Origin of the sequence: Pseudomonas sp. B40(2017) (assembly GCF_002112855.1) — a bacterium.
Taxonomy (GTDB): domain Bacteria; phylum Pseudomonadota; class Gammaproteobacteria; order Pseudomonadales; family Pseudomonadaceae; genus Aquipseudomonas; species Aquipseudomonas pharyngis.
This window is the reverse complement of record NZ_NEIT01000003.1, coordinates 682,528-737,415: the sequence shown is the minus strand read 5'-3', so window position 1 is coordinate 737,415 and position 54,888 is coordinate 682,528. Positions and strand designations below refer to the sequence as shown.

The following is a 54,888-nucleotide window of genomic DNA, read 5'->3' as shown; positions in this document are numbered from 1 at the left end:
AGCTCAGGCACGATCGGGCCGTTCGGGCCGCTGTCGAAACTGGTGGTGAGGATGGTCGGCAGGTTGAAGAACTTGGCGATGTCACCCAGGGCCAGCACGTTGTTCTTAAACTCGTTCGGCGAGAAATCCTGTACCAGCGAGATCAGACCGGTCTGGTGGTCGACCAACAGTACAACGGCATCGTCTTTGTTCAGGCGGCTGTAAGGAACGTTGCTCATGTGAAACTCCTCGATGGATGGTTGTTGCGGGGAGCGCCGCTCACACAGAGCGGCGCTTTTTCAAAAGGATCAGAACGCGAAGCAGGAGCAGCCGAACGCGCCCCAGAAACCGGCGAAATCGCTGACCGGCGCATTCGACATCCGCGCTTTTTCATGGCTGTGGGTATGCACTGCGCACGGGCCGCTGCACTGGTGCACCTGGGCCTGCAATGGCGAATTCGGGCGCCAGTGGCCCGGGACTTTCACCACCGGCGACCAGTCCGGCAGCACCGGCAGCGAACGTGGGCCGAGGTCTTCGAAGTCGCCGGCGGCGTACACGATCTTGCCGCCAACCACGGTCATGACCGACTCGATCCACTTGATCGCTTCTTCTTCGACACTGAAGAAGTCCGCGCTCAGCGCTGCCAGGTCCGCCAGTTGCCCGACCTTGATCTGGCCTTTCTTGCCCTGCTCGGACGAGAACCAGGCGCTGCCATGGGTGAACAGTTCCAGCGCGGTGCTGCGTGGCAACCCTTCTTCGTACAGCGCCAGACCGCCAACGGTGCGACCGCTGACCATCCAGTACAGCGAAGTCCACGGGTTGTAGCTCGACACCCGGGTGGCATCGGTGCCCGCGCCGACCGGTACGCCTTCGGCGAGCATGCGCTTGATCGGTGGGGTGGCTTCGGCGGCTTGTTTGCCGTAACGGTCAACGAAGTATTCGCCCTGGAACGCCATGCGATCCTGAATCGCGATGCCGCCGCCCAGTGCCCTCACCCGCTCGATGTTCTGCGGGGTGATGGTTTCGGCGTGGTCGAAGAACCACGGCAGACCGTTGAACGGAATGTCGCGGTTGACCTTCTCGAACACATCCAGCATGCGGCTGATCGATTCGTTGTAGGTGGCGTGCAGACGGAACGGCCAACGCTGTTCGACCAGGTGGCGCACCACCGGCTCCAATTCCTGTTCCATGGTCTGCGGCAGGTCCGGGCGCGGTTCGAGGAAGTCCTCGAAGTCGGCTGCCGAGAACACCAGCATCTCGCCGGCGCCGTTGTGACGCAGGAAGTCATCGCCCTGATGCAACTTGACGCTGCCGGTCCAGTTCTGGAAGTCGGTTAGCTCTTCTTTCGGTTTCTGAGTGAACAGGTTGTAGGCGATGCGCACGGTCAGCTGGTCGTCTTTGGCCAGCTGTTCGATCACCTGATAATCGTCCGGGTAGTTCTGGAAACCGCCGCCGGCATCAATGGCGCTGGTCAGGCCGAGGCGATTGAGTTCGCGCATGAATTGGCGGGTCGAGTTGACCTGATACTCCAGCGGCAGCTTCGGCCCCTTGGCCAGCGTCGAGTACAGAATCATCGCGTTCGGCCGCGCCACCAGCATGCCGGTCGGGTTGCCGTTGGCATCGCGCACGATCTCGCCGCCCGGCGGGTTCGGCGTGTCGCGGGTGTAGCCGGCCACGCGCAACGCAGCGCGGTTGAGCAGCGCGCGGTCATACAGGTGCAGGATGAACACCGGGGTGTCCGGTGCCGCCTGGTTGATCTCTTCGAGGGTCGGCATGCGTTTTTCGGCGAACTGGAATTCGTTCCAGCCACCGACCACGCGCACCCATTGCGGGGTCGGTGTGCGGTCGGCCTGATCCTTGAGCATGCGCAGCGCATCGGCCAGCGACGGCACGCCTTCCCAACGCAGTTCGAGGTTGTAGTTCAGACCGCCACGGATCAAGTGCAAGTGCGAGTCATTGAGGCCGGGAATCACGCAGCGGCCCTTGAGGTCGACCACTTGAGTGCCGGCGCCCTTGAGGGCCATCGCCTCGGCATCGTTACCGACGGCGACGAAACGACCGTCCTTGATCGCCACGGCACTGGCGAGGGGTTTTTCGCGGTCTACCGTATGAAATTGGCCATTGAACAGAATCAGATCGGCGTTCATCGCAGTTCCTTCGAGATAAGTGAAACGGAGCCCGGACCCAGCGCTTCAGCGCGGCGGGTTGGCATTGGATTCGAGGTGTTTGTGTGACTGACCGGCTTCCAGCCACGGCGCGAACAGACGGGTCACCGGCGGCATGAACACGTAGACCACCGACACCACGATGGTCAGGGTGATCAGGAACGTGGCGACCACGTAGTTGGAGAGAAAGGCGTTGAGTTGCAGCAGCGGCCCCCAGATCAGCGGCACCAGCAAGGTGTGCGGCAGGATCACCAGCAGCGTCACTACAGCCTGCTTCCAGCGCGGTGGCGGTGAGCCGGCCTCGGCCAGCGGCGTGAACCAGAATTCGTTGGCCGCATTGACTTCGGTCTGGTCGCCGTCGGCGAGCATCGGCGCGGCTTCGTCGATCAGTTTCTGACGCTGCGGTGAGTCGAGCCAGCGCTGCATCGCCTCGGTCGAGCAATAACGCAGCACGCAGGTGAACAGTGCGAGCCCGCCCTGCTGGCTGCGCATCACGTCCACGCCCAAGTGCCCTTCTTCGCGCCCCGCCACGCTGACGATGTTGCGCAGCCAGGCTTCGTAAGGCTGCTCAAAACCGGCCTTGACCCGGTGCTTGACGATCAGCGTCACGGTTTCTTCGGGTCCCGGTTTTTTCAGGGTCTGGGCATCAGGCATAACGGAGTACTCCGGGCAAACGAACATTGAGCGCCAGCCGTCCGGGCCCGGCGATCAGAACAGTGGTGAAGAGGATCAACAGCAACCAGCCGAACTGCCCTTCGGCCACACTCCATTGCGGATGCACAAGCAGCAGCGCCACCAGCAGCACAAAGAGAATAGGCAAGCACGCCAGACGCGCCAGCACCCCGGCGACGATCAGCAGCGGACAGAGGACTTCGGCGAAGATCGCCAGAATCAAAGTGAGGTGGGCACCGAGGTGGAACGGGTCTTCGATCAGTTGCAGTTGCGCGCTGAAGTCCAGCAGCTTGGGCAAGCCGTGGACGAACAGCAGAAACAGTCCGCCGGCGACCCGCAGGAACAGCAGGCCGAGATCTTGCGCCTGGTCATTGCGTTGTACAGCGTTCATGGCCCCACCCTTGATCAATCATTGCAGGCAATGGTGCAACGATTGACCGGGGGGAAATTGGATGGGTGTGCTCTCTTTTTTGAGAGCACCGTCGATCGTTCCCACGCTCCGCGTGGGAATGCCTCAATGCACGCTCTGCGTCCGCTCTTTGGGACGCGGAGCGTCCCGGGCTGCATTCCCACGCAGAGCGTGGGAACGATCAGGTGAGCAGTCGATCAAGCTACAGCGGGCGCCTCAGCCTTCAGTTCCAGATTATCCAGCACTCGATTCACCGCCAGCTCCCCCAGCATGATCAATTGCGCAATCCCCAACAGCACATGCCGCTGCGGGCCGTCCACCAGCCCGGCGAAGTCATTGGCCATGACCTTGGCCGAGGTCAGGGTTTCGCAGGCGTCGGCCAGCAGTTCTTCGCTGTCGATGCCGGGGGCGATGAGGTAGCGGGTGTTGGGTTTGAGCAGCGGTTTGCGGGGGAGCAGCGGATTCAGATAGTGATCGAGGGCTCGCTCGGCGGCTTCGTGGAATTTCTTGGAATCGAGGGTTTCGTAGGGCGAGGTGGGGTCGGTTTCAGGCGGGTTTGGCGTTGGTTTGATCATGGATAAAGCCTCTAGAGTAGTGGAGGCGCCACGCTTCGCTGCTAAACGAAAGAGGTGGCGGCCGTACGCGGGTTAGCAGACCAGGACTCTAGAACCCGGCGCACCGAAGTGCCCCACGCAAAGCCGCCATAACGTGAACGGACAGGCGTGAGCCTGATCACGAACGAACGGCATTGTGCGTCTAGAGTAGATACGGGCTGCTAAACCCGATCGCTGCTTTCCAGCGACCGCCAAACAATAGAACCCGCCCCCAAGGCGCACAAGCCGGCGGATTCTGGCGTACACGTAGGCAAAGGCGCAAGGCGTTGTGGCTTACCGGAAGTAACGCTAAACACCTTTCAACACCGCACTAAACCGCCGGAATATCCAGCGTCACCGACATGAACTGACTGATCCGCGAACGCAGCCATTTCTCCGCCGGATCGTTATCATGCACCCCGCTCCACGCCATCGACAGTTGCGCCGCATCAATCGGAAACGGCGGATCTTCAGCCCGCAACGCACAGCCTTCGACCAATGCACACGCCGCGTAATCCGGCACGGTGGCGATCATCTCGGTGCCCGCCAACAGCGCGCGCAAGCCGCTGAACTGCGGCACACCGAGCACCACCCGGCGGCTGCGGCCGACCTTGGCCAGGTCCATATCGATATTGCCGCTCAGGTCTCCGGAGAACGACACCATCGCATGAGGCCGCTCGCAGTATTCGTCGAGGGTCAGCGGGCCCGGGCGGTTGTCGCCGCGCAGGACCTTGCAGGGAATGTCGCGCAGTTTCTTGCGCTTGGCGTTGGCCGGCAGATCGGTGGTGTAACTCACGCCGACAGAAATTTCTCCCGATGCCAGCAATCCCGGCATCAGCAGGTAATTGGCGCGACGAACCACCACGACAATCCCCGGCGCTTCTTCCTGCAACTGGCGCAGCAGCGGCGGGAACAGACCGAATTCGGCATCGTCCGACAAGCCGATGCGAAACACGTCACAACTGGTCGCCGGATCGAATTCCTTGGCCCGGCTGACCGCACCGGAAATCACGTCCATCGCCGGTTGCAGTTCCTGGAGAATCGCCAGCGCCCGCGCCGTCGGCTCCATGCCCCGGCCATTGCGCAGCAACAGCGGATCATCGAACAGATCGCGCAAGCGGCCCAGCGCCGCGCTCACCGCAGGCTGCCCCATGAACAGTTTTTCGGCGACGCGGGTCAGGTTCTTTTCGAACATCAGCGCTTCGAAAATCACCAGCAGGTTCATGTCGACGCGACGCAGATCGTTTCGGTTCATGGGGCACGTTTTCCTTGTTTGAGCCTGACGTGGGAGCTGCGCACTTTACTCGATCAGCGGCACTTTGGCCGCGCGTTTGTAGGGGCCGTATTCGACCGGTACCCACTGGAAGTGCTTGTCGACTGCCGTGATGTGACCGATGCCCGGGAACGGCAAGTGCGCAGCCGTGACCCAGGTCTTGCTGGCCGCCGCTGCACTGAACACGGCGTTACGACTCTTGATCGCCTGCTGACCGTTGACGTCGAAGCGGATCGACACGTCAGGATGATCGAACTGCACCGCCAGGTTGTGCACCAGGTCGCCCATGAACACGATGCTCTGGTTCTGCGAAGTGAAGCGGTAGGTGGTACTGCCCGGCGTGTGCCCGGCTTCCAGTGTCGCTTCGACCACACCCGGCAAAGGCGACTGGCCCTCTGCGAACGTCTTGAAGCGCCCGGCCGCCACGTAAGGCGCAGTGGAGTCCTGGGCGATCTTGAAGAACTCCCGGGCACCGGCCGGCGCCTTGGCCTCGGCCTGCGGATCGAGCCAGTAATCGGCTTCGGCCTTGGCGGCGTAGACCGTGGCATTGGCGAAAATCGGTTGTTGCTGGCCGTCGACCAGCCCACAGACGTGATCCAGGTGCAGGTGCGTCAGCAGAATCGCGTCGACCTGCTCAGGCTTGTAACCCGCTGCTTGCATGTTCGCCGAGAGCTGGCCGGCAGTGGCGCCGATGCACTGGCCCGCGCCGGTATCCACCAGAATCAGTTGTTTGCCGGTATTGACCAGGAACGCATTGAACGCAGTCTGCACGCCCGGCGTTTCAATCGAGCGACGGGCCAGCAGCGCGCGAATCTGGCTCTGACTCATGCCCTGCAACAGCTTCGGCGACAAATCGTTGTAGCCGTCGAACAGCGCCGTCACCTCGTAATCGCCCAGCGCCAGCCGGAAATAACCCGGCGCCTGCGTGCCGACCTGCGGTGCCTGCGCCATGGCGCTGGACATCACACCGACCAACGCCATGCCGATTACGCCGTTGAACAAACCTTTCATATGCATCCTCTCGCCCGAGCCCGATTCTGCGGCCCCTTATGGCCCGCCCCCAATCTTCGCCATCCTGCCCGGTTCCCCTCATGGCGACTTGCAACGGTGTGCTGAGTTGCAGCCGACGGTGGAATTAACAACGTTTAACTCGTCAGCACTCGCCCTTCACCAAACAATGAATCCCTCTGCGCAGCGTTGTTTTTTTGACCTGAGGGAAAGCGCTGACCGTGCGTTCCCCCCCGACACGGACCTAGGCCATGGCTCACTTACAGCAAACCGTCGCCCGCGCCCCTGCCAGCGAACCCCGCAAGACCAGCACCGGCGGCCTCAGCCCGCAGCGCGAGCGGCTGGTGAAACAACTGATCCTCGAACGCCTCGGCGACAGCCTTGAAGTCACCGAGCTGGCCAGCGCCTGCTCACTGTCACGCAGTCATTTTTCCCGGGCGTTCAAGTGCAGCACCGGGTACTCGCCGCAAGACTGGATCCGTACCCAGCGCATTGCCCGTGCCAAGCTGTTGATCCAGCAGACCAACCACAGCCTCACGCAGATCAGCCTGGAATGCGGCTTCTGCGATCAGGCGCACTTTTGCCACATCTTTACCCGCAGCGAAGGGATCAATCCGTTTGCGTGGCGTTGTCAGGTCATGAAAAACCGCTGAAGCGGTTTCATCCGCGAGCCATCCGCTGCGCCAGTCGCGCCACCCGCTCGCCCAGGTGCGCGGCGGTTTGTTGATCTTCCAGCGGGGGGGCCTGCTCGGGCGGTTGTTCGACACAGGATTGGGACATGGCGCCGAGGGAGCTGCCGAGGCGATTCAATTGACCGTCGAAACCACCTTGGCACGCACGCGCCGGCAACAGATCGAGCCCGACCCAGATCATCGAATGCTGGGCCGCAAACACTGCCATTTGCAGCAGGGTATTGAGCTTGTCGCCGCACAGGCTGCCGGAATTGGTGAAGCCCGCCGCGAGTTTGTCGCGCCACGGCCGGGCGAGGTAGAACGAGGCCGTGGCCTCCATGAATTGCTTGAACGCCGCCGACGCGCTGCCCATGTAGGTCGGCGCGCCGAAAATGATGGCGTCGGCGCGGTGCAGGTCATCCCAGTGGGCTTCCACGTCTTCGACCGCCAGCAACAGGCAGGTGCTGCCCAAGTGGCGTTCCACACCTTGGGCCACAGCCTGCGCAATGACGCGGGTGTGCCCGTAGCCACTGTGATAGACCACCACTACCTTGCTCATCGCAGCGTCCTCCGGACGTATGCATTCCTTTGCCCCGGAGTTTTGGCTCTGAAGCCCGCACGGACGAGTTAATCGTTGTTAATTTTTCCCGGCTGTCGGGCAAACCGCCACGGGTTCCGGCCCTTGAATACAGTGGTGACGGTACTGAATGCCGAGCGATGCGAAGGCCCAAGCCTTGCGCGCAAGTTGCGCTGGCGCCAAATCCTGAGGAATATGCCCGGATACTGCGGATCAGACGGCTTGCGTGCCCCTCAAGTCGCCATCCGCCCTGCCCGTCACGGACTCTTCACCGAGGCGGACCAGGATCATAAAAAACGTCGAAGGAGTGAGCGGTTGAGTCTTTCCCCGAATCAGGCCATCGGTTTCGGCCCCTATCGGATCCACCCCGGCCAGCGGCTGGTGCTTGAAGGCGACCAGCCTTTGCGCCTGGGCCGCCGCGCCATGGACATTCTGCTGATCCTGCTGGCCCATGCCGGCGAGGTGGTGAGCAAGCAGCAGTTGATCGCCGGGGTCTGGCCGGACAGCGTGGTGGAAGACATCAACCTGCGGGTGCACATGGCTGCACTGCGCAAGGCGCTCGGTGACGGTCAGGCCGGGCAGCGCTACATCGTCACCGTGGCGCAGCGTGGTTACAGTTTCGTCGCGCCGGTCGTGCTGCAATCCATCGAACAACGCCCCGCCGCCCACCTCGGTCGACATAACCTGCCATTGCGGCGCACGCGGATGATCGGGCGCCAGTCGGTGGTCGACAGCCTGATGACGCAACTGCCGCGCCAGCGCTGCATCACTCTGGTCGGGCCCGGCGGCATCGGCAAGACCACCGTGGCTCTGCGTGTCGCCGAACAGTTGATCGGCCGCTATCGCGACGGCATTCGCCTGCTGGATCTGGCACCGCTCAACGATCCCCGCTCGATCTGCTCGCACCTCGCCGCCCTGCTGGATCTTTCGCTGCATGACAGCGAGCCGATGGCCTGCCTGATCAACAGCCTGCGCGAGCGGCAGATGCTGCTGGTGATCGATAACTGCGAGCACTTGATCGACACCGTCGCGCTGCTCAGTGAAAGCATTCTGCGCGGTGCGCCGCAAGTGCACATTCTGGCCACCAGCCGCGAAAGCCTGCGCGCCGAGGGCGAATATGTGCAGCGTCTGGAATCTCTCGATTGTCCGCCACCGATTGCGGTGCTGGATCGCGATCAGGCGATGGGGTTTTCTGCGCTGCAACTGTTCGTCGAACGGGCGATGGCGGCTCATGAACACTTTGAGCCGGGCAACGCCGACCTGCCCTTGATCATCGACATCTGTCGGCGGCTGGACGGCATCCCGCTGGCACTGGAACTGGCCGCTGCGCAGGTCGCGGGTCTTGGGCTGGAGGGTTTGCTGAGTCAGCTCCAGGGGCGTTTGCCGGCGGGCAATCAGACTCATCTTGGCCGCCATGAAACCCTGCGCGCTACGCTGGACTGGAGCTTCAATCTGCTCAATGCCTGCGAACAGACCGGTCTGCGCCGACTCGGCGTGTTCCGTGGCGCATTCACGCTGGAGTCTGCGGCGGCGGTTATCGTCGGTCAGCACATCGAATCGAACGAAGTGTTTGCCTCGATCACGCAACTGGTCGCCAAGTCGCTGCTCAACGTCGAAGTCGGCGATGAAGAGGTGTTCTATCGCCTGCTCGACACGACTCGCCGCTATGCGCTGGAAAAACTCGACCAGGCCGCCGAACTCGGCGAAACCCGCGAGCGCCATGCCGAACGCAGCCTGGCGCTGATGCATCAGGCTCAGGCCGATTGGGAGAACACGGCGACCGACGTCTGGATCGAGCGTTACGCCCGAGGCCTTGAAGACCTGCGCGCGGCGCTTGAGTGGACGCTGAATGACCAAGGCTCGCGCGCGCTCGGCGTAAGCCTGACGGCGACCTCGGCACCGTTGTGGCAGGAACTGTCCCTGCTCAAGGAGTACGGCGTTCATGTGCGCCGGGCACTGGCGTTGCTGGCGTCATCCGACGAGCCCTGCCCGCGACTCGAAATCGCCTTGAAACTGGCCCTCGGCAGCGCTTGTTACCACACCTGGGGCGGCACGCCGGAAACCATCGAAGCCTTCGTCAGCGCCCGTCTGCTGGCGCAACGGCACGACGACATGGCCGGCCAGTTGCGCGCGGTGTCGGGGCACATGGCGGTCAATCTCAGTTGCGGGCATTACCAGATGGCGCTGGAGCAGAGCGAGCAATTCGAAAGCCTCGGGGTGCACGGCGATGCGCAGCTGTCCCTGAGTACCCACCGCTTGCGGGTGCTCGCGCTGCATTACGCCGGCGATCAGCATCAGGCGCGAATCCACGCCGAACAGGTCATTCAACGCATGGCCCACAGTGGCCACCTCAACCGTTTCACTCACGGTTTCGGCGTGCAATACGACCAGAGCGTCGCCTCGCTGACCGTCCTCGCCCGGGTGTTGTGGTTGCAAGGTTTTCCCGAGCAGGCCTGGCGCACGGCGCGGCAGGCACTGGACATCGCGGTGCAGATCAACCACGGCACCTCGATCTGCTACACCCTGGCACTCGCCTCGTGCCTGATCGCCCATTACAACGGCGACGTACAAAACGCACGCGCGCTGCTGCAACTGCTGCTCGAACAGGCGCAGAAGCATTCGGTGCTGCTGTTCTACACCTGGGCGCGGCACTACGCGCAGGTGATCGATGCTGACAAAGCCGCCGCCATCCCGCCGGCCGACAGCGGTCTGGTCAGGGAAATCATGGTCACGCTGGACCCGGGTTTCGTTGATGATGCGTTGCTCGAACGAGCACAAAGTGGCGCGGCGGGCTGGAGTACTGCGGAGATCTTGCGGGCTCGCGCCGAGCGATTGCTGGCGGCTGAATCGCCCTGCCATCACACGGTCGAAAGCGCCTTGCAGCAATCGCTTGAGATTGCGCGGACACAAGGCGCCTTGGCCTGGGAACTGCGCAGCGCGACTTCGCTGGCTCGGTTGTGGCAGCACCAGTCGCGCTATCGCGAGGCGCTCCAATTGCTGACACCGATCTATCAGCGCTTTACCGAAGGTTATGCCACCCCGGACTTGCGCAAGGTACGTCTACTGCTCGACGAACTGCGCGCTCAGTCGGCCGCTTGAGGCCGGCCGGGTGCGGCCTAGGTAGCGCGCGTGCCGACGCTCGACATCACTCAGTTCGCCGCCCTGCTCCAGCTGTTCGCGGGCATAGCGGCGCGTGGTGTTGAGCATTCGATAGCGCAGCGTTCCGCTGGATCGGTCCGATGTCAGTAACGATTTGACCGCCAACTGCTCAACCACGGCCACCAGCGTCGAGGGTGGCAGTTGCGCGCAACTGATCACGCCGATGGCGGCGTCGAGAGTGAATGCCATCTTGAACACCGACAAGCGTTGCAGCACGCGTTGTTCCTGCTCGCTCAAGCGCTGATAGCTCCAGTCCAGCGCGGCCTTCATTGACTGATGGCGTGGCACGGCGGTACGGCGACCGTGACTCAGGACTTGCAGGCCTTGATCCAGTTGCGTCTGAAGGCCGACCAGCGCCAAGGCATCGATCTGTGCCGCTGCCAGTTCGATCGCCAGCGGCAGACCATCGAGCCGCCGACAGATATCGCGCAGCGTTTCCAGATCCTGTCCACGCAGACTGAAGCCGTGTTGACGCGCGCGAGCGCGACTGACAAACAGCTGCACCGCCGAATAACCCATGACTTCATCGACACTGTTGAGCGCCAAGGCTTTGGGAAGGGTCAGGGGCGATAGTGGCTGGAGGACTTCCAGACCCAGGTTCAACGGTTCTCGGCTGGTGGCAAGAATCGACAGACGGGGCGCAGCGTCGAGCAATGTTTGCAACAGGTTCCGGCAGGCTGCATGCAGGTGTTCGCAATTGTCCAGCACCAGCAAGGCGTGGCGCGCCGCCAATGTGGGGAAATCAGTGCCGAGGGTTTTGAGCAGGTGATCGAGGAGCGGGATGTCATCGCCGACCAGCGACAGATCCACCTGCCACACGCCGTCGCGAAAATGTTGCAGCAACAGCTCCGCTGCGCGCAGTGCCACGGTGCTTTTGCCGACACCGGCAGGCCCCGTCACCGTCATGAGCCGGGACAGCGGCAGTTGCCGCACCAGACCGCCGACCAGTGAATCGCGCCCGGTGACCGGCGACAGTCGTGCGGGCAAATTGTGTTGGGGCGCTTGCAGGTTTTCGAACACCACGTGGGCGGCGCTGTCGCCCTGCACCGGTGCCACGAAGCTGTACCCGCGTTGCGGCACATTGACGATGTAGCGCTGGCCTTTTTCGCCGTCGCCAAGGGCCCGGCGCAGCGCGGCGATGTGCACCCGCAGGTTGATCTCCTCGACCACCGAGGTCGGCCACACCAGCGCGATCAATTGCTCTTTGCTGACCACTTGGCCGGCGCGCTCGACCAGCACTTGCAGAATGTCCAGCGCACGCCCGCCCATGCGCAATTGCCGATCCCCTTCGAGGATCAGCCGCTGGCGCAAATGGAACGCGTACGGCCCGAAACGCAGGACCGACGCCGAGTTCAATTCGTCGAGGCTGTTCATGTCCGTTATCTTCGCAGGCCTCGATGACGGTACAACCACCACGCGGGGTCCAGCACGGACATCCGGATGCCCGGAACGGACAGAACCGCTCTAGCTGAACTGTTCGCGATACTGCGTGGGGGTCAGCCCGAGCTTTTCGCCGAACAGAAACCGCATGTGCCGCACGCTGCCGAAACCGCTTTTGTAGGCCACGGTTTTCAGCGGCAGATCGCTGGTTTCCAGCAGATTTCGCGCGCAATCGATGCGCGCGCTTTGCAGGAATTCCATGGGCGTCATGTTGACCTCGCGAGCGAACACCCGGGCAAAATGCCGTGCACTCATGTTCGCAAGCCCTGCCATGCGCTCGACGGTGAAAGCTTCCTCCAGGTGTTCCAGCACATGATTCTGCACCCGGGTAATCGGCGTTTCCTGGGGCGCCACCGCTGCCATCAACGGGCTGAACTGCGCTTGCCCGCCCTGACGCTTCATGACCACCAGCAGCACCTTGGCCACGTCCTGGGCAATCTTTTTGCCATGATCGCGAGCGACCACCGCCAATGCCATATCGATACCGGCCGTGACACCTCCGGAGGTGATCAGGTTGCGATCCTCAATAAAAATCTGGTCGGTCGCAACGTTTGCCTTCGGAAAGCCCTTGATCAAGCGTTCGGTGTAATTCCAGTGGGTGGTCACACGATAGCCGTCGAGCAGTCCGGCATGGCCCAGCACGAAGGCGCCGGTACAGATCGAGCCATATTGCCCGGCGCGCGTGACCGCGCCTTGCAGCCAGGCGAGCAGCGGCGGGTGTTTTTCGTTGTAGGCGCCGGGGCCGCCCGGCACCAGCAGCAAGTCATAGCGCTCATCGGCGTCGTCGATATGCCGATCGGTGTGCACGAGAACACCGTTGGACGCACGCAACGGCGCGCGCTCGGTGCCCAGGGTGGTCAGGTGATAGTGGTCTTGCGGTTTCAGGTAGCGGTTGGCAACCGAAAAGACTTCCAGCGGCCCAGCCATGTCGAGCAGCAGAAAATCCGGAAACAGCACCATTGCCACGGTCTTCATGTGGGCATCACCAAAATCCAAGCAAAGTCATAAGTCTGCGCATTATGGCCAGATACGGTGAAAACGTTGGAAAAGAATGCGTGATCCAGTGCACACAACTGTCAACCAGAACAGGACAGTATTTCAGTTTTCATCTACTTATTGCATCGCAGGGTAACCAGTAACCTTCTCCTCACTCGGACGAATCAACGTCCTGAAAGGAGATTTCATCATGCTGACCCTTCGTAAAGCTTCCGACCGTGGTCTGGCCAATCATGGCTGGTTGAAGTCGTTCCACACCTTTTCCTTCGCCAGCTACCGTGACCCGCGTGAACAGGGTTTCTCCGACCTGCTGGTGATCAACGATGACCGCGTCGCCGCCGGCAAGGGCTTCGGCCAGCACCCGCACCGTGACATGGAGATTTTCTCCTATGTGCTCGAAGGCGCCCTTGAACACAAGGACACCCTCGGCACCGGCTCGGTGATCCGCCCCGGCGATGTGCAACTGATGAGCGCCGGCAGCGGCGTGGCCCACAGCGAGTTCAACCACTCGGCGAGCAAGCCTGTGCACTTCCTGCAGATCTGGATCGTGCCGGACGTCAGCGGCGCCAAACCGCGCTACCAGCAAGAGCACTTCAGCGAACAGAAAAAACGCGGCCGCCTGCAACAGATCATTTCGCCCGAAGGCAGCCACGGCTCGCTGAAAGTGCGCCAGGATGCGCGGGTGTATGCCGGACTGTTCGATGGCCAGGAGAGTGCGACACTCGCACTGCCCGCCAACCGCTACGCCTATGTGCACGTTGCTCGCGGCAGCGTTGAACTGAACGGCGTGCAGTTGAAGGAAGGCGACGGCGTGCGGGTTCGTGAAGAACAGGCGCTGACCCTGAGCAATGGCCAGGATGCCGAAGTCCTGGTGTTTGATCTGCGCCCGCAGGAACTGCCGGAAATGCCATGAGGCAGCGGTTTCAACGCTCACAGAAAACGGCCTTCAATGAAGGCCGTTTTTTTTCGCAGAACAACTATTCGTTTTCCAGCACAAACGCTTCGACAATGTGTTCGATCACCGCTCTGACCCGCGCGGTGTGGCGTAAATCCGCATGGGTCACCAGCCACACTTCATAAGGCAACGGACGCGTGCGCTCCGGCCACAACCTGACCAGGCCATCGCGCTCGCCCATGTAGACCGGGATTTCTCCTACCCCCAACCCGGCGGCAATCGAGCGGCGTACCAACAGGCTGGAGCTAAGACCGGCGACGATCCGCCCGCGAGTCATGGGCTCCGACACGAGGGTCAGATCCTTATTGCCCTGCAGATACGGCTGGTACACCACCAGATCATGGCCCTCGAACGCACTGCCCGGCGCCGGCACGCCATGGCTGTCGACATAGGCCTGCGAGGCAAACAATCCCACCGGCCAACGCGCGATGCGCCGGGCGATCAGGTCCGGATTGTCCGGACGGGTGTTGCGCACAGCGATGTCCGCCTCACGTTTAGCCAGGCTGAGGATTTGCGTGGAGGCGTCCAGTTGCACGCGCACGTCCGGATGCTGCTCGTGCAACTGCGCGATGGCCGGGATCAGAAAATCGATGGCCAGCGAATCGGTGGTGCTGACCCGCACGCTACCGGTCAGGCGGTCGTCCAGGCCCTGGATACGCCGCTCCAGCTCCAGCGCCGAATACTCCATTTTTTCTACCGACTTGAGCGCCGCTTCGCCGACGGCCGTCAGTGCATAGCCCTCGGAGGTGCGCAGGAACAAAGTCGCGCCCAGCGACTTTTCCAGTGCCGTGATGCGGCGCCCGACCGTTGCCTGATCCACGCCCAGCACGCGCGCGGCGCCGCGCAATGTCGACTCGCGGCAGACCGCAAGAAACACCCGTGCGTCATCCCAATTCATAGCGTTCTCCATTGATGCATAAACGCATCACTATCACGCAAACTCGCTGCATTAACGCAGCAACGATAGCCGATATGCTGGGCGCCATAAACCTTTCAAAGGATTGCCGTCATGCACACTTCAACTGCTTCGCCCGAACGTCCGGACACAAGTGTCTGGCTGGCGATCTTCGCCGGCCTCTGCGCCAGCCTGGTCAGCATCGGTCTGGCGCGTTTCGCCTACACACCGCTGATCCCTTCGCTGATTCAGGCGCAGTGGTTTTCCGCCCATGATGTGGTCTATCTCGGCGCTGCCAACCTGGTCGGTTACCTGATCGGCGCCCTCCTCGGCCGACCGCTGGCACGCCGGCTCACCCAGAGAAACGCTCTGCGCCTGATGATGCTGGCGGTGACCGTGGCGTTTTTTGCCTGTGCGTACCCCGTGTCGGTGAGCTGGTATTTCGGCTGGCGCCTGCTGTCGGGAATTGCCGGCGGCGCGATCATGGTGCTGGTAGCCGCGACCGTACTGCCCCATGTACCCGCCGCGCGCAAGGGCCTGGCCAGTGGGGCGATTTTCCTCGGCATCGGTCTGGGCATCGCCGGCTCGGGCACGATTGTTCCGCTGCTGTTGAGCCTTGGCCTGCAAGCGACGTGGCTGGGATTGGGCGTTTTGTCGCTGGCACTGACGGCATTGAGCTGGTTCGGCTGGCCTTCGGAGCTGACCCACGCAACCACCGCAACGGCTCAGGTGGAACCGGTCGAGCCGACACCGCCTGCTGTTTATCTGCTGTTTGCCCAATACGCATTCATGGCCGCCGGGCTGGTGCCGGCCATGGTTTTCCTGGTGGATTACGTCGCCCGTGGCCTGGGCGCCGGGTCGCACGTCGGCGCGCTGATCTGGGTCATGTACGGTCTGGGTGCCATCGTCGGCCCGGTAAGTTATGGCTTTCTCGCTGATCATCTCGGCGCGCGGACCGGCATTCGTCTGGTGCTGGTGGTGCAGGCGATCACCCTGGGTTTGCTGGCGGTTTCGCATTCGTTCCTGGCGTTGGCGCTGCTGGCGGTGGTCCTTGGTTCATTTCCGCCGGGCATCGTTCCGCTGGCGTTGGCACGGGTGCATGAGCTGGTGCCGGATCACCATCGCCAACAGGTGGCGTGGAGCCGGGCCACGGTGTCGTTCGCCACGTTTCAGGCGCTGGCGGGCTTCGCCTATTCGGCGCTGTTCAACGCCACGGGCGGACAACATGCGCTGCTCTTCGTGATTGCCGGCGGTGCCATCGTGATCGCGCTGATACTTGAGCACGCCATGAAATTGCTGCCCTCCTCCGTCGAACAACGCTGCTGCGCCGAATGACGGGAATCATTGCGCCCTGACTGCGTTCCCATCTACTGACCACTTTTTCAAGAGGAATCGAAAATGACGTTGCCCACTGAAATGACCCGAATCGAAATCACCGAACCGGGTGGGCCCGAGGTTCTGCAATCCCGACGCGTGCCGCTGCCGGTCGCCGCAGAAGGCGAAGTGCTGATCCGCGTGCACGCCGCCGGCGTCAATCGCCCGGACGCCCTGCAACGCGCCGGCAAATACCCGATGAAGCCCGGCATGAACCCGATTCCGGGCCTTGAAGTGGCCGGCGAGGTCGTGGCGATCGGCGGCGGTGTCAGCACATTCGCGGTCGGTGACCGGGTGTGTGCGCTGACCAATGGCGGCGGTTACGCCGAATACTGCGCGGTTCCGGCGGGCCAGGTCTTGCCGATCCCCGATGGGCTGGACTGGATCCAGGCAGCGGCCATTCCGGAAACCTTTTTCACCGTATGGGCCAACCTGTTCGGCCTCGGCGGCGCCAGCCGTGGCCAGCGCGCCTTGATTCACGGCGGCACCAGCGGCATCGGCACCACCGCGTTGATGCTGTGCCGCGAGTTTGGCATCGAAGCTTTCGCCACCGCCGGCAGCGCCGACAAATGTGCGGCGATCCGCAATCTGGGCGGCGAAGCGATCAACTACCGGGAACAGGAGTTCGCCGCGGTCATCACCGAGAAAACCGCCGGCCAGGGCGTCAATGTGATCCTCGACATCATGGGCGGCTCGTACCTCAACGGGAACATCAGCGCCTTGGGAATGGATGGGCGATTGGTAATGATCGGCTTCCTCGGCGGCGCGCGGGCCAACGACATCGATCTGCTGGCCATCCTCGGCAAGCGTGCGGTGGTCACCGGTTCCCTCCTGCGTGCCCGTACCTCGGCGGAAAAAGCCGCCATCGCCGATCAATTGCGCGAACACGTCTGGCCGGCGCTGGCTGCCGGGCGTTGCCTGCCGATCATCGACAAGGTCTACCCGCTCGCCGACGCAGCCAAGGCCCATGCGCACATGGAAGCGGGCGACCACATCGGCAAGATCGTGCTGAAGATCGACTGAGCCGTTGCAGCATTTTGTAATCGTTGCAGGCGTGCGGTGGTCGAAAATGTCACGCGCGGGTCAAGGCATCTGGTAAAAAGCGTTCTTTGTCCGCGCCTTGGTGAAACGTTTAATGTTCCTTGCCTTCATGACCCGACTTCGACGCCGCCGTCTGGCGTTCGCCTGCATGGCAGCCCTGATCATCGGCGTGCCGGCGAGTTGTGCCGTGCTGGAACACACCGAACGCAAGCTGTTGTTTCGCATCGAACCGGGCACCGCCGGCTGGTATCACGGATTGCCCGGCAGCGTGCAGGAACTCGACCTGCAACCGAAAAGCTTCAAGGCCGGGCAGAACATTCACGCCTGGTGGTGGCCGGCGGAGCGTGCCGATGCACCGGCCATCCTCTATCTGCACGGCGTGCGCTGGAACCTCACCGGGCAACTGTTTCGTATCGAACAATTGCGCGCAGCAGGTTATTCGGTACTGGCCATCGACTATCGCGGCTTCGGCCAGAGCCACGGCGATCTGCCGTCGGAAAGCACGGTGTACGAGGATGCCAGGGTGGCGTGGGAACGCTTCCAGCTGTTGCAGCCCGACCCGAACAAACGCCTGATCTACGGGCACTCGCTGGGCGGCGCGGTCGCCATTGACCTGGCTGCCGAGCTCGGTCGCGATGCCGCCAGAAATCACACCCCACTGCCGGTGCGCGGGCTGGTCATCGAATCCACGTTTACCTCCCTGGCGGATGTAGCGGCAGCCGTGGCCAACACCTCCCTTCCGGTACGCTGGCTGTTGTCGCAGAAATTCGACTCCATCGACAAGATCGCCGAGATCCACATGCCCTTGCTGGTGGTGCACGGTCTGGCCGACGCCTTCGTGCCGTCACGCTTCAGCGAACAGCTGTTCGCCGCCGCCCGGCAGCCGAAACGCCTGCTGCTGGTGCCCGGCGCAACCCACAACAACAGCATGGCGCTCGGCGGACAGAACTATCGCAAGGCGATCGATGCGCTGATGCAAACCCGACCTGCCGCTCGGGTGGCAGGCGCTGCGGTGCAAAAGAATCCGCGCGATTCCTGACGTCCCTCCCCCGCAGACCATCGGTCACCCCGAAAGGAAATTCTTGCAGCATCGGCTGGCAATCCGGCGATCTAACGCTTTGCTGGAGGGAGTCAATCCATGACGCTGCTTCGGCACACCCGGCCGCGCAGCGTTTCACTGCCTATTCGGGAGCACCACCATGAAAATCAACCCGTACCTGATCTTCAACGGCGACTGCCGGGCTGCCTTCACCTTTTACGAGCAATGCCTGCAAGGCAAGCTCGAAGCGATGATGACCTTCGGCGAAACCCCAGCCGCCGAACATGTACCGAAAGAGCACCACAACCTGATCATCCACACCTGCCTGAAAGTCGACGATCAGATGCTCATGGCTTCGGACACCACCCCCGATCGCCCGACCCAAGGCATGAGCGGTTGCTCGATTTCCCTGAATGTCGACAGCATCGCCGAGGCCGAACGGGTGTTTAACGCCTTGGCCAGGGACGGTCGCGTCGACATGCCATTGGAAGCCACCTTTTGGGCCGCACGTTTTGGCATGCTGGTGGATCGCTTTGGCGTGTCGTGGATGGTCAATTGCGAAACTGACAAGTGACGCTGTCATTGCAGCGGACATGAAAAAGCCCGACCTCTTCAGGTCGGGCTTTTTCGTTCAACGCTGGGCCAGTTCATGGCGAACGCACTGCTCGTAGTAGGTTTGCTTGACGGCCGCCGGCTTGAGTCGCGACGCGCTGTCGTAGGTCTGCTCGGTAATGCCCATGGCGGTCATGCGCATCCACGGTTGCTGGAACTTGCGCGCCTGCAAGCGCTTGCGCGCACCATAAAGAGAAATGCCCGAAAGCTTCGATTGTTGCGCACCGGCGGCAATTTCCGAACCCCAGGTACACGCAAAACGATGGCTCTTGCTCAGCTCCCTGGCCTGGGCCTCCAACGCGAACAGAGCGAGGGAAAGCGTTGCTACGGTGATGACAATCGTCCGCATATAGCCCACCTAACCTTTTGAAAAAAGGCGAGTTTGCCGGGACTGAAAGCTTTCGGGGGCCAGCAATTTGCCGCCTATTGCTCCCGAGCGCGAACTTCAACCTTTAACCGGTCTGCGCCTTCTTCCTGGCACTGGATGTGGATCGGTACAAACCGCTCGATCACCGAGATGTTGCTGTGCAAATGCTCGGTCATCCTGGGCGTGGTAAACGATCCACCTCCGGCCAGCACCATCGGCAACAGCAGTTGATCAGCCAGATGCTCCGCTACCGCCGCACCGCTGTGCAACCAATCGGTCGCTTGATCGATCGCGGCGTCCGCCACCTTCTCCGAACGCAGTGAGGCTTGACCGAAAGCGCTGAAAACCTCGGTGACGTGTTCAAACGCATACTCCAGCAGCAACACGTTGCCCGGTCCACAGGCCGGATCAACGATGACCGCGTTCAACTCCGCCGATGCCATGTTCAATCGCTGGGCCACCCTTTCGAGCTCGCGGATACCGACACTCGGCGCCAGTCCCGCCGTCAGCGCAAACGCCTGTTGCGAAAGCGGCAAGCCGCGCTCACACAAGTGCAGTGCTGACAATTTCGATGGTTGCACCCTGACGTCGATTTCACCGCCCCCTGCCGGTACGAACCCGTGGCGCAGCAACGTCAGTTCAACCTCCGCGCCCATGCGTCGCAGCAACGGCAACCAGCTGCGGCTGAGAAAATCGGTCGGTGGTGCCAGCGGATTATGCGTGCCGCCGCTGATCCGCACGCGGCTGGCTTGCGGCGCCAGCAACAACGCGGGCAGCAAGGTCTGCAACACCAGCGTGCTACTGCCGGCGGTTCCAATGGCAAAGCGATAATCGCCGCCGCGAATCGGTCCCGGCTCGAAGCTCAATGTCTGCGAGCCCAGTTCAGCCCCCTGGACCTTCGCACCGCAGACCTGCGCTGCCGCCATCACGGCGGTCAGATGCTGGCGCAACAGGCCCGGACGACTGCGACGGGCCCGAATCCGCTCTATTCGAAACGCCTGGCCCGTCACCATCGACAGACTCAACGCACTGCGCAACACCTGCCCACCGCCGATGGCGCCGTCCAGTTCAATCACGTCCTGTTTCATTTTTTTCCTTAGGCGTACAAACCAACGGTTTCCCGCAGGTATTGATCGAGCTGGCGCGAATCCTCCCGGGTTCGGGGCAGTGCCGGTACCGCTCGCTCAAGTTCCGCCTCGATGAATGCATGCAGCGCCGGACGACGAGGACCGTAGGCGCTCTCGTCGGCATTGCGCTTGAGCGCGAGCAATTCATCGACTTCATCGAGCAATGCCCGGTCATCGACGGTGCTCAGCAGATCGCTGAACGTCATCGGCGGCCGACCCCACCCCTGATCGATCCAGCGCACCGCCAACAACGGCCGCAGGACGTAGAAATACTTCTTAAACCGCACGCTTTCGCCTTGCAGATAACCACGGAAGTTCTTCTTCGCCATCGACAGGTAATGATTGCGCGCGGCTGGCGGGCTGTAGAACGCCTCGGCCAGTGCCCGCAGCTGAGAAACCGCTGCAGTCTCGCTGCGATAAACCAGCGGGGAGTCGAGCCATTCGAGCAAGGTCGGGTTGGATTTGCGCAACAGCCCGAGGGTTTTGCGCAGCTCCCAGCCACTGACATCCAGCTCGTCATCCAGCGGCCGCTCGATCACATCACTTGGCGTATCGACCTGGACGAACCACTCCGGTTTCTCCACATAAACGAAGCGCACATCGTAATCACTGTCCGGCGAGGCAAAACCCCAGGCCCGGCTGCCCGATTCGCAGGCATACAGCACCGTGACATTGCGTTCGCGCTCTATGCGCGCCAGTTCTTCCAGCACCCGGGCGCGCATGGCGCTGCAAAGCGGGTGACGTTCTTCGAATTTCATGTCCTTTAATCCTTGTTCCGGCGTGCCTTGCGGCACGCGTTATCCCTTGACGCACACCACCTGACGCAGGGTATGCAACACCTCAACCAGCTCACGCTGGGCGTGCATGACTTTGTCGATGTCCTTGTAGGCCATCGGAATTTCATCGATCACTGCAGCGTCCTTGCGGCATTCAACGTGCGCGGTGGCACGGATCTGATCTTCGACGGTAAAGGTGTTTTTGGCCTTGGTACGGCTCATGGTCCGACCGGCACCGTGGCTGCAGGAGCAAAACGATTCCTCGTTACCCAGACCGCGCACGATGAAACTCTTGGCGCCCATCGAACCGGGAATGATCCCCAACTCGCCCTTTTTCGCCGACACCGCGCCTTTGCGGGTGACCAGAATGTCCTCGCCGAAATGCCGCTCTTTCTGCACGTAGTTGTGGTGGCAGTTCACCGCTTCCAGCGCGACGTCGAATGGCTTGCGGATGATCTGCCGCGTGGCCTGAATCACCGCTTGCATCATCAGCGCACGGTTCTGCTTGGCGAAATCCTGGGCCCAGCCCACGGCTTCCACGTAGTCATCAAAATGCCGGCTGCCTTCTTCGAAGTACGCAAGGTCACGATCCGGCAGGTTGGCGATGTGCTGACGCATATCCGCCTGGGCCATCTGGATGAACAGGTTGCCGATGGCGTTGCCGACACCGCGCGAGCCGCTGTGCAACATGAACCAGACCCGGTTGGCCTCATCCAGGCACACTTCGATGAAGTGGTTACCGCTGCCCAATGTTCCGAGGTGCCCGCGGTTGTTGGTGTTGGCCAGTTTCGGGTACTTGTCGGTGATCGCCTTGAACCGTGGATTCAGCGACGCCCAGGCCTGATCGGCCTGTTGCGGAATCTCGTCCCAGGCGCCTTTGTCACGGCGCGACCGGGTCGAACTGCGGCCATGGGGCACCGCTTGTTCGATGGCACTGCGCAGCCCGTGCAGGTTGTCCGGCAGATCGGCCGCCGTCAGCGAAGTTCGCGCGGCAATCATGCCGCAACCGATGTCCACCCCGACCGCAGCCGGGATGATCGCGCCGACCGTGGGAATCACGCTGCCGATGGTCGAGCCCTTGCCCAGATGGACGTCCGGCATGACCGCCAGGTGCTTGAAGATGAAGGGCATCTTCGCCGTGTTCATCAACTGCTCGCGCGCTTCGTTTTCCACCGGGACGCCTTCGGTCCAGAGCTTGATCGGCTTGCCGTTGGCGACTTCCAGCAGTTGGTAAGTGTGTTCTTTCATCATCTCGATTCTTCAGGTAGTTCCACCGGCGTTCGCCGGCAGATTCAAAAAAGGTGGCACGACAAAGGTTGATGACTGTTGCGCGTTGCCGCGCACCGGGGTTAGCCGGCCTCAGATGTACAGCCATCGGCATTCGTGCCGTCACGAGCACTGACAAGGGTTTGGTGAGACGTCTTGGATGTAGTCCCACCGGCATTCAGTGCCCGTGACAAATCAATTCATTGGGCGGCTCATCGCCTCATCCCATGCTTTCAATCGCTTCGACCCAGTGCTGCGGTCCGTACAGGCCGGCAGTGAACTGCTCGATCACATCGAACACCGCGTCACTGAAACCGCCGACATTCAGGATGTCGTCACGATCCGCCGCTGGTGTCGCCCAACCCGGTTGCAGGTCAATGCAAATCAGGCGTGCCTGAGGGTTGATCCGCTTTATCCGTTCCCATTGCAGCATCGTCTCGCTGGCGCCCTGGCGTCGCGCATCGATCCAGGATTCGTTGTCCGACACCATGATCAGCGTATCGACCCTGGCCTTGCTGTCCGCCAGTTTCTTCAACGGCGCCGAGCAGCAGGTTCCGCCGCCGAAAATGCCCGCAAGCTTTTCAGCATTGCTGATCACACTGTCGCGCGGGTTGAGGGTGATATCCACCACCTTCCATTCGAACGGCATCACCCGCGCCGTCGGCTGTTTACGCAACACCGCCGCCGTGATCAACGCCGCCACATCGATGCAGCGCACCGCGGTGGTCGCGCCCTGACGGTAACCGGTCAGCGGGCTACCCATCGAGCCGGAAACATCCGGGCAAATTACCACCGCACCCTGAAGCTTCGGCACATTGGTCAACGACAGCTCCAGCGCATCCTGCAAGGCCTCGCGAATCGGCGCCGGAACGTCATCGCCAACCATCCGATACGCCGCCAGCAACTGGTACGGATACACCCGCGCCTTCGCAACGGCTTCGGGATCCGCCAACCGAGCGGCCACATATTCGGTGCAACCCAGTACTTCAAAAGCGCCGTGGCGCGCCAGCGTATTGAGGTTGATGCGCAGGCCCTGCCAGCCCATGTTCCGCGCCTGAGCTGCCCATTGTTCCTTGCTCAAGGTTTCGTTACCGAGCAATTGAAACGGCACTTCAGGCACTTGGTCACTCGCACCGCTGCGAAAGGCCAGCAAATCGCGAGTCAGTGCGGGCAACGCCTGTGCATCCACCGGTTTACCGATCACCCAGGCAAAAAACGCTTCGCGCCAGGCCTCGGACGGTTTTGGGTGAACCATCTTCACCACATCCGCCAGCGAAGGCTGATTGCCGATCGATGCCTGCAACAACTGTCGCTCGGTTGCACTGTTCAGCCAGTTCTGCACCAGACGCTTGGGTTGGGAGCCGAGGGAGCGGCGACCGGTGGCGCCACTGCGCAGGATCTGCACGAAGTTGCGCAGCATCTTGCCGCTGTCCACGACCTGCCCGAACACCTCTGGCACCAAAGCCGAACACTGAGCCGTCAGCGCCGCCAGCAACAACGCCGGCATGTCTTTCATATGACCCTTTTGACGGGCGTAAAGAGCGGCATTCGCCACGAAGCGGCTGTCCAGTTCCGCCACCAGCTTCAACACCTGATCCAACTGACTTTGTGCGGATGCGTAAAAGGTGGAATTCAGGCAACCGGTGACTGCCAACTGTGCCAGTTGATGCTTGGGCGTATAGGCATAAGCCGCGGCTCCGGAAGCATTCAAGGTGTCGCACGCCGGCAGGCTTTTCGATTGCGTGTTGAAGAGGTTGAAGTTGGCCATCGTGGCGTCTCGCTGTGTTGTCCTGTTCGTTGCGAGAGGTATTGCAGCCGCTGTGCCAGTTTTTGAAAGCGCTGGTGAATTATTTTTATCTATTTGATTTTAAATAGTTTTATTTTAAGAACGAGCATTCCTGAATTTTCGTCACGACAGATAACGCCCTCGAAGACTATCATTGGCTATCGTCATTTATCTTTCAGGATAATCCATGTCCAGCAAGCGCACCGTCGCCATCGGTTTCATCGGCGCCACCCTCGATCGAGTAGGCAAAGGCGCCAACCGCTGGAACCATTGGCGGCCTAGCGTGGGCCTGTGCCAGCAACCGGACGTATTGATCCATCGCTTGGAACTGATACACGGCACAGATGCACGGGACGCGAGCCTGGCCGAACGCATTCGCGAGGACATCCGTCAGGTGTCGCCGGGCACGGAAGTGCGCCTGCACCCGATGGCGTTGCGCAACCCCTGGGATTTCGAGGAGGTCTACGGCGCACTTCACGACTTCACCTCCGAGTACACCTTCGATACCGAGCGTGAGGACTATCTGGTGCACATCACCACGGGGACCCACGTCGCGCAGATCTGCTGGTTCTTGCTGACCGAGGCGCGCTACCTGCCCGCGCGCCTGATCCAGACCTCCCCCGCCCGCCGCCAGAGCGAAGAAGAACCAGCCACCGGCACCCACGCCCTGATCGACCTGGATCTGTCGCGCTACGACCGAATCGCCTCACGCTTCACTCACAAACGTCTGGAAGGCCTGGAATTTCTCAAGTCCGGCATCGCCACCCGCAACACCGCGTTCAACCGTTCCATCGAGCAGATCGAACGCGTGGCCGTGCGCTCGAAAGCGCCGATGCTGCTGATCGGCCCGACCGGCGCCGGCAAGTCCTTTCTCGCCCGACGCATCTACGAGCTCAAACGCAGTCGCCATCAAATGCAGGGGCGTTTCGTTGAAGTGAACTGCGCTACCCTGCGTGGCGATGGGGCAATGTCCGCGCTGTTCGGCCACGTCAAAGGCGCCTTTACCGGCGCGCAAAACGCCCGCGATGGTCTGCTGCGAGCGGCTGACGGCGGCATGTTGTTTCTCGACGAGATCGGCGAACTGGGGGCAGATGAACAAGCGATGCTGCTCAAGGCCATCGAAGAGAAGCGCTTCTTCCCGCTGGGCTCGGACAAGGAAGTCGACAGCGACTTCCTGATCATCGCCGGCACCCACCGCGACCTGCGCAGTCGCGTCGCCGAAGGTCTGTTCAGGGAAGATCTCTACGCACGGATCAACCTCTGGACGTTCGACCTGCCGGGCCTGGCGGGTCGCCGCGAAGACATCGAACCCAACATCGATTTCGAGCTTGAACGCCACGCGCGCGAACACGGCCAACTGGTGCGCTTCAACCTTGAAGCTCGACGGCGCTACTTGAGTTTCGCCAGCTCACGGGAAGCTGCGTGGCTGGGCAATTTCCGCGAGCTTTCGGCCTCGATCACGCGCATGGCGACGCTGGCCGACAGCGGGCGAATCGATGAAGCGCAGGTCGAGGAGGAAATTGATCGGCTGCGGTATGCGTGGGGCCTGGCGCAACCGGCCGGGATGACGAATGATCTGCCGGGCGATGCGCAGACGCTGGACCTGTTCGATCGGCTGCAATTGAAGGCGGTGCTCGAGGTTTGCAGACAGGCAGACAGCTTGTCGGATGCCGGCAGGCGACTGTTCGGTGTGTCGCGACAGGCCAAGGCGCAGCCCAATGATGCGGACCGATTGAGGAAGTACCTCGGACGGTTCGGCATTGACTGGAGCCAGTTGCGAGAGCGGTGAAGCGCGGCCGCAATCAACTAAGCCATTGAGATAAACTGCGCCACACCGCGATACAAACATCAAGCGAAGGACAGACACGGATGAGCTTACTGGAGTTTTTCTCAGACCTACTATCACTGTGCAGCTTCGAGACGTCCGGCCAAAAGCCTCGCAGAGTCTTCACCCGCGGATTTGTCGTGACCTGCGTCTTTGTGGCGATCATCGAACTGTTCTTGCTGAACCACATCTATAGCGGGCGTCCGTGAACGAATAGCTATGAGTTCCCGCCCGTCAGTTGACCGGCACTTTACCCCGCATCAGAACTTCCAACGTCTGTCCAACTGACGCGGAAGCCCGACGATGAACAGAACCATTGCAGCCCTCATGCTTGGAAGTCTTTTATCTGCCACCGCACCGCTGTCGATGGCGGGAAGCACCGTTCCGCCTACGGGTATTCCCGGGGTCAATCAGGGAGGCACCGAATCCAAGGAAGACAAGGCCGACAAAAAGGGTGAAGAAGCGTCGGGGTCGAACTCCGGTGCAGAGTCCCACGAGACAGAGAAGGACGCACAAACATCCAGCAGGTCGAAGGATGGAGTTGAAGAAAAGAAACCTTGAACGGTTTTGCTGCAACAGCAATTTTTCGCGGGCACAAAAAAGCCGATCCAGGTGATCGGCTTAAATGTCTGATTTTACTCAGGAATAATGGTCGGGACGGAGTGATTCGAACACTCGACCCCTAGCACCCCATGCTAGTGCGCTACCGGACTGCGCTACGCCCCGACTAGGTTTGAAACTCGTTCTTCATCTCGAAGAACGCTCAAGAATATATCGCAAGCTTTTGAAAACTGGAAGTATTTAAAAGCAGGAAATTATTTCTTGAGAACCACCAGAACATCTTCGAGCTCGGCGATCATCTGGCGGATCATTTGCTTGTATTGGGTGGTGTCGTCTTTGGCTTCATCGCCGGACAGACGCAGACGTGCGCCGCCGATGGTGAACCCCTGATCGTAAAGGAGCGCGCGGATCTGCCGGATCATCAGCACGTCCTGGCGCTGATAATACCGGCGGTTTCCGCGGCGTTTGACGGGGTTGAGCTGAGGAAACTCCTGCTCCCAATAGCGCAGCACGTGTGGCTTTACCGCACACAGCTCGCTGACTTCACCGATGGTGAAGTAGCGTTTGCCCGGGATGACGGGTAGTTCGTCGTTATGACTTGGTTCCAGCATAAGCCTCAACTCGGGCCTTCAACTTCTGCCCTGGACGAAAGGTGACCACACGGCGAGCCGTGATCGGGATTTCTTCCCCCGTTTTCGGGTTGCGGCCAGGCCGCTGGCGTTTGTCCCGAAGGTCGAAATTGCCGAAACCCGACAATTTGACCTGCTCGTTGTCTTCGAGAGCGTGCCTGATTTCCTCGAAAAACAGCTCCACCAATTCCTTGGCTTCCCGCTTGTTCAGGCCCAGCTCTTCATACAGACGTTCCGCCATCTCAGCTTTCGTCAAAGCCCCCATACGTCACTTCCTTAACGTGGCGTTCAACCTTTGTTCGAGCGAGGTGAGGATATTTTGCGTCGTCGAATTCACCTCATCGTCATTAAGAGTGCGCGATGGATGCTGCCAGGTCAAGCCGACTGCAAGGCTTTTTCTATCAGGATCAATGCCTTTACCCTGATACACGTCAAATAGCCTGAGGTCTGTCAGCCATTCACCTGCATTTTCACGGATTACGTCCAGTACAGCCGAGGCTGCAACGTCTTTGTGCGCAATCAGTGCCAGGTCACGACGAACTTCAGGAAAGCGCGACAACTCGTGGAATTTCGGCATTTTACCCGTAGCGACTTCAGCCAGAACCAGCTCGAAGACGAAGACCGGACGGTCGAGACCCAGGGATTTCGACAACTCAGGGTGAATCGCGCCGATAAAGCCGACTTCACGCCCTTCCCGCTCGATGCGTGCAGTCTGGCCCGGATGCAGCGCAGGGTGTTTGCCCGGTGCAAAAGTGAACTGATCCAGAGCACCGGCAAAACCCAGCAGCGCTTCTACGTCAGCCTTGACGTCGAAGAAGTCGACGGTATCGCGACCTTGCGCCCAGCCTTCCGGCAGACGGCTGCCGCATACCACACCGGCGATCATCGGCTCTTGCTTCAGACCTTCCAGCTGACCGACAAAGCGCAGACCGCTCTCGAACAGACGGACACGATCCTGCTGACGATTGAGGTTGTGCTGCAGCGCCTTGACCAGACCCGGCCACAGCGACGAACGCATGGCAGCCATGTCATTGGAGATCGGGTTCGCCAACAGCAACGGCTCGACGCCTGGGTTGAACAACTCGAACTGCTTCGGATCGATGAAACTGTAAGTGATCGCTTCCTGGTAACCACGAGCGACCAGCAAACGACGCAGTTCCGGCAGATCGCTGCGCGCTTCGGCCTTGGCCTGTGGCGCCAGACGAGCTTGCGGGTAACGAACCGGCAGGCGGTTGTAACCGTACAGACGTGCCAGCTCTTCGATCAGATCGACTTCCAGACTGATATCGAAGCGATGGCTTGGCACTTCTACGCGCCATTGACCTGCTCCGTCGGCGGAAACTTTCAGACCCAAAGCGTTGAGCAGACGCTCGACTTCGGCCGAATCCATTTCCATGCCCAGCATCTGGGTAATGCGCTGAGCACGCAGGGTGATCGGCGCGATCGACGGCAAGTGCTGCTCGCTGACGGTTTCGATGATCGGGCCGGCTTCGCCACCGGTGATTTCCAGCAGCAGGCCAGTGGCACGCTCCATGGCTTCACGGGCCAGTTGCCAGTCCACACCACGCTCGTAGCGATGCGAAGCGTCGGTGTGCAGACCGTAGGAACGAGCCTTGCCCGCCACAGCGATCTGGTCGAAGAACGCACTTTCAAGGAATACGTCGCGAGTGGTCGCGGACACGCCGCTGTGCTCGCCACCCATCACGCCGGCAATGGCCAGAGCGCGACTGTGGTCGGCGATCACCAGCGTATCGCTGCGCAGGCTGACTTCCTGACCGTCGAGCAGCACGAGCTTCTCACCCTCTTCCGCCATGCGCACCCGGATGCCGCCATTGATTTCGGCGAGATCGAAGGCGTGCAGCGGCTGACCCAGCTCGAGCATTACGTAGTTGGTGATGTCGACTGCGGCATCGATGCTGCGCACTTCAGCGCGACGCAGACGCTCAACCATCCACAGCGGCGTCGGCTTGGACAGGTCAACGTTGCGAATGACACGACCCAGATAACGCGGGCACGCGGCAGGTGCCAGGACCTCTACCGAGCGCACTTCGTCGTGCACCGCCGGAACGGTCATCACCACCGGGCGAGTGACCGGAGCGTCGTACAGCGCGCCGACTTCACGAGCCAGACCGGCCAGAGACAGGCAGTCGCCACGGTTCGGAGTCAGATCGACTTCGATGCTGGCGTCTTCCAGGTCCATATAAACACGGAAATCTTCGCCCACCGGTGCATCAGCCGGCAGCTCCATCAGACCGTCATTGCCTTCGCCGATCTGAAGTTCGGCTTGCGAGCACAGCATGCCGTTGGACTCGACGCCGCGCAGCTTGGCCTTCTTGATCTTGAAGTCGCCCGGCAGCTCGGCACCGATCATCGCGAACGGAATCTTCAGGCCCGGACGCACGTTTGGCGCACCGCACACGACCTGGAAAGTTTCCGCGCCATTGCTGACCTGGCATACGCGCAATTTGTCGGCATCGGGATGCTGCTCGGTGCTCAGCACCTCGCCCACCACCACGCCACTGAAAACACCGGCGGCCGGCGTAACGCTATCGACCTCAAGACCGGCCATCGACAGACGGGCAACCAGCGCGTCGCGATCTACCTGCGGGCTGACCCAGCCACGCAGCCATTGTTCACTGAATTTCATCCTGCTCTCCTAAGAATTCGTTACGACTAGCGAAATTGCGCGAGGAACCGCAAGTCGTTGTCGAAGAACAGACGCAAGTCGTTCACGCCGTAACGCAGCATGGCCAGACGCTCAACGCCCATGCCGAAGGCAAAGCCCGAGAACTCTTCCGGATCGATCCCGGACATGCGCAACACGTTCGGGTGAACCATGCCGCAGCCCATCACCTCCAGCCAGCCAGTCTGCTTGCAGACGCGGCAGCCTTTACCGCTGCACATCACGCACTCCATGTCGACTTCGGCGGAAGGCTCGGTGAACGGGAAATACGAAGGACGGAAACGCACGGCCAGTTCTTTCTCGAAGAACACCCGCAGGAACTCTTCAATCGTGCCTTTGAGATCGGCGAAGTTGATATCGCGATCGACCAGCAGGCCTTCGACCTGGTGGAACATCGGCGAGTGGGTGATATCGGAGTCGCTGCGGTACACACGACCTGGACAGACGATGCGGATCGGCGGTTTTTTCGATTCCATGGTGCGGACCTGTACCGGCGAGGTATGGGTGCGCAGCAACATGTTGGCGTTGAAATAGAAGGTGTCATGCATCGACCGGGCCGGGTGGTGGCCTGGGATGTTGAGCGCCTCGAAGTTGTGATAGTCGTCTTCGACCTCAGGGCCTTCGGCGATGCCGTAGCCGATATGGGTGAAGAACTGTTCGATACGTTCCAGAGTCCGGGTTACCGGATGCAGACCACCGGAGGTCTGACCGCGGCCCGGCAGGGTCACGTCAATGGATTCGGCAGACAGTTTGGCAGCCAGTTCGGCTTCCTCAAACAAAGCCATGCGCGCATTGAGAACGCCTGTGACACGTTCCTTGGCAACGTTGATCAGGGCGCCGACCTGCGGACGCTCTTCTGCCGGCAAATTCCCCAGGGTCTTCATCACCTGAGTCAATTCACCTTTTTTGCCAAGGTATTGAACCCGGATTTGCTCCAGGGCATTGATATCTTCAGCGCTTTGCACAGCCTCTAGTGCTTGAGAGACCAGCGCATCCAGGTTTTCCATGTACAGACTCCAGATACAAAATAGGGGAAGAGCTTGAAGGCTCTTCCCCTATTTATGACGTTTAACACCTGGCCCCACAGAGGTGAGGCCGGGTGACTGTCGGGGGTACTTAAGCCAAGGTGGCTTTAGCTTTCTCGACAATCGCAGCAAACGCCGCTTTTTCGTTCACTGCCAGATCAGCCAGAACCTTACGGTCGATCTCGATGGACGCTTTTTTCAGGCCAGCGATGAAACGGCTGTAAGACAGACCGTTAACACGAGCACCAGCGTTGATACGAGCGATCCACAGAGCGCGGAACTGACGTTTTTTCTGACGACGGTCACGGTAGGCGTATTGGCCTGCCTTGATTACCGCTTGCTTGGCAACACGGAATACGCGGGAGCGTGCGCCGTAGTAGCCTTTAGCAAGTTTCAGAATTTTTTTGTGACGTTTACGGGCAATGACGCCACGCTTTACACGAGCCATGAGTTACTTCCTCTATTCTTGATCCAAAAATTAACGAAGGCGCAGCATGCGCTCGACTTTTGCCACGTCAGACGGATGCAGCAAGCTGCTACCGCGCAGTTGACGCTTACGCTTGGTCGACATTTTGGTCAGGATGTGGCTCTTGAAAGCGTGCTTGTGCTTGATACCGTTAGCAGTTTTCAGAAACCGCTTAGCAGCACCACTTTTGGTTTTCATCTTTGGCATGTTCGGATACTCCGCATTCAGTTGATAAACATAATCAGAAGGCCTGCCGTGCCCTGTTGATTACTTCTTCTTTTTCGGGGCGATGACCATGATCAGCTGGCGTCCTTCCATCTTAGGATGCTGTTCGACCGAACCGTACTCGAGCAGGTCTTGTTCAACCCGCTTGAGGAGTTCCATCCCCAGCTCCTGGTGGGCCATCTCACGGCCGCGGAATCGCAAGGATACCTTGGCCCTGTCCCCGTCACTCAGGAAACGTACCAGGTTGCGCAGTTTTACCTGGTAATCCCCTTCCTCCGTCCCTGGACGAAACTTGATTTCTTTTACCTGAATCTGCTTCTGGTTCTTCTTCGCCGCAGCAATCTGCTTCTTCTTTTCGAAGATCGATTTGCCGTAGTCCATCACCCGGCAAACCGGTGGGACTGCGTCGGCAGAGATTTCTACCAGATCAAGCTTGGCTTCTTCAGCAATACGAAGCGCTTCATCAATCGAGACGATGCCAATCTGCTCGCCATCAGCGCCAATTAACCGAACCTCGCGTGCCGAGATATTCTCGTTGATCGGGGCTTTCGGTGCAGCTCGTTTATCTTGTCTCATTTCACGCTTAATAATAATTACTCCGAATCTGGGCGACCACGCCGGGAAACCGCTTGCGCGAGAAACTCAGCGAACTGGGCGACGGGCATCGAGCCCAGGTCAGCACCTTCACGAGTACGCACAGCGACAGTCTGCATCTCGACTTCCTTATCCCCAATAACCAAGAGATATGGAACCTTGAGCAAAGTATGCTCGCGGATTTTAAAGCCGATCTTTTCATTTCTCAAGTCGGACTTGGCACGAAACCCGCTTTCGTTGAGAGTTTTTTCGACCTGAGCGACGAAATCTGCCTGTTTATCAGTGATATTCATGATCACTGCCTGGGTTGGCGCCAGCCACGCAGGGAATGCACCTTCGTAGTGCTCGATCAGAATCCCGACGAAACGCTCGAACGAACCGAGGATCGCACGGTGCAACATCACCGGATGCTTGCGGCTGTTGTCTTCGGAGACGTATTCGGCTCCCAGACGCACAGGCAGGTTGAAATCGAGCTGCAAGGTACCACACTGCCACACGCGGCCGAGGCAATCTTTCAGCGAGAATTCGATTTTCGGACCATAGAATGCGCCCTCACCCGGCTGCAGATCGTACGGCAGACCAGCGCTATCAAGGGCTGCGGCCAGGGCCGCTTCGGCGCGATCCCACAGCTCGTCGGAACCAACGCGCTTTTCCGGACGAGTGGACAGCTTCATCTCGACGTCGGTAAAGCCGAAGTCGCGGTAAACATCCATGGTCAGCTTGATAAACGCAGCGGACTCAGCCTGCATCTGCTCTTCGGTGCAGAAGATGTGGGCGTCATCCTGGGTAAACGCACGCACACGCATGATGCCGTGCAGCGCACCCGATGGCTCGTTACGGTGGCAGGCACCGAATTCGGCCAAGCGCATCGGCAACTCGCGGTAGCTCTTCAGGCCCTGATTGAACACCTGCACGTGGCACGGACAGTTCATCGGTTTGATGGCGTAGTCGCGGCTTTCCGACTCGGTAGTGAACATGTTGTCGGCGTAGTTGGCCCAGTGCCCGGACTTTTCCCACAGGCTACGATCAACGACTTGCGGCGTCTTGATTTCAAGATAGCCGTTGTCGCGCTGCACCTTGCGCATGTACTGCTCGAGTACCTGGTACAACGTCCAGCCATTCGGGTGCCAGAACACCATGCCCGGCGCTTCTTCCTGAGTGTGGAACAGGCCCAGGCGCTTGCCGATCTTGCGGTGATCGCGCTTTTCAGCTTCTTCGATACGCTGGATGTAAGCCGCCAACTGCTTCTTGTCAGCCCATGCGGTGCCGTACACGCGCTGCAATTGCTCGTTCTTGGCATCACCGCGCCAGTAGGCGCCGGACAGCTTGGTCAGCTTGAAGGATTTCAGGAAGCGAGTGTTCGGCACGTGCGGACCGCGGCACATGTCGACGTATTCTTCGTGATAGTACAGGCCCATTGCCTGCTCGTTCGGCATGTCTTCAACCAGGCGCAGCTTGTAGTCTTCGCCACGGGCTTTGAACACTTCGATCACTTCAGCACGCGGAGTGACTTTCTTGATGACGTCATATTCGGTATCGATCAGCTGCTGCATGCGCTGTTCGATGGCCGCCATGTCGTCCGGAGTAAAAGGACGCTCGAAGGCGATATCGTAATAGAAACCTTCGTCGATGACCGGCCCGATGACCATTTTTGCAGTCGGGTACAGCTGCTTGACCGCATGGCCGACCAGGTGGGCGCAAGAGTGGCGAATGATCTCCAGCCCCTCTTCATCCTTTGGCGTGATGATTTGCAGCGTTGCGTCGCTGTCGATGATGTCGCTAGCGTCAACCAGCTTGCCGTTCACCTTGCCGGCCAGGGTGGCCTTGGCCAGACCTGCACCGATGGATGCGGCGACCTCGGCTACGGAAACCGGGTGATCGAATGAACGTTGACTGCCGTCGGGAAGAGTAATAGTTGGCATGGCGCCTCCTCTCCTAGTGGTGACCCCTACCAAAGGTCACGTGGGTTGGGATGAGCCAGTACAAGATCCGATCCAGGCCATTCAATGACGAACGCCTGCCTTACAGCGGCAGGAGCCTTGCGGCCAACCGGAAAACCGAACCAGAGTGACTGGGATTCAAATCAGAAAATTCGTGCACGGCCGCAACCGGGACTGAAGGTCATCCGGAGCCTGCGAACGCCCGAGCCAGGCATGCTAGCACAGATGAACGGTCGCCGATGCACTCTGGTTTTTACCGAGAGGCAAATCGTCTGTTTTATGCCAGAGTGCTGAACTTGATCGGCCTTTGAGCCCTCAGATAACAAGACATTGACCCACAAGGAGCATCCTCGCATGCGTCTTAATACCCTGCTTGCTGCAGTCACCCCCCTCGTTTTGCTGCTGCCGCTGAGCGCCCACGCCGACTGGCCAAAGGGCGAGCGTGAGAAATACATGGCTCAGTGCACCCAGGCGGCCACTCCGCAAATCGGTGCCGCTGCCGCAAAATCCCACTGCGCGTGCGGTGCCGATGCCATCAAGTCTTATCCGGCCAGCGACATTCAGGCATTGATGGACAACAAGGCCACGCCTGAGCTGCAACAAAAAGCTCTGGGGCAAATTGCCAAATGCAAGGCCAACGTCCCGGCGAAAAAATGATGAAACAGGCCTTTTCACTGCCCCAAGCCCCGCTGAAAGGCATCTGATTCCGGCCTTTTCGTACGATTTATGCAGGTTTTACAGGTTTTTTTATTGTCTTTACTTTTCGCGAAAAGCCTTTTAAACCGGGGCCTCCAGCCGAAACAGGCAGTAAAGAAAACACGACTGATTGGCAAACAGCACGTGCGGGGGGCTACCAAAGCGAACATTTCGACTATGATACCCCGGTGTGCCCAGTTGGCCTGAGCAGCACAGTACTACTGAAAATATATGTTTCTTGGAGATACACCATGTCTAATCGCCAAACCGGCACCGTTAAATGGTTCAACGATGAAAAAGGCTTCGGCTTCATCACTCCTCAAGGTGGCGGTGACGACCTGTTCGTACACTTCAAAGCTATCGAAACTGACGGTTTCAAAAGCCTGAAAGAAGGCCAGACCGTCTCCTTCGTGGCTGAGAAAGGCCAAAAGGGTATGCAAGCTGCACAAGTTCGCCCAGAGTAATTTCCCGGCGCACTAAAAAAACCCCGTCCATGTGACGGGGTTTTTTATGGGCGATACGAAAGCCCGAAGGCTCAGCCGCAGTTGACGCGGGTGACCACCAGGTTCTGATCGGTATTCAGGTTGAGGCGATCAGAGCGGTACTCCAAAGTAATCATGTCATTGGGCTTGAGGAACCGGGCATTCTGCGCACCGGCTTTTTTGCGTGCCTGCTCCAACAGCTCCGGCGAAGCTTTCTTGCCGAGAGCGAACTCCGCTGCTGACGCCTCACAACGACCAAGGCCGGCCTCAGTCGTCACAGGATCCTTCTGCGACTCACTGGAGGTTGTGCTGCAACCCGCCAACACAGCAACGGCCATCAGTGCACCCAGTGACGCGAACTTCCAAGGCATGAAGCCTCCTTATTTCAATTTGAGCAGAGATCGTGCGACCGCCAATAAGGCGTTTGGTTTCACGGTGAGAGCCATCCCCCTGCCCCACGATCGGAAAAACGCCGAGTGTGCCTGAGCAACGCCTGAAATCTCACCCCGTAAAACGTCACTGAATATTAATAACACTCAATAGACATCAATGTAGTCGTAAGGCGGATTCGGCCAATTGTCTTTGAGCGCATTGAAAATCTGCATGACCCAGACTTCGTCGCTGGCCGCGACATTTCCCACATACCCCGAGCCTTTTGCCCAGGTCTCCAAGCGAAACAGCAGGCCATCGATGTCTTGACCGCCAGTGACACCCGAAGAGATATAGGCAATACCGCCCTTGGTCACGCGCAGTTGGGTATGTTCGTCATCACTGGCCGACGCCAGCAACCGGCGGACAGCATCAAGGGTCAGGCCGTCCGGGCTATTCAAATCGATCTGCACAGCTCAATCCTTGTTTTTTGCGGAACGACCAAGTGTCGCACAGCCCCGCGCTCATGCCTAAGTCGCAGTGCCAAACGCTCGGCTTAGTGGTTAACTCAGAACTCCGATCCCGCGACCGAGCCTTGCCATGACCACCGTAAGCATTACCGCCGACATTAAGGCCACTTGGCGACAAGGGCATAGTTCCTACAGCCCGGGTAGTCCGGAGGAATTGGCATTGATCAGCATCGACCTGCTGGTGAAGACACTGGGGACGCAAGGCGCACAAACCTTCATCGCCCAACTGTTCGAGAAGTATCCCGATGACTTCAAAGGGACATCGGACACCGAGAGGGAGTAAAAGCCCGCAAGCTGGCACCTGCGGGCGTATCGCTTACTTCAGACGCTTGAGACGCTCGGTCAGCAGGTCGAAGAAGCCCTGGGCGTCACCGCTTTCCACCCAGAAAGCGTTCTTCGGCGCCTTCAGGCCGTCATACCAGTCGACAATGGTCTGGCCGAAGGTCGGGCCTTCACGGCTGTCGACCACCACATTCACCGAACGCCCCGTGAACAGCTCAGGCTTGAGCAGGTAAGCCACGACAGTGGCGTCATGCACCGGGCCACCCGGAATGCCGTAGTGCTCCATATCCCCTTTGATGTACTCGTTGAGGATGTCGCCAACAATCTTGCTCGCATTGTTGTTCAGCGCCGCGATCTGCTTCAGGCGCGCGTCACTGGTCAGGATCTTGTGGGTCACGTCCAGCGGCAGGTAAGTCAGTTTCACGCCGCTTTTGAGCACCACCTCCGCGGCTTGCGGGTCGGCGTACAGATTGAACTCGGCCACTGGCGTGATATTGCCGCCATTGAAGTGGGCGCCCCCCATGATCACCACTTCCTTGATTCCCTGAACAATCTCCGGCTCCTGGATCAGCGCCAGGGCCAGGTTGGTCTGCGGGCCGAGCATCGCAATAGTGATGCTGTGCGGCTTGGCTTTTTTCAGGGTGTCGATCAGGTAGTTGACCGCATTGCCCTCGGCCAGGCCTTTTTTCGGTTCGTGCACGGTGACACCCGACAGGCCTTCCTTGCCATGGATGTTTTCGGCGTAGATCGGCGTGCGCATCAACGGTTTTGGCGCGCCGGCGTACACCGGAATCTCTTCCCGCCCTGCCCACTCACGGGCCAACCGCGCATTGCGCGAAGTCTTGTCCAGACGCACGTTTCCGGCGACGGTGGTCAACGCACGAATGTTCAGCTCCTCCGGGGAGGCCAGAGCAAACAACAGGGCGACCACGTCGTCGGCGCCGGGGTCGGTGTCGATGATCAGGTCGATCTTTTCCGCCGCCTGGGCGCCGGTCGCGGTTATCACGGACAAAAGCAGCAGACTCCGAATCAATTGGTGCATTTTTTGAGCATAGCGGTGCATGGCGCATTCCTTGTGCAGATGAAATCAATAGGGTCGAACCCTGTTAGAACGTAACCCCGGCTACCAGCACGATGTTGCAGTACGGCTGGCATTCGCCCGTGCGAACAATCGCTCGTGCCTGTCGGCTGAGTACCTTGAACTGCTCGTGACTGAGCAGGTCACGCCGCCCCAGCGAGCCTTCGTCATTCAGCTCGTCCAGCGTGGGCAGCGCAGTCGGTTGCTTGTCGAAAATCTCCTTGGCCAGTGCGTGGCTTTCCACCTGCATCTCGCTGAGCACGACTTTCAGGGTGCTGACGAAATCCGGCACGCCGTGCGTCAACGCCAGGTCGATCAACTCGACACCCGGCGGTACCGGCAGGCCGGCATCGCCGATCACCACCATGTCGCCGTGCCCAAGGGAAGCAATCAGCCGCGACAGGGCGACATTCAGCAGAGGAGTCTTTTTCATGCGGGTTTGAATGCCTGTACGTCGGAGGTGGTAGGAATGGAGGGCTGGGCACCTGCCCGGGTGACCGACAGGGCTGCAGCGACTTGCCCGAAACGAATGGCCTCGTCCTCGGTTTTGCCGGCCGCCAGCGCAGCCGCAAATCCGCCGACAAAGGTGTCCCCGGCGGCGGTGGTATCGACAGCCTTCACTTTGGGGGCAGAAAAATACTGGTAACCCGTGCCGTTGGCGAACAATGAGCCTTGAGCACCAAGCGTGATGATGACCTTGCCGGCGCCCAGTGACATCAGGTGCGCTGCTGCTTTTTCAGCGGTCTCCAATGAGTCCACCGGCAAACCGCTGAGCGCGGCGGCCTCGCTCTCGTTGGGAATAAGGTAATCGATTGCAGCAAACCAGTCCGCTGGCAGCGGGCGACTGGCCGGCGCCGGGTTAAGGATGACCGTCTTGCCCAGTTCACGTCCGCGCTTCAGCGCGTGGCCTGCCGTGGCATCGGGGATTTCCAGCTGGCAAATGATCACGTCGGCAGCCTGCAGCACGCTGTCAAACCGGTCGATAACCGCCGGGGTCATCGAGCCATTGGCACCGGCCACGATGACAATCGCGTTTTGACTGTTGTCATCGACCACGATCAGCGCCACACCACTGGAATCCTCGACCACGCTGACCGCCTGGCAATCGATCTGCTCAACCAGCAACGCCTCGCGCAATTGCACGCCGTAGGCATCGTTGCCGACACAGCCGACCATAGACACCTGCGCACCCAGGCGCGCGGCAGCTACGGCCTGATTGGCGCCCTTGCCACCGGACACGGTAGCGAAGGAATGACCGATCAGCGTCTCACCGCCCCGGGGCAAGCGCGGCGCCCGGGTGACCAGGTCCATGTTCAGGCTGCCTATTACCACTACATTTGCGGACATACATCACTACTCTTCAATTCGTTTCAGCGGTATTCGGTGAACACGCCGGACAGCGGTGCAGTCGATTCGCGCAGGACAATACTCGGGGTCACGATCCGCTGATCCGTCGCCAGACCCGGGGTGGCAATTCTTCGCAACAAAACTTCCGCGGCCATCTCGCCCAGTTGCAGGATCGACTGGCCCACAGTCGTCAGCGCTGGATATACGTAGCGACTCATCTGGATATCGTCGAAACCGATCACCGACAGTTCGGCAGGCACGCGCACGTTGCGCTCGGCCGCGGCTCGCAGCACACCGATGCCGATCATGTCGTTACCGGCAAAGATCGCGCTCGGCGGCTTGCGCTCAAGGAGGACTGAAGCCGCGTTGTAACCGCCAGTGCTGGTGAAGTCGCTTTCCAGCATGCGCGACGGGGACACTTCAATCCCGGCCTCTTTCAACGCTCGGGCAAAACCGGCCTGACGCATTTGCGCGACGCTGGTGCTGGCCGGACCACCGATAGTGGCGATGTCGCGATGACCGAGCTCAAGCAGATGCCGCGTCGCAAGGTACGCGCCATATTCGTGATCGATGCGCACCAGGTCGGCGTCCACGCCTTCGAGTCCACGGTCGACGATCACCATCGGCGTCTTCACGCCAGCCAGTCCTTGTGCCAGACCGCTGTCGCCACCCGCAGACGCGACGATCAAGCCGTCGATGCGCTTTTCGAGCAGCACCCGCAGGTAGCTGCGCTGCTTGTCCGGGTTGTCGTCGGAGTTGCAGAGAATCACGCAGTAGCCGTTACGCTCGCAGTAATCCTCGATCCCGCGCGCCAGTTCGGCGAAGTACGGGTTGAGGCTGTTGGGCACCAGCAAGCCGATGGTGGCGGTGGTTTTCGCTTTCAGCGAACGGGCCACGGCGCTCGGCACATAGTCGAGACTCTTGATCGCCGCCTCGACCTTGAGTCGCACCTCTTCGCTCACCGGTCGGGTCTTGTTTACTACGTGGGACACGGTCGTGTAGGAAATTCCTGCAAGTGCCGCCACATCCTTGATCGTTGCCATTTATCAGCCCCGTCGACTTGCGCGTTGACTGCGATAGGTGTCAAGCACCACGGCGATCACGATCACCGCACCGGTGATGATGCGCTTGGTCGGTTCGGTCGCGCCAATCTGCGCCAGGCCGGCCGCCAGCACGGAGATGATCAACACGCCGAAAAAGGTACTGATCACCGAACCACGCCCACCCATCAGGCTGGTACCGCCGATCACCACCGCAGCGATGACTTGCAGCTCAAGGCCAGAACCGGCGTTCGGGTCGGCCGCTTCCAGCCGGGAAATCTGGAACAGCGCCGCAATACCGGCGAGCAGGCCCATCAGACTGAACACCAGGATCTTGTAGGGTTTTGGATTGATCCCCGCCAGACGCACCGCTTCCTCGTTGGTGCCAATGCCGATCAGATAGCGACCGAACACGGTACGGGTCAGAACGGCCTGGGCAACGAAAATGACCAGCAAGGCAATGATGAACGAGGGTGAAATGCCAAAGGCGATCGGGTTCGACAGCCACGCAAAGGAGTCACCGATGTAGGCCGTGCGCGAACCGGTCATCTGATAGGCCAGGCCGCGGGCCATCTCGAGCACACCGAGCGACACGATAAATGACGGAATTCGCCACGCCACGGTGATCGAGCCGGTAACCGTGCCGGCCAACGCCGCGACAGCCATACCCAACAAGGCAGCCGGCAACACGCTCCAGCCCCAGCCAAGAATCGCCACGCTGACAGTGGAGGCCGCGAGTGCCAGTACCGAGCCTACCGACAGGTCGATCCCGCCGATGATCAGCACGAACGTCATGCCCACCGCCAGAACCATCAGGTCGGGAATCTGGTTGGCCAGGGTGCTGAAGGTGTTGTACGAAAGGAAATGGCTGCTCATGACCGAGAACAGCGCAATCATTGCCAACAACGCGCCGGCCAGGCCCAGGTAAGTGCCGAGGCCGTAGAAATTGCCACTGGATTTGCCGGCGGAAGATGCAGTTTTCATGGGAGATCCCTAGGCGCTGCTTCGTTGAGCAACGCATCACGTTTCTGGTAGCCGGCGAATGCGGCGGCAAGCAAGTCATCCTGGGTCCAGCTGTCGCGCTCGAAGGTGTCGATCAGACGTCCCGCCGACAACACGCCGATGCGGTCGCAGATCAGCATCAGTTCGCGCAAATCGCTGGACACCACGACCAGCGCTTTGCCCTGACGGGTCAGTTCGCCGAGCAAGGCATAGATATCGAACTTGGCGCCGACATCGATACCGCGAGTCGGCTCGTCGAACAGCAGCACCGAACAGTCGCGCTCGAGCCAGCGACCGATCACCACCTTTTGCTGGTTACCGCCGGACAGCTCGGACACCAGTTGCGTCGGGCTGGAACTGCGGATGCGCATAGCGTCGATCTGCCGCTGCGCGAGCTTCGTTTCATCGCCGTTGTTGACGAACCCGCCGCTGGAAATCTCCGGCATGTTGCCCAAAGCAATGTTGGCGCTGATCGATTGGCTCAACAGCAGGCCTTCGCCCTTGCGATCCTCGGTGATCAAGGCGATACCGTTGCGCACTGCGTCGACTGGCGAGCGAATGCTCACCGTTTTTGCCGGCGAACCGAGTGCCACCGTGCCGCTGTCCGCGACATCGGCACCGAAGATCAGCCGCAAAAGTTCGGTGCGCCCTGCCCCGATCAGACCCGAGATACCAAAAATCTCACCGGCGCGAACCTCAAAGGACACGTCGCGCACCTTGTCGGAGCGGGTCAGGCCTTTGACCGTCAGGGCAGGCGCGCCGATATGGCGAGCCCCCAGATCGATATGCTCGCCCAGCTCGCGACCAACCATCAGGGTGACCAGTTGCTCGCTGTTGTAATTGGCCATCGGCTCGACGCACACCAGGTTGCCGTCACGCAGCACGGCAATGCGCTGTGCGACCCGGGCCAGCTCTTCGAGGCGGTGGGAGATATAGATGATCGAGACGCCACGCGCCTGCAACCGGGTGATTTGCTCGAACAACATCTCGACTTCACGGGCAGTCAGCATCGCGGTCGGCTCGTCGAGAATCAGCACATGGCAATCGCCAATCAGGTTACGGGCGATCTCGACCATTTGCTGATGACCGATGCCCAGCTCGCCGACCAGTGTGTCCGGATCGATAGCATCGAGGCCGACTTGAGCCATGGCTTCGATAGCGGCTTTGCGCAACTGCTTGCGACTGATCCAGCCACCGTTGCTCGGCAGGTTGTCGAGGAACAGGTTCTCCGCCACCGAAAGCGTCGGCAGCAGATTGAGCTCTTGCATGACCATGCGCACACCCAGTTCTTCAGCCTGCGTGCGACTGCCAGGGCGATAATCCTTGCCCTGGAACTGCATCTGGCCGGTGGTAGGGGTGACCAGGCCACCGATGATCTTCGAAAGGGTGCTTTTACCTGCACCGTTCTCACCGGTCAGTGCCAGCACTTCACCGCGCATCAACGTCAGATCGATGCCGGTCAGTACCGGTTGCGCATAGGTCTTGCCGATACCGCTGACCGAGAGGACAGCGATCGGAGCGGAAACTGACATAAAAATCTCCATGCGCTCGCCCGGACGGACGAGCGCCATTGTGTCGCCAAAGGACTTACTTGGTGACCAGCTCGACAGGCGTTTCGATCACGCCATTTGCACCACTGTCGACTTTCTCGCCCTTGATGATTTTCAGCGCGGTCTCGATGCCGAACACCGCTTGCTTCGCGGCGTACTGGTCGGCCGTCGCCAGAACGCGACCGTCCTTCAGCATGGGCTTGATGGCATTGATATTGTCGTAACCGACAACCTGCACCTGACCGGCCTTGCCGGCAGCGCGCACGGCGGAAACGGCGCCCACGGCCATGCTGTCGTTGCCGGCCAGCAGCGCCTTGACGTCCGGGTACTCGCTGAGAATCGAAGCGGCCACCTTGTTGCCCTTGTCGATTTCCCAGTCGCCGGACTGCAGGGAAACAACCTTGATCTGCGCAGCCTCCATCGCATCCTTGAAGCCAGCGGTACGCTGCTGGGCGTTGGTCGTCGTGGAGACGCCTTCAATGATGCCCACTTCATCACCGGCCTTCAGTTGCTTGGCCAGGTACTCACCCACCAGACGCGCACCTTTGCGGTTGTCCGGGCCTACGAACGGAACGCTGATGTTCTTGCTTTTGATCACAGCCGGATCGAGCTGGTTATCGATGTTGATCACGGTGATACCGGCATCGACGGCCTTCTTGATCACCGGCACCATCGCCTTGGAATCAGACGGTGCGATAACCAGCGCGTTGACCTTCGCCAGAATCATCTGTTCGACGATGCGCGTCTGCCCCGCCGTATCGGTTTCGTCCTTGATGCCGTTGGAGATCAGGTCGAAATCGGCGGAATGTTCTTTCTGGTAGGCCTTGGCGCCGTCTTCCATGGTCAGGAAGAATTCGTTGGCCAGAGATTTCATGACCAGAGCGACTTTGGGTTTTTCAGGGGACTCGGCGAAAGCCGAAGAGACAGGCAGTGCGGCGGATGCGGCAGCCAGCATGGCGACAGCAAGAAGACGTCCAGCGAATGGCAGCTTCATGGGTTCACTCCGATCTTATGATTATTGTGAGCAACGCTTGCGCTGGCGTAAGCTCGCTGCACCCCACGACGAAATCAATTCACCGCGAAGACCGCGCAAACGTTTGCGTAGACCGAACTATGCGAATCCTGCCGACATTTGTCAACGACTGAAAATCTGCATTTTTTGTAGGGCGAATTACCGTCACCACCCCCTTTTCCTAGGCGGTCGTGTTGATCACACCGCCGCTGCCGGACCCCTTGGCCATCTCACGAACCAGATTGCCGGCCACTTCCATGAGTGCAGCGTTGGTGTCTGCAATCTGCCCCTGGATCGACATGACGACTGTCGTCTTGGCTTCTTCGGTCGGATAGCTGGCCGCCTGCGCCGCGGCCAATTGCTGTTGCTGCTCCTGCAATTGCTGCTGCAACTCCTTCATGCGCTTGAGCAGTATCTTGATCGTGATGCTTTGATTGCCACCGCTTTCGGCCGGCGCCTCCTCCTGCACTGGGCCGCCACCGGTTCTGACTTGCTTCGTATCGCCAGCGTCTTTGCCCAGCGCTTCGGCCGCCGCTTGCTCGTTGGCCTCGCTCAGGGCATTGATCGTAGCGGCTGTTTTTCCGCCGATGGTAACCGCGCCGGGGTTTGGCAAACCGATAGTCAATGACATTTGAACTCCTGAAAAATTGGATCCCTATAAAGGCGCATCGGCCAGTGCGCCGTTTTCTTTAGCACAGATCCGAAAACCGGCCAGCTCACCCTGCGGACGAAGCTCGTAGTCCTTTTCGGTGAGCCGAACGAGAAAACAGCCCGCGTTCGGAAACCCGGATGAGCGAGGGAGGATCAAAACCAATCATCGAATAAATCTTGATTTAAATCATGAGGTTAAACATTTCTCTCAAGCACAGTACGACTGGTACAGATCCTGCTCCCTCCCTGCACCCCTGGCATTCAGATCGGCCCGGGGCGCATCTAGATGAACCTGCATCAGCACCGTCTCACTACTAGAGAGAAAAATAATGACATCTGCTTTGAAGAATTTCGTTCCGGGCGCTTTGGCCCTCCTCCTGCTCCTGCCAACCGCCCTCCAGGCAAAAGAAGCCGAAACTCAGGCCAAGCTGGCCAATGTAGTGGTACTGGCCACCGGCGGCACCATTGCCGGCGCGGGCGCCAGCGCGGCCAACAGCGCGACCTATCAAGCCGCGAAGGTAGGCGTCGAACAATTGATCGCCGGCATTCCCGAACTGAGCAAGCTGGCCAATGTGCGTGGCGAACAGGTCATGCAAATCGCCTCGGAAAGCATCACCAACGAAAACCTCCTGCAACTGGGTCGTCGCGTTTCCGAACTGGCCGACAGCAAAGACGTCGATGGCATCGTCATCACCCACGGCACCGACACCCTGGAAGAGACCGCTTACTTCCTGAACCTGGTGGAAAAAACCGACAAGCCGATCATCGTCGTCGGCTCCATGCGCCCGGGCACCGCCATGTCGGCGGACGGCATGCTGAACCTGTACAACGCCGTGGCCGTCGCCAGCAGCAAAGAAGCTCGCGGCAAAGGCGTACTGGTGACCCTGAACGATGAAATCCAGTCGGGTCGCGATGTCAGCAAGATGATCAACATCAAGACCGAAGCGTTCAAAAGCGCCTGGGGTCCGCTCGGCATGGTAGTTGAAGGCAAATCCTACTGGTTCCGCCTGCCAGCCAAGCGCCACACCATGGATTCGGAATTCGATATCAAAAACATCAAGAGCCTTCCTGACGTAGAAATCGCCTATTCCTACGGCAATGTCAGCGACACAGCCTACAAGGCCCTCGCCCAGTCCGGCGCCAAGGCGATCATCCATGCCGGTACCGGCAACGGCTCGGTTTCCTCCCGCGTGGTTCCGACCTTGCAAGCACTGCGCAAGGACGGTGTGCAGATCATTCGCTCGTCTCACGTCAATGCCGGTGGTTTCGTTCTGCGCAACGCCGAGCAACCTGACGACAAATACGACTGGGTGGTTGCTCACGACCTGAACCCACAGAAAGCCCGCATCCTGGCCATGGTTGCCTTGACCAAGACCAACGACAGCAAAGAGCTGCAACGGATGTTCTGGGAATACTGATCTGCCTTCGCCCGATCCATTCCTGATCGGGCACTGCTTTCACCCTTCGTCAACCTGACGGAGGGTGAAGCTCCCGCCTCCGCCAAAGAAAAATTACACCTGCGCGACACCAAAACCGGAAAACCGCTGTCAGAGGATTTTCTTGAATTTTAAGCAGTTGCGAAAATGCCTACAGTTAAATACTGTATGCACGTACAGCTTAATAAGGATAACCTCGTGGCCACTTCCCCTGATGCTCCTGACGCTTACGAACGCATGGGCATGCGCGTTCAAAAAATCATCAACTCCCCCACCGCACAAAAAGCCAAAGCCGCGCTGATCTTCCGCCTTCCAGACGAGCCGGCGGATGAATGGGAGCGCTTGCTGGAAGAGATCGACGAGAACGACAACGTCACCCTCGCCTACCGCGACGATGGTGGCGTACAGATTTTCTGGGTTGTGCCGAAGGAAGATTGATTCAATGATTCTGCGTTTTGCTGCTGTGCTGCTGCTGTTCATATCCATTGGCGCGCAAGCCGGTGCGCCGCGTACGTTCACCGAGGCCAAGAAGGTCGCCTGGAAACTGTACGCCCCACAATCCACCGAGTTTTATTGCGGGTGCAAATACACTGGCAACAAGGTCGATCTGGCCGCCTGCGGCTATGTCCCACGCAAGAACGCCAAACGTGCATCCAGCATCGAATGGGAGCACATCGTTCCCGCGTGGCAGTTCGGCCATCAACGTCAATGCTGGCAGGAAGGCGGTCGCAAGAATTGCACCCGCTATGACCCGAGCTATCAGAAAGCCGAAGCCGACCTGCACAACCTGGTGCCGAGCATCGGCGAGGTGAATGGCGACCGCAGCAATTTCAGTTACGGTTGGTTGCCGGTCGAAAAGGGTCAGTACGGCTCATGCCTGACTCAGGTCGACTTCAAGGCGAAGAAGGTCATGCCCCGCCCTTCGATTCGCGGCATGATCGCCCGCACCTACTTTTACATGAGCAAACAATACGGCTTGCGCTTGTCGAAGCAGGATCGGCAACTGTACGAAGCCTGGGACAAGACTTACCCGGTGCAAGACTGGGAGCGCCAGCGTAATCAGAGCGTGGCGTGCGTGATGGGACGCGGCAATGAATTTGTCGGCCCGGTGAACCTGAAAGCCTGCGGTTGATATCCTGATCAAAAGAAAAGGCCTTGAGCGACAAACTCAAGGCCTTTTTTGTGCTCAACCGCCGGACTTGTTGTAACGCCAGTAGCCCATCAGATTGAGTGATTCGCGAGGGATGCCACGCTCCTTGATCAGGTATTTGCGCAGACTCATGACCGCTGCTGATTCTCCGGCGATCCAGCCATAGAATCCCTCGCTGGCCGTTTCGGCGACCTCCCAAAGAATCTCTTCTTCGATGTCGACATCCGCCAGCTCGACCGCCTGCCCAACCGGCGATGCATCAACAGGCAACGTCGCCTGCCGCACGGCTTCCACCATCAACGTACCGGCAGCTGCCTGATCGCGGATCAGCCATTGCACCGAAAGCCCGGGCCAGTCAGGAACCGCCAACATGTCTTCACGACTGTCGACCTCAAAAAACGCCTGGGTCTGCGGCGGTTCAGCCAGTGTCGCCAGTTCTTCCAGAATCCCCATGGCGGCCGGCAACGCTGTGGAATCGGCGACCAGCAGAAGTTGCTTGAGCGTTTGCGGAGGTTTCCATTCAAATCCCCCCGCCTCTTGTGCCGTGAATCGGCTGTCGGGGGCGAGAATCTGCATCGACTCGCCAGGCTGTGCTCGCAAGGCCCAACGGGAGGCAGGACCGGTCTCGCCGTGCAGTACGAAATCGATATCCACTTCGCCTGCTTCGGCACGCAAGTGGCGGATGGTGTAGGTGCGCATCGCCGGGCGACGATCAACCAGCATCGAGCGGAAACGGGCGTACCACCCCTCCCCCTGAGAAAGCCTGGCGGGTGAGCCATCTGCTGCAGGGAAAAACAGCTTCACTCGCTGATCCGGCGCCCACGCAGCCATCTCGGTGACCGCCGAGCTTGCGAGGGTGATCCGCATCAAATGCGGGCTCAGTTGATGCTTGTGACGCAAAACAACGTCGAACAACTTGTAAGGATTGGCGGAGGCCATGCGGAGCTCCTTCTGGGTATCTTCAGTGATTGCTTTAAAAACGAATCACGGGGGACACCCTTTAGTCAGCTCCGCCGAATGGATCGCTTATTGAGCGACCGTGCGCTCGATCACCAGTGTTTCGATGTTCTGCTTCTTCGCCTTGATCAGCGCGGCGTTCACATCCGCCTGCCGTGCCTCGGCGTCAGCCTTCGAATTAAAAGGGCCAAGCAGGATCCGGGTCTTGCCGCTGGCGTCCTTGATGACGCTGGCCACAAAGGCATGCTCGATCAGCCAGCCGCTGAGGTCGCTTACGGCTTGGGGAGTTTCACCGCGCACTTCCAGATCCCACTGCGGCCCCACCGCAACAGGCGCCGCTACCACCGCCGGTTTCGCTTTTTGCGCATCCACACTCTTGCCTTCGCCACATCCTGCCAATGCCAGTGCCGCGACTACCCAGACCAATTTGCGCACAACGCTTCCCTCTGATTTTTCAAAGCGGCGATCTTAACATTCGAGAATACTTTCGGAGCCCCGCAAAATGGGCACAAAAGGACGAGATTGATGCTGACAGCCCCTGTATAGTTACGCGCTGGGAATTAATGCCGCTGCTGCGCGTCAGAAAGAGGCACCCAGACTTTAAGACTTCGCACTAATCTATACGTACCACCGACCTCTGCACTGTCTGAATCAGGTGCCCTACAAAGCAATCAAGGAGAAGACCATGCTGATACTCACCCGCAAAGTCGGTGAAAGCATAAACATTGGTGATGACATCACGATCACCATTCTCGGCGTCAGCGGCCAGCAAGTTCGAATCGGCATCAATGCTCCGAAGAACGTTGCAGTGCACCGGGAAGAAATCTACCAGCGCATCCAGGCTGGCCTGACCGCTCCGGACAAGCCACAAACGCCCTGAGCCCTACCGCAGTCAGTAGCCAGTTCGTTTGCCTGCGCGCAATGACTGGCTAAAGATTCAAGCGCCGTATTGCCATTCCCCCACCTCCCTGGTGACGGCGCGTGCCACGCCCCTTCCCGCCTCACCCTTCTCGCGACCGATACTAACTGTCATTCAAAGGGTTGGCTGTCGGATATTTCCGAATAGCGAATGGGAATCGCGCCGGCCTAGCCGAATGTAACGCCACGCGCCATTCCCGTGGCCGCCACGACCATCAATATCAATAGAAGCGCTTCAGCATGACTGATCCGCGCGAACACCTTGGCACGCCCCGTGTCAGGGATAGCGCCGCGCGCCTTAGCCACGCGCCACTTGATCAGAGTGATCATCGGCACCAGTTCCAGAAGCAGAATCAGCACAAACAACGTCATCTTCAGATGGAACAGCGGCTGATGCAGGTAGTAGTCGGTTCCCTTCTCATAACCGGCAAAGGCGCGCATGCCGCCGGAGATGAGCAGCACCAGCGCCGAGAGCCCCCAGACATTGTCGGCAAGCAATACGCGCCCGACCTCACCCGAGCCGGACGCCAGGCGACTGAAGGCCGTCCCACGCGTCAACACCGCCCAGAAGCCCATGGCAAATGCCAATAGATGAATCGCTGCAAGAAACCAGTGAACCAGCATTGATGAACTCCTGTCCGGCAGAGTTGAAATCAGCCAAACAGTAGTAGTCGAAAAAGTGTGGGCTTGCCTGTCACCCTTCCCGTAAAACAGAAGCGGGCGAGACGAGAGAATGGGCAGAGGTGCGGGAAAGGCAAATCGCAGGCAAAAAAAATCCCAAGCAGCTGATGGAAGCTTGGGATTTAAAAATGCATAAACCGTGGTGGTGAACGCGGGGCGGATAATACTGATTTTTCCAGTATGTAACAACGTATTTTTGATAACCGGTTGGTTCAATAAAACCGTAACCCATTAAATATCCACATTATTTTTAAGGTCGCCTACAACAATCGGCGACGAACGGATCAGAAAACAGGTAAAGCCCAGCCTGCCATTCTTTCACTTGTTTCTGATCACAATCGTAGACGCGAGCATGTCGCCCAGGCGCTTGCGCGAACCAAAGAAAATGAAAATCCAGTCAAAAAAATTAAGGAAAGGCGTCGTGATATTGCGGATAAAGGATTGATAGAGATTGCAGTTCAGATAGCTGCGCTCATCAATCACCGACATCCCCAGGATTTTTTTACCCACGCTCTGACCGTTCGGCATGGCATCGGAAAACAGGTAATACCCTCCACCCACGACCACTGCCAGCAACCCCACCAGGTCCCGAGGCAATCCTACAAGCTCTGCGGTCTTTGCTACGGCGAAGAACAAAAAGAAGGTGATGAAGGAATCAATGATTTGCCCTCCCCACCGGCGCCCCAGCCCAGCCAGGTTCTTGGGCTTGTGATAGGTGCTTTGTGTATTGCCGATTTCCATGTGGTGTCATTCCGTTAGTGCAGAGATACAGGCGTATCGGCACACACACGGCAATATTTAGAGGCATAACGCCATCACTTCATGAGCATCGCGAATTGGCGTTTGAGAGGAGTTTTGCAAAAGTTTTGCAAATCGCAGACAACAAAAAAGGGCCCACCTTTCGGTGAGCCCTTCTAGACCGCCCAGCAGAGCGGATTTTGTTTGGTAGGCGCGATTGGACTCGAACCAACGACCCCCACCATGTCAAGGTGGTGCTCTAACCAACTGAGCTACGTGCCTGCTGTGAGGCGGCATTCTACGGAATTCCGGAGGGGTGTCAACACCTTTTTTTCACCTAACCCTATGAATATGCAAAATATTTAATTTCGACCCGCCGCAAGAAGATTTCCCGGTGGCTGGCGGAGGTTTTTCAACTGGGGTAGGATCGCTGCACTCGTAAAATATATTAAACAGAGGCTGCAGGATGGCGAACACCCCTTACCCAGAGTCTTACTACGCGGCATCGGCCAACGCCGCACCACCACGTCCTGCCCTGCAGGATGACGTGGAGACGGATGTCTGTGTGATCGGCGCTGGTTATACGGGACTTTCCTCGGCGCTGTTCCTGCTGGAGAACGGTTTTCGCGTGACCGTGCTGGAAGCCGCCAAGGTCGGCTTCGGCGCCTCGGGGCGCAATGGCGGGCAAATCGTCAATAGCTACAGCCGTGACATTGATGTGATCGAACGCAGCGTCGGCCCGAAACAGGCGCAACTGCTCGGGCAGATGGCCTTCGAAGGCGGCCGGATCATTCGTGAGCGCGTCAGCAAGTACAACATCCAGTGCGACCTCAAGGACGGCGGCGTATTCGCCGCCCTCACCGCCAAGCAGATGGGTCACCTGGAATCGCAGAAACGCTTGTGGGAACGCTTCGGCCACACGCAACTGGAACTGCTCGATCAACGCCGCATTCGCGAAGTGGTGGCTTGCGATCAGTACGTCGGCGGCATGCTCGACATGAGCGGCGGCCACATCCACCCGCTCAACCTGGCCCTTGGTGAAGCCGCTGCCGTTGAATCCCTGGGCGGCACCATTTACGAACAGTCGCCGGCCGTGCGCATCGAACGCGGTGCCAAACCGGTCGTACATACACCGCAAGGCAAGGTCAGAGCCAAATTCATCATCGTCGCCGGCAACGCCTACCTCGGCAATCTGGTGCCGGAGCTGGCGGCCAAATCGATGCCATGCGGCACTCAGGTCATCACCACCGAGCCACTGGGCGATGATCTGGCGAAATCCCTGCTGCCGCAGGACTACTGCGTCGAAGACTGCAATTACCTGCTCGACTACTACCGCCTCACCGGCGACAAGCGTCTGATCTTCGGCGGCGGTGTGGTGTATGGCGCGCGGGATCCGGCAAACATCGAGGCGATCATCCGCCCGAAAATGCTCAAGGCCTTCCCGCAGCTCAAGGACGTGAAGATCGACTACGCCTGGACCGGCAATTTCCTGCTGACCCTGTCGCGCCTGCCTCAGGTCGGACGCCTGGGCGACAACATCTATTACTCCCAGGGCTGTAGTGGCCACGGCGTGACCTACACGCACCTGGCCGGCAAGGTATTGGCCGAGGCACTGCGCGGACAAGCCGAGCGTTTCGATGCCTTTGCTGATCTGCCGCACTACCCTTTCCCCGGCGGGCAACTGCTGCGCACACCGTTTGCCGCATTGGGCGCGTGGTACTACGGACTGCGCGACAAGCTCGGTTTCTGATGCGCAAAAAAGGGGCCGCTGAAAAGCGGCCCCTTTTACATCCAGCTCCAATCACAACTGATCCCGCGCAATCCCGCTGCGAATCCGCAGGATATCCGCGAGCACCGCCAGAGCAATTTCCGCCGGCGTCTTGCTGCCCAGGTTGAGGCCGATCGGCGCATGAATTCGCGCCAGCTCGCTCTCCCCCAGCCCGCCAATCCGGCGCAAACGCTCGAAGCGCTTTTGTGAAGTCTGCAACGAACCCATCACGCCGATGTAAAACGCCTCGGTGCGCACAGCTTCCATCATCGCCAGATCGTCGATGCGCGGATCGTGGGTCAACGCCACCACCGCCGTATCACGGTGACAACCGCCATCGGCGATGAACACCGACGGCAATTGCCGGCGAATCTCCACGCCATTGAGCACCACGTCTTTCAGCACTTCTTCACGCGGGTCGCAGAGGATCACTTCGAAGCCGAGACCGACCGCGAATTCCGCACAGGCCTGCGCCACGCTGGAATACCCCGCCAGCAGCAAGCGCTGAGCAGCCCCGATGCGGATCCGTACCCGGTCGATTTCACGCTCGATTCGCGCGCCCTGCTCGTGATCGGTAAACAGGCTACGCGCACCAGTAGTCAGATCGACCTCGCGAATCAACCGGCGCTGCCCGAGCAACGCCGATTCGAGCTCACGCAGGTGCGCCCGCACCTCGCAGCCGGCGTCAAATTTCTCTACCAGCACATCGAGAATGCCGCCGCATGGCAGGCTGACCCGCGAACGCGGATCGTCACCTTCGCCATAACGCACGACGTTGATCGCATCGAGAAACGCACCTTCGGCGACGCGCTCGAGAAAGTCTTCCTCGACGCAACCACCGGACAGCGACCCGATCCACTGCCCGCCGTCGTTCACCGCCAGCAGCGAACCTGGCGCGCGAGGTGCCGAGCCGTAGGTGGTCAGCACGGTGCAGAGCCAGATGCGTTGCCCCGCCGTCGACCACTCCAACGCCCGTCGAACCACTTGCAGATCGAGATGCTGCATGATCAGTGCGCCTTGTGCTCAACGGAAGGCGCATCAGCCTGCAGCTTCTGCACATCACCAACCGCCAGCTCGGCCGACTGACCACCCCAACCCTGACGCAGGTAGTTCAGCAGATCGGTCAGTTGTTCGGCACTGAGCTTGTCGGCAAAACCCGGCATCGGCTGCATGTGTTCGAACCCGGCGAATTTCTGTTCGCCGATGCCATCCTCGATCACGCGCAACAGGTTGCGCGGGTCTTCCAGACGCAACGTGGTGTTGCCGCGCATGGCCACCGCGATGTGCGGTTTGCCCTCGCCACCGGCCGCGTGACAGCCGGCGCAGACGTTCAAGTATTCCTGACGGCCGCGCTGGGCGCTGACACTGAGTTTTTCCACCGGCACTTCGGTCAGCTCTTTCGCCGCCGGAGGCCTGTCGCCCAGCAGGAAAGTCGCCATCGCCGCCAGATCCGGATCATTCAGGCCCTGGGTGCTGTTGTGGAACACCGGGAACATCTCGTTGAACATCGTGCCTTGGGCGCTCATGCCGTGCTTGAGGAACGTGCTCAGGTCTTGATGATTCCAGCCGCGCGCCGCCAGATCAGTGGCGAGCAGGCTCGGTGCCAGATAACCATTGAGGATGCCGCCGGTCAGGCGCTTGTCCAACTGCATCGCGCCCGGCAGGCCACGTGGTGTATGGCATTCGCCGCAATGGCCGAGCACTTCGACCATGTACTGGCCGCGTTTCCAGGCGTCGCTTTTGCCTTCGGCAGGCTCCAGCTTCAAGACTTTGCCGTACATCATGTTCCAGCCGATCAGGCCCGGACGCACGTTGAACGGGAAGCTCAGACTGGTCACCGGCGCGGCGCGCTCGATCGGCTCGACGGTTTTCAGATACGCGTGAATCGCATCCGAATCCGCACGCGGCATCAAGTGATACGAGGTGTACGGCATCGCCGGGTACAGGTTGGCGCCGTCACGCCGCTTGCCTTCGGTGAGCGCGGCGAAGAACTCTTCATCGGTGTAGAGACCGATGCCGTGCTCCTTGCTTGGAGTGATGTTGGTGCCGTAGATCGTGCCGAACGGCGATACGATCGGCAGGCCGCCAGCAAACGGCGCGCCGCCGGGCGCAGTGTGGCACGCCATGCAGTCAGCCGCGCGGGCGAGGTATTCGCCGCGCTTGACCTGATCATCCGCGTGCGCCGCCAACACAGGCGCAGCCAGCCCGACCGCCAGGGTCAGGCGGGTCAGTAATTGCTTCATGCTTAACCCTCCTTGACCAGGCCGAGATCGGTCAGCACGTTGCGGGTGGCGTTGTAGTAACGCACGTACCCGGTGCAACGGCAGACGTGATGGCCGAGGCTGTCCTCGATGACTTGCTCCAGTTTGCTTTTGACGATTGGCTGGCGTTGCAGCTTTTCCACCAGCACGGTCGCGGCGTTGACGAAACCCGGCGCGCAGTAGCTGCACTGGAAGGCGAATTCGTCGACGAACCGCTGCTGGATCGGGTTCAGCTCGGTGACCTGGCCTTGCTCGTCACGCTTGGCGTGGCCTTCGATGGTGCGGACTTTCTTGCCCTCGAAGTAATGCGCGCCGGTGATGCAGGTGCGCACCTCTTCGCTGGTGCCATCCGGGTTGTCGACGATCACCACGCAGGCGTGGCAGATGCCCTGGCCGCAGCCCAGGCGCGAACCGGTGAGGTTCTTGTATTCGTGCAGGTAGTCGATCATCGGCAGGTCATCAGGGATGTCCACCGGACCGACGGATTGACCGTTGAGGGTCAGTTGAAGCGGACGGTTAGCCATTGAGGGCCTCCTTGATGCGCACAGCAGTGATTGGCAGATCGCGAACACGTTTACCGATGGCGTGGGCCACGGCGTTACCGATGGCACCGACCACCGGAATCATCACCACTTCGGCGATGCCTTTGGACGGGTCGCTTGGGGACAGCGGCGGCAGGATTTCCGACGTCTGCTTCCACACCGCCACATGGCGCGCCATCGGCAGGCGATAACGGTTGAAGTTCCAGTCCCCCTCCCCCGGCCCGCCTTCGTACAACGGCATCTCTTCCATCAAGGCGTGACCGATGCCCA

At 59.9% G+C, this 54,888-nt stretch carries 59 protein-coding genes and 2 tRNA genes (2 of these 61 cut by a window edge); 17 read left to right on the top strand and 44 right to left on the bottom strand.

Going from position 1 to position 54,888, the window contains the following annotated elements; all coding sequences use genetic code 11:
* From ycaC to CAF76_RS10695, 7 genes are all read right to left on the bottom strand, one after another.
* Positions 1-218 carry the start of an isochorismate family cysteine hydrolase YcaC gene (ycaC, locus tag CAF76_RS10725; RefSeq protein WP_039771508.1) on the bottom strand. Its footprint begins 409 nt before the window's first position, so the window shows 218 of its 627 coding nt (coding positions 1-218); it begins with the start codon at positions 216-218; its stop codon lies beyond the left edge, outside the window.
* Between the two features lie 69 nt (positions 219-287).
* Entirely contained in the window at positions 288-2,126 is a 1,839-nt protein-coding gene (locus CAF76_RS10720) for an amidohydrolase (RefSeq protein ID WP_011333416.1), read from the bottom strand.
* A 45-nt stretch (positions 2,127-2,171) separates the two neighbouring features.
* Positions 2,172-2,798, bottom strand: coding sequence for an antibiotic biosynthesis monooxygenase (locus tag CAF76_RS10715; RefSeq protein ID WP_039771510.1), 627 nt, complete (start codon positions 2,796-2,798; stop codon positions 2,172-2,174).
* On the bottom strand, positions 2,791-3,207 hold the full coding sequence (locus tag CAF76_RS10710; RefSeq protein ID WP_085648963.1) for a DoxX family protein: 417 nt from the start codon (positions 3,205-3,207) through the stop codon (positions 2,791-2,793). Before CAF76_RS10710 ends, CAF76_RS10715 begins: the two co-directional genes overlap by 8 nt.
* Positions 3,208-3,422: 215 nt before the next feature.
* Positions 3,423-3,800 (bottom strand): DUF6124 family protein, encoded by a 378-nt coding sequence (locus tag CAF76_RS10705; RefSeq protein ID WP_064378892.1) that lies wholly within the window; start codon positions 3,798-3,800, stop codon positions 3,423-3,425.
* Between the two features lie 349 nt (positions 3,801-4,149).
* Entirely contained in the window at positions 4,150-5,073 is a 924-nt protein-coding gene (locus tag CAF76_RS10700) for a LysR family transcriptional regulator (RefSeq protein ID WP_011333412.1), read from the bottom strand.
* A 45-nt stretch (positions 5,074-5,118) separates the two neighbouring features.
* Entirely contained in the window at positions 5,119-6,102 is a 984-nt protein-coding gene (locus CAF76_RS10695; RefSeq protein WP_085648964.1) for an MBL fold metallo-hydrolase, read from the bottom strand.
* A 248-nt stretch (positions 6,103-6,350) separates the two neighbouring features.
* On the opposite strand from CAF76_RS10695, the gene CAF76_RS10690 reads away from it, so the two are divergent.
* Positions 6,351-6,752: a helix-turn-helix domain-containing protein gene (locus tag CAF76_RS10690; protein WP_064595111.1), complete on the top strand. Its 402-nt coding sequence runs from the start codon at positions 6,351-6,353 to the stop codon at positions 6,750-6,752.
* A 7-nt stretch (positions 6,753-6,759) separates the two neighbouring features.
* Here CAF76_RS10690 and CAF76_RS10685 read toward each other — a convergent pair whose 3' ends face one another.
* Positions 6,760-7,329: a flavodoxin family protein gene (locus CAF76_RS10685; protein ID WP_085648965.1), complete on the bottom strand. Its 570-nt coding sequence runs from the start codon at positions 7,327-7,329 to the stop codon at positions 6,760-6,762.
* Between the two features lie 333 nt (positions 7,330-7,662).
* Here CAF76_RS10685 and CAF76_RS10680 point away from each other — a divergent pair, with 333 nt between their 5' ends.
* The gene (locus CAF76_RS10680) at positions 7,663-10,446 is read left to right on the top strand and encodes a winged helix-turn-helix domain-containing protein (RefSeq protein ID WP_085648966.1); all 2,784 of its coding nucleotides are present in this window, start codon (positions 7,663-7,665) and stop codon (positions 10,444-10,446) included.
* On the opposite strand, the gene CAF76_RS10675 is transcribed toward CAF76_RS10680, so the two are convergent.
* Positions 10,408-11,880 carry a winged helix-turn-helix domain-containing protein gene (locus CAF76_RS10675; protein ID WP_085648967.1) on the bottom strand — a complete coding sequence of 491 codons (1,473 nt, stop codon included), beginning with the start codon at positions 11,878-11,880 and terminating at the stop codon, positions 10,408-10,410. The two genes, CAF76_RS10680 and CAF76_RS10675, sit on opposite strands and share 39 nt — an antisense overlap.
* Positions 11,881-11,970: 90 nt before the next feature.
* Positions 11,971-12,921, bottom strand: a complete 951-nt coding sequence (locus CAF76_RS10670) for a GlxA family transcriptional regulator (protein WP_085612780.1) — start codon at positions 12,919-12,921, stop codon at positions 11,971-11,973.
* Positions 12,922-13,132: 211 nt separating this feature from the next.
* Between CAF76_RS10670 and CAF76_RS10665 the strand changes: the two genes are divergently transcribed.
* Positions 13,133-13,855, top strand: coding sequence for a pirin family protein (locus CAF76_RS10665; protein ID WP_085648968.1), 723 nt, complete (start codon positions 13,133-13,135; stop codon positions 13,853-13,855).
* A 64-nt stretch (positions 13,856-13,919) separates the two neighbouring features.
* Here the strand turns inward: CAF76_RS10665 and CAF76_RS10660 are convergent, their stop codons facing one another.
* Entirely contained in the window at positions 13,920-14,795 is an 876-nt protein-coding gene (locus CAF76_RS10660; protein WP_064595100.1) for a LysR family transcriptional regulator, read from the bottom strand.
* A 111-nt stretch (positions 14,796-14,906) separates the two neighbouring features.
* On the opposite strand from CAF76_RS10660, the gene CAF76_RS10655 reads away from it, so the two are divergent.
* The 4 genes from CAF76_RS10655 (at position 14,907) to CAF76_RS10640 (ending at position 18,820) form a co-directional block, all read left to right on the top strand.
* Positions 14,907-16,127 carry a YbfB/YjiJ family MFS transporter gene (locus CAF76_RS10655; RefSeq protein ID WP_085648969.1) on the top strand — a complete coding sequence of 407 codons (1,221 nt, stop codon included), beginning with the start codon at positions 14,907-14,909 and terminating at the stop codon, positions 16,125-16,127.
* A gap of 63 nt (positions 16,128-16,190) precedes the next feature.
* Complete coding sequence (locus CAF76_RS10650) at positions 16,191-17,189, top strand: NAD(P)H-quinone oxidoreductase (protein WP_085648970.1); 999 nt, start codon at positions 16,191-16,193, stop codon at positions 17,187-17,189.
* A gap of 112 nt (positions 17,190-17,301) precedes the next feature.
* Positions 17,302-18,246 (top strand): alpha/beta hydrolase, encoded by a 945-nt coding sequence (locus tag CAF76_RS10645; protein ID WP_039771538.1) that lies wholly within the window; start codon positions 17,302-17,304, stop codon positions 18,244-18,246.
* A gap of 160 nt (positions 18,247-18,406) precedes the next feature.
* Positions 18,407-18,820, top strand: coding sequence for a VOC family protein (locus CAF76_RS10640; protein ID WP_085648971.1), 414 nt, complete (start codon positions 18,407-18,409; stop codon positions 18,818-18,820).
* 57 nt (positions 18,821-18,877) lie between these two features.
* Here the strand turns inward: CAF76_RS10640 and CAF76_RS10635 are convergent, their stop codons facing one another.
* From CAF76_RS10635 to CAF76_RS10615, 5 genes are all read right to left on the bottom strand, one after another.
* Positions 18,878-19,207, bottom strand: coding sequence for a hypothetical protein (locus tag CAF76_RS10635; protein WP_064595090.1), 330 nt, complete (start codon positions 19,205-19,207; stop codon positions 18,878-18,880).
* A 74-nt stretch (positions 19,208-19,281) separates the two neighbouring features.
* Positions 19,282-20,313, bottom strand: coding sequence for an RNA 3'-terminal phosphate cyclase (gene rtcA / locus CAF76_RS10630; RefSeq protein WP_085648972.1), 1,032 nt, complete (start codon positions 20,311-20,313; stop codon positions 19,282-19,284).
* Between the two features lie 8 nt (positions 20,314-20,321).
* A complete protein-coding gene (locus CAF76_RS10625; protein WP_085648973.1) occupies positions 20,322-21,110 on the bottom strand; it encodes a nucleotidyltransferase domain-containing protein in 789 nt (262 codons plus the stop codon).
* A gap of 39 nt (positions 21,111-21,149) precedes the next feature.
* Positions 21,150-22,376 carry an RtcB family protein gene (locus CAF76_RS10620; RefSeq protein WP_085649046.1) on the bottom strand — a complete coding sequence of 409 codons (1,227 nt, stop codon included), beginning with the start codon at positions 22,374-22,376 and terminating at the stop codon, positions 21,150-21,152.
* Between the two features lie 238 nt (positions 22,377-22,614).
* On the bottom strand, positions 22,615-24,162 hold the full coding sequence (locus CAF76_RS10615) for a TROVE domain-containing protein (protein WP_085648974.1): 1,548 nt from the start codon (positions 24,160-24,162) through the stop codon (positions 22,615-22,617).
* A 205-nt stretch (positions 24,163-24,367) separates the two neighbouring features.
* Here CAF76_RS10615 and rtcR point away from each other — a divergent pair, with 205 nt between their 5' ends.
* Positions 24,368-25,969 (top strand): RNA repair transcriptional activator RtcR, encoded by a 1,602-nt coding sequence (rtcR, locus tag CAF76_RS10610; protein WP_085648975.1) that lies wholly within the window; start codon positions 24,368-24,370, stop codon positions 25,967-25,969.
* 339 nt (positions 25,970-26,308) lie between these two features.
* Positions 26,309-26,566, top strand: a complete 258-nt coding sequence (locus CAF76_RS10605) for a hypothetical protein (protein WP_085648976.1) — start codon at positions 26,309-26,311, stop codon at positions 26,564-26,566.
* Positions 26,567-26,654: 88 nt separating this feature from the next.
* Here the strand turns inward: CAF76_RS10605 and CAF76_RS10600 are convergent.
* The 9 genes from CAF76_RS10600 to thrS all read right to left on the bottom strand — a co-directional run bounded on the left by CAF76_RS10600 (position 26,655) and on the right by thrS (position 34,110).
* Positions 26,655-26,731: transfer RNA gene (locus tag CAF76_RS10600), tRNA-Pro, on the bottom strand.
* Between the two features lie 89 nt (positions 26,732-26,820).
* Complete coding sequence (locus tag CAF76_RS10595) at positions 26,821-27,177, bottom strand: MerR family transcriptional regulator (protein WP_003179985.1); 357 nt, start codon at positions 27,175-27,177, stop codon at positions 26,821-26,823.
* A complete protein-coding gene (gene ihfA, locus CAF76_RS10590) occupies positions 27,158-27,460 on the bottom strand; it encodes an integration host factor subunit alpha (protein WP_002553164.1) in 303 nt (100 codons plus the stop codon). The genes CAF76_RS10595 and ihfA overlap by 20 nt, the downstream gene beginning before the upstream one ends.
* Positions 27,461-27,463: 3 nt before the next feature.
* A complete protein-coding gene (gene pheT / locus CAF76_RS10585; protein WP_085648977.1) occupies positions 27,464-29,842 on the bottom strand; it encodes a phenylalanine--tRNA ligase subunit beta in 2,379 nt (792 codons plus the stop codon).
* 26 nt (positions 29,843-29,868) lie between these two features.
* Positions 29,869-30,885: a phenylalanine--tRNA ligase subunit alpha gene (gene pheS / locus CAF76_RS10580; protein WP_011333387.1), complete on the bottom strand. Its 1,017-nt coding sequence runs from the start codon at positions 30,883-30,885 to the stop codon at positions 29,869-29,871.
* Between the two features lie 109 nt (positions 30,886-30,994).
* Positions 30,995-31,351 carry a 50S ribosomal protein L20 gene (gene rplT, locus CAF76_RS10575; RefSeq protein ID WP_002553161.1) on the bottom strand — a complete coding sequence of 119 codons (357 nt, stop codon included), beginning with the start codon at positions 31,349-31,351 and terminating at the stop codon, positions 30,995-30,997.
* 30 nt (positions 31,352-31,381) lie between these two features.
* Positions 31,382-31,576 (bottom strand): 50S ribosomal protein L35, encoded by a 195-nt coding sequence (gene rpmI / locus CAF76_RS10570; protein WP_002553160.1) that lies wholly within the window; start codon positions 31,574-31,576, stop codon positions 31,382-31,384.
* A 60-nt stretch (positions 31,577-31,636) separates the two neighbouring features.
* On the bottom strand, positions 31,637-32,188 hold the full coding sequence (infC, locus tag CAF76_RS10565) for a translation initiation factor IF-3 (protein ID WP_169432615.1): 552 nt from the start codon (positions 32,186-32,188) through the stop codon (positions 31,637-31,639).
* A complete protein-coding gene (gene thrS / locus CAF76_RS10560; protein ID WP_039771550.1) occupies positions 32,188-34,110 on the bottom strand; it encodes a threonine--tRNA ligase in 1,923 nt (640 codons plus the stop codon). The genes infC and thrS overlap by 1 nt, the downstream gene beginning before the upstream one ends.
* Before the next feature lie 372 nt (positions 34,111-34,482).
* Between thrS and CAF76_RS10555 the strand changes: the two genes are divergently transcribed.
* Positions 34,483-34,785 carry a hypothetical protein gene (locus CAF76_RS10555; RefSeq protein ID WP_085648978.1) on the top strand — a complete coding sequence of 101 codons (303 nt, stop codon included), beginning with the start codon at positions 34,483-34,485 and terminating at the stop codon, positions 34,783-34,785.
* A gap of 290 nt (positions 34,786-35,075) precedes the next feature.
* Positions 35,076-35,288: a cold-shock protein gene (locus tag CAF76_RS10550; protein WP_007956027.1), complete on the top strand. Its 213-nt coding sequence runs from the start codon at positions 35,076-35,078 to the stop codon at positions 35,286-35,288.
* A gap of 71 nt (positions 35,289-35,359) precedes the next feature.
* On the opposite strand, the gene CAF76_RS10545 is transcribed toward CAF76_RS10550, so the two are convergent.
* Complete coding sequence (locus CAF76_RS10545) at positions 35,360-35,677, bottom strand: I78 family peptidase inhibitor (protein ID WP_064594885.1); 318 nt, start codon at positions 35,675-35,677, stop codon at positions 35,360-35,362.
* 165 nt (positions 35,678-35,842) lie between these two features.
* Positions 35,843-36,148: a hypothetical protein gene (locus CAF76_RS10540; protein WP_064594883.1), complete on the bottom strand. Its 306-nt coding sequence runs from the start codon at positions 36,146-36,148 to the stop codon at positions 35,843-35,845.
* Positions 36,149-36,275: 127 nt separating this feature from the next.
* On the opposite strand from CAF76_RS10540, the gene CAF76_RS10535 reads away from it, so the two are divergent.
* Positions 36,276-36,488, top strand: coding sequence for a hypothetical protein (locus CAF76_RS10535; protein ID WP_085648979.1), 213 nt, complete (start codon positions 36,276-36,278; stop codon positions 36,486-36,488).
* Positions 36,489-36,521: 33 nt separating this feature from the next.
* On the opposite strand, the gene CAF76_RS10530 is transcribed toward CAF76_RS10535, so the two are convergent.
* The 8 genes from CAF76_RS10530 to CAF76_RS10495 all read right to left on the bottom strand — a co-directional run bounded on the left by CAF76_RS10530 (position 36,522) and on the right by CAF76_RS10495 (position 44,147).
* Entirely contained in the window at positions 36,522-37,550 is a 1,029-nt protein-coding gene (locus CAF76_RS10530) for a nucleoside hydrolase (RefSeq protein WP_064594879.1), read from the bottom strand.
* A gap of 43 nt (positions 37,551-37,593) precedes the next feature.
* On the bottom strand, positions 37,594-37,998 hold the full coding sequence (rbsD, locus tag CAF76_RS10525) for a D-ribose pyranase (RefSeq protein WP_039771558.1): 405 nt from the start codon (positions 37,996-37,998) through the stop codon (positions 37,594-37,596).
* Positions 37,995-38,912 carry a ribokinase gene (rbsK, locus tag CAF76_RS10520; RefSeq protein WP_085648980.1) on the bottom strand — a complete coding sequence of 306 codons (918 nt, stop codon included), beginning with the start codon at positions 38,910-38,912 and terminating at the stop codon, positions 37,995-37,997. The genes rbsD and rbsK overlap by 4 nt, the downstream gene beginning before the upstream one ends.
* Before the next feature lie 23 nt (positions 38,913-38,935).
* A complete protein-coding gene (locus tag CAF76_RS10515; RefSeq protein ID WP_085648981.1) occupies positions 38,936-39,955 on the bottom strand; it encodes a LacI family DNA-binding transcriptional regulator in 1,020 nt (339 codons plus the stop codon).
* A gap of 3 nt (positions 39,956-39,958) precedes the next feature.
* Positions 39,959-40,936, bottom strand: coding sequence for an ABC transporter permease (locus CAF76_RS10510; protein WP_064594871.1), 978 nt, complete (start codon positions 40,934-40,936; stop codon positions 39,959-39,961).
* Positions 40,933-42,486 carry a sugar ABC transporter ATP-binding protein gene (locus tag CAF76_RS10505; protein ID WP_085648982.1) on the bottom strand — a complete coding sequence of 518 codons (1,554 nt, stop codon included), beginning with the start codon at positions 42,484-42,486 and terminating at the stop codon, positions 40,933-40,935. The genes CAF76_RS10510 and CAF76_RS10505 overlap by 4 nt, the downstream gene beginning before the upstream one ends.
* 55 nt (positions 42,487-42,541) lie before the next feature.
* Positions 42,542-43,498 (bottom strand): sugar ABC transporter substrate-binding protein, encoded by a 957-nt coding sequence (locus CAF76_RS10500; RefSeq protein ID WP_007956008.1) that lies wholly within the window; start codon positions 43,496-43,498, stop codon positions 42,542-42,544.
* A 199-nt stretch (positions 43,499-43,697) separates the two neighbouring features.
* Positions 43,698-44,147, bottom strand: coding sequence for a hypothetical protein (locus tag CAF76_RS10495; protein ID WP_064594868.1), 450 nt, complete (start codon positions 44,145-44,147; stop codon positions 43,698-43,700).
* 349 nt (positions 44,148-44,496) lie between these two features.
* On the opposite strand from CAF76_RS10495, the gene CAF76_RS10490 reads away from it, so the two are divergent.
* The 3 genes from CAF76_RS10490 to CAF76_RS10480 all read left to right on the top strand — a co-directional run bounded on the left by CAF76_RS10490 (position 44,497) and on the right by CAF76_RS10480 (position 46,735).
* Complete coding sequence (locus tag CAF76_RS10490) at positions 44,497-45,585, top strand: asparaginase (RefSeq protein WP_064594866.1); 1,089 nt, start codon at positions 44,497-44,499, stop codon at positions 45,583-45,585.
* Positions 45,586-45,771: 186 nt separating this feature from the next.
* Complete coding sequence (locus CAF76_RS10485) at positions 45,772-46,041, top strand: DUF1654 domain-containing protein (protein WP_371855269.1); 270 nt, start codon at positions 45,772-45,774, stop codon at positions 46,039-46,041.
* A gap of 4 nt (positions 46,042-46,045) precedes the next feature.
* Positions 46,046-46,735: an endonuclease gene (locus tag CAF76_RS10480; RefSeq protein ID WP_085648983.1), complete on the top strand. Its 690-nt coding sequence runs from the start codon at positions 46,046-46,048 to the stop codon at positions 46,733-46,735.
* Between the two features lie 54 nt (positions 46,736-46,789).
* Here the strand turns inward: CAF76_RS10480 and CAF76_RS10475 are convergent, their stop codons facing one another.
* Both CAF76_RS10475 and CAF76_RS10470 read right to left on the bottom strand, forming a co-directional pair.
* Positions 46,790-47,692, bottom strand: coding sequence for a siderophore-interacting protein (locus CAF76_RS10475; protein WP_085648984.1), 903 nt, complete (start codon positions 47,690-47,692; stop codon positions 46,790-46,792).
* An 87-nt stretch (positions 47,693-47,779) separates the two neighbouring features.
* Positions 47,780-48,145: an SPOR domain-containing protein gene (locus CAF76_RS10470; protein WP_085612801.1), complete on the bottom strand. Its 366-nt coding sequence runs from the start codon at positions 48,143-48,145 to the stop codon at positions 47,780-47,782.
* 250 nt (positions 48,146-48,395) lie between these two features.
* On the opposite strand from CAF76_RS10470, the gene csrA reads away from it, so the two are divergent.
* On the top strand, positions 48,396-48,590 hold the full coding sequence (gene csrA / locus CAF76_RS10465; RefSeq protein ID WP_003179932.1) for a carbon storage regulator CsrA: 195 nt from the start codon (positions 48,396-48,398) through the stop codon (positions 48,588-48,590).
* A gap of 206 nt (positions 48,591-48,796) precedes the next feature.
* Here the strand turns inward: csrA and CAF76_RS10460 are convergent, their stop codons facing one another.
* The 3 genes from CAF76_RS10460 to CAF76_RS10450 form a co-directional block, all read right to left on the bottom strand.
* On the bottom strand, positions 48,797-49,252 hold the full coding sequence (locus tag CAF76_RS10460; RefSeq protein WP_085612802.1) for a DUF2214 family protein: 456 nt from the start codon (positions 49,250-49,252) through the stop codon (positions 48,797-48,799).
* A gap of 375 nt (positions 49,253-49,627) precedes the next feature.
* On the bottom strand, positions 49,628-50,050 hold the full coding sequence (locus CAF76_RS10455) for an RDD family protein (protein ID WP_085648985.1): 423 nt from the start codon (positions 50,048-50,050) through the stop codon (positions 49,628-49,630).
* A 202-nt stretch (positions 50,051-50,252) separates the two neighbouring features.
* Positions 50,253-50,329, bottom strand: a tRNA-Val gene (locus CAF76_RS10450).
* Positions 50,330-50,513: 184 nt separating this feature from the next.
* Here CAF76_RS10450 and CAF76_RS10445 point away from each other — a divergent pair.
* On the top strand, positions 50,514-51,797 hold the full coding sequence (locus tag CAF76_RS10445; protein WP_085648986.1) for an FAD-binding oxidoreductase: 1,284 nt from the start codon (positions 50,514-50,516) through the stop codon (positions 51,795-51,797).
* A gap of 51 nt (positions 51,798-51,848) precedes the next feature.
* On the opposite strand, the gene CAF76_RS10440 is transcribed toward CAF76_RS10445, so the two are convergent.
* The 4 genes in view from CAF76_RS10440 to CAF76_RS10425 are tightly spaced (at most 2 nt apart) and all read right to left on the bottom strand, a layout consistent with a single transcriptional unit that may run on beyond the window.
* The gene (locus CAF76_RS10440; protein ID WP_085648987.1) at positions 51,849-52,820 is read right to left on the bottom strand and encodes an XdhC family protein; all 972 of its coding nucleotides are present in this window, start codon (positions 52,818-52,820) and stop codon (positions 51,849-51,851) included.
* A 2-nt stretch (positions 52,821-52,822) separates the two neighbouring features.
* The gene (locus tag CAF76_RS10435; protein WP_085648988.1) at positions 52,823-54,058 is read right to left on the bottom strand and encodes a cytochrome c; all 1,236 of its coding nucleotides are present in this window, start codon (positions 54,056-54,058) and stop codon (positions 52,823-52,825) included.
* 2 nt (positions 54,059-54,060) lie between these two features.
* Positions 54,061-54,600 (bottom strand): (2Fe-2S)-binding protein, encoded by a 540-nt coding sequence (locus CAF76_RS10430; protein ID WP_007956473.1) that lies wholly within the window; start codon positions 54,598-54,600, stop codon positions 54,061-54,063.
* Positions 54,593-54,888, bottom strand: partial view of a xanthine dehydrogenase family protein molybdopterin-binding subunit gene (locus CAF76_RS10425; protein WP_085648989.1) — the 3' end only. It continues 2,536 nt past the right edge of the window; 296 of the gene's 2,832 nt are visible here — the last part of the coding sequence; its start codon lies beyond the right edge, outside the window; the stop codon is at positions 54,593-54,595. Before CAF76_RS10425 ends, CAF76_RS10430 begins: the two co-directional genes overlap by 8 nt.

Excerpts from the sequence above, each read along its gene's own strand:
- CAF76_RS10650 (WP_085648970.1), top strand. The coding sequence starts at position 16,191 with ATGACGTTGCCCACTGAAATGACCCGAATCGAAATCACCGAACCGGGT.
- CAF76_RS10660 (WP_064595100.1), bottom strand. The coding sequence starts at position 14,795 with ATGAATTGGGATGACGCACGGGTGTTTCTTGCGGTCTGCCGCGAGTCG.
- CAF76_RS10490 (WP_064594866.1), top strand. The coding sequence starts at position 44,497 with ATGACATCTGCTTTGAAGAATTTCGTTCCGGGCGCTTTGGCCCTCCTC.
- rtcA (WP_085648972.1), bottom strand. The coding sequence starts at position 20,313 with ATGAAACAGGACGTGATTGAACTGGACGGCGCCATCGGCGGTGGGCAG.
- CAF76_RS10670 (WP_085612780.1), bottom strand. The coding sequence starts at position 12,921 with ATGAAGACCGTGGCAATGGTGCTGTTTCCGGATTTTCTGCTGCTCGAC.
- CAF76_RS10480 (WP_085648983.1), top strand. The coding sequence starts at position 46,046 with ATGATTCTGCGTTTTGCTGCTGTGCTGCTGCTGTTCATATCCATTGGC.
- CAF76_RS10440 (WP_085648987.1), bottom strand. The coding sequence starts at position 52,820 with ATGCAGCATCTCGATCTGCAAGTGGTTCGACGGGCGTTGGAGTGGTCG.
- CAF76_RS10545 (WP_064594885.1), bottom strand. The coding sequence starts at position 35,677 with ATGCCTTGGAAGTTCGCGTCACTGGGTGCACTGATGGCCGTTGCTGTG.
- CAF76_RS10595 (WP_003179985.1), bottom strand. The coding sequence starts at position 27,177 with ATGCTGGAACCAAGTCATAACGACGAACTACCCGTCATCCCGGGCAAA.
- CAF76_RS10505 (WP_085648982.1), bottom strand. The coding sequence starts at position 42,486 with ATGTCAGTTTCCGCTCCGATCGCTGTCCTCTCGGTCAGCGGTATCGGC.
- CAF76_RS10460 (WP_085612802.1), bottom strand. The coding sequence starts at position 49,252 with ATGCTGGTTCACTGGTTTCTTGCAGCGATTCATCTATTGGCATTTGCC.
- CAF76_RS10555 (WP_085648978.1), top strand. The coding sequence starts at position 34,483 with ATGCGTCTTAATACCCTGCTTGCTGCAGTCACCCCCCTCGTTTTGCTG.
- rbsD (WP_039771558.1), bottom strand. The coding sequence starts at position 37,998 with ATGAAAAAGACTCCTCTGCTGAATGTCGCCCTGTCGCGGCTGATTGCT.
- CAF76_RS10695 (WP_085648964.1), bottom strand. The coding sequence starts at position 6,102 with ATGAAAGGTTTGTTCAACGGCGTAATCGGCATGGCGTTGGTCGGTGTG.
- CAF76_RS10665 (WP_085648968.1), top strand. The coding sequence starts at position 13,133 with ATGCTGACCCTTCGTAAAGCTTCCGACCGTGGTCTGGCCAATCATGGC.
- CAF76_RS10715 (WP_039771510.1), bottom strand. The coding sequence starts at position 2,798 with ATGCCTGATGCCCAGACCCTGAAAAAACCGGGACCCGAAGAAACCGTG.
- CAF76_RS10655 (WP_085648969.1), top strand. The coding sequence starts at position 14,907 with ATGCACACTTCAACTGCTTCGCCCGAACGTCCGGACACAAGTGTCTGG.
- CAF76_RS10510 (WP_064594871.1), bottom strand. The coding sequence starts at position 40,936 with ATGAAAACTGCATCTTCCGCCGGCAAATCCAGTGGCAATTTCTACGGC.
- pheT (WP_085648977.1), bottom strand. The coding sequence starts at position 29,842 with ATGAAATTCAGTGAACAATGGCTGCGTGGCTGGGTCAGCCCGCAGGTA.
- CAF76_RS10430 (WP_007956473.1), bottom strand. The coding sequence starts at position 54,600 with ATGGCTAACCGTCCGCTTCAACTGACCCTCAACGGTCAATCCGTCGGT.
- CAF76_RS10605 (WP_085648976.1), top strand. The coding sequence starts at position 26,309 with ATGAACAGAACCATTGCAGCCCTCATGCTTGGAAGTCTTTTATCTGCC.
- rbsK (WP_085648980.1), bottom strand. The coding sequence starts at position 38,912 with ATGTCCGCAAATGTAGTGGTAATAGGCAGCCTGAACATGGACCTGGTC.
- CAF76_RS10455 (WP_085648985.1), bottom strand. The coding sequence starts at position 50,050 with ATGGAAATCGGCAATACACAAAGCACCTATCACAAGCCCAAGAACCTG.
- CAF76_RS10675 (WP_085648967.1), bottom strand. The coding sequence starts at position 11,880 with ATGAACAGCCTCGACGAATTGAACTCGGCGTCGGTCCTGCGTTTCGGG.
- CAF76_RS10720 (WP_011333416.1), bottom strand. The coding sequence starts at position 2,126 with ATGAACGCCGATCTGATTCTGTTCAATGGCCAATTTCATACGGTAGAC.
- CAF76_RS10550 (WP_007956027.1), top strand. The coding sequence starts at position 35,076 with ATGTCTAATCGCCAAACCGGCACCGTTAAATGGTTCAACGATGAAAAA.
- CAF76_RS10645 (WP_039771538.1), top strand. The coding sequence starts at position 17,302 with ATGTTCCTTGCCTTCATGACCCGACTTCGACGCCGCCGTCTGGCGTTC.
- rpmI (WP_002553160.1), bottom strand. The coding sequence starts at position 31,576 with ATGCCAAAGATGAAAACCAAAAGTGGTGCTGCTAAGCGGTTTCTGAAA.
- ihfA (WP_002553164.1), bottom strand. The coding sequence starts at position 27,460 with ATGGGGGCTTTGACGAAAGCTGAGATGGCGGAACGTCTGTATGAAGAG.
- CAF76_RS10690 (WP_064595111.1), top strand. The coding sequence starts at position 6,351 with ATGGCTCACTTACAGCAAACCGTCGCCCGCGCCCCTGCCAGCGAACCC.
- CAF76_RS10635 (WP_064595090.1), bottom strand. The coding sequence starts at position 19,207 with ATGCGGACGATTGTCATCACCGTAGCAACGCTTTCCCTCGCTCTGTTC.
- CAF76_RS10705 (WP_064378892.1), bottom strand. The coding sequence starts at position 3,800 with ATGATCAAACCAACGCCAAACCCGCCTGAAACCGACCCCACCTCGCCC.
- rplT (WP_002553161.1), bottom strand. The coding sequence starts at position 31,351 with ATGGCTCGTGTAAAGCGTGGCGTCATTGCCCGTAAACGTCACAAAAAA.
- CAF76_RS10500 (WP_007956008.1), bottom strand. The coding sequence starts at position 43,498 with ATGAAGCTGCCATTCGCTGGACGTCTTCTTGCTGTCGCCATGCTGGCT.
- CAF76_RS10535 (WP_085648979.1), top strand. The coding sequence starts at position 36,276 with ATGACCACCGTAAGCATTACCGCCGACATTAAGGCCACTTGGCGACAA.
- CAF76_RS10485 (WP_371855269.1), top strand. The coding sequence starts at position 45,772 with ATGCACGTACAGCTTAATAAGGATAACCTCGTGGCCACTTCCCCTGAT.
- CAF76_RS10700 (WP_011333412.1), bottom strand. The coding sequence starts at position 5,073 with ATGAACCGAAACGATCTGCGTCGCGTCGACATGAACCTGCTGGTGATT.
- CAF76_RS10515 (WP_085648981.1), bottom strand. The coding sequence starts at position 39,955 with ATGGCAACGATCAAGGATGTGGCGGCACTTGCAGGAATTTCCTACACG.
- CAF76_RS10685 (WP_085648965.1), bottom strand. The coding sequence starts at position 7,329 with ATGAGCAAGGTAGTGGTGGTCTATCACAGTGGCTACGGGCACACCCGC.
- CAF76_RS10495 (WP_064594868.1), bottom strand. The coding sequence starts at position 44,147 with ATGTCATTGACTATCGGTTTGCCAAACCCCGGCGCGGTTACCATCGGC.
- CAF76_RS10445 (WP_085648986.1), top strand. The coding sequence starts at position 50,514 with ATGGCGAACACCCCTTACCCAGAGTCTTACTACGCGGCATCGGCCAAC.
- CAF76_RS10615 (WP_085648974.1), bottom strand. The coding sequence starts at position 24,162 with ATGGCCAACTTCAACCTCTTCAACACGCAATCGAAAAGCCTGCCGGCG.
- CAF76_RS10435 (WP_085648988.1), bottom strand. The coding sequence starts at position 54,058 with ATGAAGCAATTACTGACCCGCCTGACCCTGGCGGTCGGGCTGGCTGCG.
- CAF76_RS10640 (WP_085648971.1), top strand. The coding sequence starts at position 18,407 with ATGAAAATCAACCCGTACCTGATCTTCAACGGCGACTGCCGGGCTGCC.
- CAF76_RS10475 (WP_085648984.1), bottom strand. The coding sequence starts at position 47,692 with ATGGCCTCCGCCAATCCTTACAAGTTGTTCGACGTTGTTTTGCGTCAC.
- CAF76_RS10530 (WP_064594879.1), bottom strand. The coding sequence starts at position 37,550 with ATGCACCGCTATGCTCAAAAAATGCACCAATTGATTCGGAGTCTGCTG.
- rtcR (WP_085648975.1), top strand. The coding sequence starts at position 24,368 with ATGTCCAGCAAGCGCACCGTCGCCATCGGTTTCATCGGCGCCACCCTC.
- CAF76_RS10620 (WP_085649046.1), bottom strand. The coding sequence starts at position 22,376 with ATGAAAGAACACACTTACCAACTGCTGGAAGTCGCCAACGGCAAGCCG.
- CAF76_RS10710 (WP_085648963.1), bottom strand. The coding sequence starts at position 3,207 with ATGAACGCTGTACAACGCAATGACCAGGCGCAAGATCTCGGCCTGCTG.
- csrA (WP_003179932.1), top strand. The coding sequence starts at position 48,396 with ATGCTGATACTCACCCGCAAAGTCGGTGAAAGCATAAACATTGGTGAT.
- thrS (WP_039771550.1), bottom strand. The coding sequence starts at position 34,110 with ATGCCAACTATTACTCTTCCCGACGGCAGTCAACGTTCATTCGATCAC.
- pheS (WP_011333387.1), bottom strand. The coding sequence starts at position 30,885 with ATGGAAAACCTGGATGCGCTGGTCTCTCAAGCACTAGAGGCTGTGCAA.
- CAF76_RS10625 (WP_085648973.1), bottom strand. The coding sequence starts at position 21,110 with ATGAAATTCGAAGAACGTCACCCGCTTTGCAGCGCCATGCGCGCCCGG.